The organism is Xenorhabdus indica (assembly GCF_014467235.1).
Classification (GTDB): Bacteria; Pseudomonadota; Gammaproteobacteria; order Enterobacterales; family Enterobacteriaceae; genus Xenorhabdus; species Xenorhabdus indica.
In genome coordinates this window covers 1-57671 of the sequence record NZ_NKHP01000022.1, presented here as the reverse complement: position 1 = coordinate 57671, position 57671 = coordinate 1, and the positions used below count along the sequence as shown (strand labels likewise).

The 57671-nt window shown below is 41.3% G+C and carries 45 protein-coding genes and 3 pseudogenes; 25 read left to right on the top strand and 23 right to left on the bottom strand.

The window, feature by feature from the left end; translation table 11 throughout:
- Positions 1-96: 96 nt before the first annotated feature.
- The 4 genes from tkt to fbaA all read left to right on the top strand — a co-directional run bounded on the left by tkt (position 97) and on the right by fbaA (position 5795).
- The gene (gene tkt, locus Xind_RS15425; protein WP_187650427.1) at positions 97-2091 is read left to right on the top strand and encodes a transketolase; all 1995 of its coding nucleotides are present in this window, start codon (positions 97-99) and stop codon (positions 2089-2091) included.
- A gap of 332 nt (positions 2092-2423) precedes the next feature.
- Positions 2424-3443, top strand: a complete 1020-nt coding sequence (gene epd / locus Xind_RS15420) for an erythrose-4-phosphate dehydrogenase (RefSeq protein ID WP_187650426.1) — start codon at positions 2424-2426, stop codon at positions 3441-3443.
- A 51-nt stretch (positions 3444-3494) separates the two neighbouring features.
- Complete coding sequence (gene pgk / locus Xind_RS15415) at positions 3495-4661, top strand: phosphoglycerate kinase (RefSeq protein ID WP_187650425.1); 1167 nt, start codon at positions 3495-3497, stop codon at positions 4659-4661.
- Positions 4662-4718: 57 nt separating this feature from the next.
- Positions 4719-5795: a class II fructose-bisphosphate aldolase gene (gene fbaA / locus Xind_RS15410; RefSeq protein ID WP_047679811.1), complete on the top strand. Its 1077-nt coding sequence runs from the start codon at positions 4719-4721 to the stop codon at positions 5793-5795.
- Positions 5796-5899: 104 nt separating this feature from the next.
- Here the strand turns inward: fbaA and dtpB are convergent, their stop codons facing one another.
- From dtpB to Xind_RS15340, 14 genes are all read right to left on the bottom strand, one after another.
- Positions 5900-7366 carry a dipeptide/tripeptide permease DtpB gene (gene dtpB / locus Xind_RS15405; RefSeq protein ID WP_187650424.1) on the bottom strand — a complete coding sequence of 489 codons (1467 nt, stop codon included), beginning with the start codon at positions 7364-7366 and terminating at the stop codon, positions 5900-5902.
- A gap of 673 nt (positions 7367-8039) precedes the next feature.
- Positions 8040-8558: a 4-hydroxyphenylacetate 3-monooxygenase, reductase component gene (gene hpaC / locus Xind_RS15400; RefSeq protein ID WP_047679815.1), complete on the bottom strand. Its 519-nt coding sequence runs from the start codon at positions 8556-8558 to the stop codon at positions 8040-8042.
- A 21-nt stretch (positions 8559-8579) separates the two neighbouring features.
- Entirely contained in the window at positions 8580-10142 is a 1563-nt protein-coding gene (gene hpaB, locus Xind_RS15395) for a 4-hydroxyphenylacetate 3-monooxygenase, oxygenase component (RefSeq protein ID WP_187650423.1), read from the bottom strand.
- A 219-nt stretch (positions 10143-10361) separates the two neighbouring features.
- On the bottom strand, positions 10362-10937 hold the full coding sequence (locus Xind_RS15390; RefSeq protein WP_052189413.1) for a hypothetical protein: 576 nt from the start codon (positions 10935-10937) through the stop codon (positions 10362-10364).
- A gap of 169 nt (positions 10938-11106) precedes the next feature.
- Positions 11107-12000, bottom strand: coding sequence for a 4-hydroxyphenylacetate catabolism regulatory protein HpaA (gene hpaA / locus Xind_RS15385; protein WP_369793131.1), 894 nt, complete (start codon positions 11998-12000; stop codon positions 11107-11109).
- A gap of 43 nt (positions 12001-12043) precedes the next feature.
- The gene (hpaX, locus tag Xind_RS15380; RefSeq protein WP_187650422.1) at positions 12044-13426 is read right to left on the bottom strand and encodes a 4-hydroxyphenylacetate permease; all 1383 of its coding nucleotides are present in this window, start codon (positions 13424-13426) and stop codon (positions 12044-12046) included.
- A gap of 237 nt (positions 13427-13663) precedes the next feature.
- Entirely contained in the window at positions 13664-14470 is an 807-nt protein-coding gene (gene hpaI, locus Xind_RS15375; RefSeq protein WP_047679823.1) for a 4-hydroxy-2-oxoheptanedioate aldolase, read from the bottom strand.
- A 26-nt stretch (positions 14471-14496) separates the two neighbouring features.
- The gene (gene hpaH, locus Xind_RS15370) at positions 14497-15300 is read right to left on the bottom strand and encodes a 2-oxo-hept-4-ene-1,7-dioate hydratase (protein ID WP_047679825.1); all 804 of its coding nucleotides are present in this window, start codon (positions 15298-15300) and stop codon (positions 14497-14499) included.
- A 21-nt stretch (positions 15301-15321) separates the two neighbouring features.
- On the bottom strand, positions 15322-16794 hold the full coding sequence (locus Xind_RS15365) for an NAD-dependent succinate-semialdehyde dehydrogenase (RefSeq protein ID WP_187650421.1): 1473 nt from the start codon (positions 16792-16794) through the stop codon (positions 15322-15324).
- Positions 16795-16865: 71 nt separating this feature from the next.
- A complete protein-coding gene (locus Xind_RS15360) occupies positions 16866-17261 on the bottom strand; it encodes a 5-carboxymethyl-2-hydroxymuconate Delta-isomerase (protein ID WP_047679829.1) in 396 nt (131 codons plus the stop codon).
- A gap of 12 nt (positions 17262-17273) precedes the next feature.
- Entirely contained in the window at positions 17274-18149 is an 876-nt protein-coding gene (hpaD, locus tag Xind_RS15355; protein ID WP_047679831.1) for a 3,4-dihydroxyphenylacetate 2,3-dioxygenase, read from the bottom strand.
- A 106-nt stretch (positions 18150-18255) separates the two neighbouring features.
- Positions 18256-19722, bottom strand: a complete 1467-nt coding sequence (gene hpaE, locus Xind_RS15350) for a 5-carboxymethyl-2-hydroxymuconate semialdehyde dehydrogenase (protein WP_047679833.1) — start codon at positions 19720-19722, stop codon at positions 18256-18258.
- Positions 19719-20483, bottom strand: a complete 765-nt coding sequence (locus Xind_RS15345) for a fumarylacetoacetate hydrolase family protein (protein ID WP_047679835.1) — start codon at positions 20481-20483, stop codon at positions 19719-19721. Before Xind_RS15345 ends, hpaE begins: the two co-directional genes overlap by 4 nt.
- Positions 20480-21127 carry a fumarylacetoacetate hydrolase family protein gene (locus tag Xind_RS15340; RefSeq protein WP_047679837.1) on the bottom strand — a complete coding sequence of 216 codons (648 nt, stop codon included), beginning with the start codon at positions 21125-21127 and terminating at the stop codon, positions 20480-20482. Before Xind_RS15340 ends, Xind_RS15345 begins: the two co-directional genes overlap by 4 nt.
- Positions 21128-21522: 395 nt before the next feature.
- Between Xind_RS15340 and hpaR the strand changes: the two genes are divergently transcribed.
- The gene (gene hpaR / locus Xind_RS15335) at positions 21523-21972 is read left to right on the top strand and encodes a homoprotocatechuate degradation operon regulator HpaR (RefSeq protein WP_047679839.1); all 450 of its coding nucleotides are present in this window, start codon (positions 21523-21525) and stop codon (positions 21970-21972) included.
- A gap of 329 nt (positions 21973-22301) precedes the next feature.
- On the opposite strand, the gene Xind_RS15330 is transcribed toward hpaR, so the two are convergent.
- Positions 22302-23477 carry an MFS transporter gene (locus tag Xind_RS15330; protein ID WP_047679841.1) on the bottom strand — a complete coding sequence of 392 codons (1176 nt, stop codon included), beginning with the start codon at positions 23475-23477 and terminating at the stop codon, positions 22302-22304.
- A gap of 234 nt (positions 23478-23711) precedes the next feature.
- Positions 23712-24545, bottom strand: a complete 834-nt coding sequence (locus tag Xind_RS15325) for a MurR/RpiR family transcriptional regulator (RefSeq protein WP_047679843.1) — start codon at positions 24543-24545, stop codon at positions 23712-23714.
- Positions 24546-24816: 271 nt separating this feature from the next.
- Between Xind_RS15325 and Xind_RS15320 the strand changes: the two genes are divergently transcribed.
- The 8 genes from Xind_RS15320 to iolB all read left to right on the top strand — a co-directional run bounded on the left by Xind_RS15320 (position 24817) and on the right by iolB (position 36478).
- A complete protein-coding gene (locus Xind_RS15320; protein WP_047679845.1) occupies positions 24817-26328 on the top strand; it encodes a CoA-acylating methylmalonate-semialdehyde dehydrogenase in 1512 nt (503 codons plus the stop codon).
- A 4-nt stretch (positions 26329-26332) separates the two neighbouring features.
- Positions 26333-28297, top strand: a complete 1965-nt coding sequence (gene iolD / locus Xind_RS15315) for a 3D-(3,5/4)-trihydroxycyclohexane-1,2-dione acylhydrolase (decyclizing) (RefSeq protein WP_047679847.1) — start codon at positions 26333-26335, stop codon at positions 28295-28297.
- A 403-nt stretch (positions 28298-28700) separates the two neighbouring features.
- Positions 28701-29687 carry an inositol 2-dehydrogenase gene (gene iolG / locus Xind_RS15310; RefSeq protein ID WP_047679849.1) on the top strand — a complete coding sequence of 329 codons (987 nt, stop codon included), beginning with the start codon at positions 28701-28703 and terminating at the stop codon, positions 29685-29687.
- Positions 29688-29789: 102 nt separating this feature from the next.
- Positions 29790-31478, top strand: coding sequence for a solute:sodium symporter family transporter (locus Xind_RS15305; protein ID WP_187650420.1), 1689 nt, complete (start codon positions 29790-29792; stop codon positions 31476-31478).
- 66 nt (positions 31479-31544) lie between these two features.
- Positions 31545-32678 (top strand): Gfo/Idh/MocA family protein, encoded by a 1134-nt coding sequence (locus Xind_RS15300; protein WP_187650419.1) that lies wholly within the window; start codon positions 31545-31547, stop codon positions 32676-32678.
- Positions 32679-32734: 56 nt separating this feature from the next.
- Complete coding sequence (locus tag Xind_RS15295; RefSeq protein WP_047679855.1) at positions 32735-34693, top strand: bifunctional 5-dehydro-2-deoxygluconokinase/5-dehydro-2-deoxyphosphogluconate aldolase; 1959 nt, start codon at positions 32735-32737, stop codon at positions 34691-34693.
- Positions 34694-34721: 28 nt separating this feature from the next.
- Positions 34722-35612: a myo-inosose-2 dehydratase gene (iolE, locus tag Xind_RS15290; RefSeq protein ID WP_047679857.1), complete on the top strand. Its 891-nt coding sequence runs from the start codon at positions 34722-34724 to the stop codon at positions 35610-35612.
- 35 nt (positions 35613-35647) lie between these two features.
- Positions 35648-36478 carry a 5-deoxy-glucuronate isomerase gene (gene iolB, locus Xind_RS15285; RefSeq protein ID WP_047679859.1) on the top strand — a complete coding sequence of 277 codons (831 nt, stop codon included), beginning with the start codon at positions 35648-35650 and terminating at the stop codon, positions 36476-36478.
- 55 nt (positions 36479-36533) lie between these two features.
- Here iolB and Xind_RS15280 read toward each other — a convergent pair whose 3' ends face one another.
- From Xind_RS15280 to Xind_RS15270, 3 genes and pseudogenes are all read right to left on the bottom strand, one after another.
- Entirely contained in the window at positions 36534-37817 is a 1284-nt protein-coding gene (locus Xind_RS15280; protein WP_187650418.1) for a cytosine permease, read from the bottom strand.
- Positions 37818-37843: 26 nt separating this feature from the next.
- Positions 37844-38533 (bottom strand): helix-turn-helix transcriptional regulator, encoded by a 690-nt coding sequence (locus Xind_RS15275; RefSeq protein WP_187650417.1) that lies wholly within the window; start codon positions 38531-38533, stop codon positions 37844-37846.
- Positions 38534-38557: 24 nt separating this feature from the next.
- Positions 38558-38966, bottom strand: a pseudogene (locus tag Xind_RS15270) (GNAT family N-acetyltransferase).
- A 1832-nt stretch (positions 38967-40798) separates the two neighbouring features.
- Between Xind_RS15270 and Xind_RS15265 the strand changes: the two are divergent.
- Positions 40799-41413 carry a helix-turn-helix domain-containing protein gene (locus Xind_RS15265; RefSeq protein ID WP_187650416.1) on the top strand — a complete coding sequence of 205 codons (615 nt, stop codon included), beginning with the start codon at positions 40799-40801 and terminating at the stop codon, positions 41411-41413.
- Positions 41397-42254: a queuosine precursor transporter gene (locus Xind_RS15260; RefSeq protein ID WP_047679867.1), complete on the top strand. Its 858-nt coding sequence runs from the start codon at positions 41397-41399 to the stop codon at positions 42252-42254. Before Xind_RS15265 ends, Xind_RS15260 begins: the two co-directional genes overlap by 17 nt.
- A 627-nt stretch (positions 42255-42881) precedes the next feature.
- Here the strand turns inward: Xind_RS15260 and Xind_RS15255 are convergent.
- On the bottom strand, positions 42882-43418 hold the full coding sequence (locus Xind_RS15255) for a TetR/AcrR family transcriptional regulator (protein WP_187650415.1): 537 nt from the start codon (positions 43416-43418) through the stop codon (positions 42882-42884).
- Between the two features lie 256 nt (positions 43419-43674).
- Here Xind_RS15255 and Xind_RS15250 point away from each other — a divergent pair, with 256 nt between their 5' ends.
- On the top strand, positions 43675-44154 hold the full coding sequence (locus Xind_RS15250) for a nuclear transport factor 2 family protein (RefSeq protein WP_187650414.1): 480 nt from the start codon (positions 43675-43677) through the stop codon (positions 44152-44154).
- Between the two features lie 207 nt (positions 44155-44361).
- Here Xind_RS15250 and fghA read toward each other — a convergent pair whose 3' ends face one another.
- Positions 44362-45213: an S-formylglutathione hydrolase gene (gene fghA, locus Xind_RS15245; protein WP_047679873.1), complete on the bottom strand. Its 852-nt coding sequence runs from the start codon at positions 45211-45213 to the stop codon at positions 44362-44364.
- 96 nt (positions 45214-45309) lie between these two features.
- Positions 45310-46419: an S-(hydroxymethyl)glutathione dehydrogenase/class III alcohol dehydrogenase gene (locus Xind_RS15240; protein ID WP_047679875.1), complete on the bottom strand. Its 1110-nt coding sequence runs from the start codon at positions 46417-46419 to the stop codon at positions 45310-45312.
- A gap of 522 nt (positions 46420-46941) precedes the next feature.
- Between Xind_RS15240 and Xind_RS15235 the strand changes: the two genes are divergently transcribed.
- A complete protein-coding gene (locus Xind_RS15235; RefSeq protein ID WP_047679877.1) occupies positions 46942-48513 on the top strand; it encodes an AbgT family transporter in 1572 nt (523 codons plus the stop codon).
- 235 nt (positions 48514-48748) lie between these two features.
- Positions 48749-50023 carry a DUF1479 domain-containing protein gene (locus Xind_RS15230; protein ID WP_047679879.1) on the top strand — a complete coding sequence of 425 codons (1275 nt, stop codon included), beginning with the start codon at positions 48749-48751 and terminating at the stop codon, positions 50021-50023.
- A 40-nt stretch (positions 50024-50063) separates the two neighbouring features.
- Here the strand turns inward: Xind_RS15230 and Xind_RS15225 are convergent, their stop codons facing one another.
- Complete coding sequence (locus Xind_RS15225) at positions 50064-50534, bottom strand: helix-turn-helix domain-containing protein (protein ID WP_187650413.1); 471 nt, start codon at positions 50532-50534, stop codon at positions 50064-50066.
- Between the two features lie 354 nt (positions 50535-50888).
- On the opposite strand from Xind_RS15225, the pseudogene Xind_RS15220 reads away from it, so the two are divergent.
- The 7 genes and pseudogenes from Xind_RS15220 to pcaF all read left to right on the top strand — a co-directional run.
- A pseudogene (locus tag Xind_RS15220) lies at positions 50889-51014 on the top strand (transposase); the annotation flags it as partial.
- 85 nt (positions 51015-51099) lie between these two features.
- Positions 51100-51537 carry a hypothetical protein gene (locus Xind_RS21780; RefSeq protein ID WP_246432569.1) on the top strand — a complete coding sequence of 146 codons (438 nt, stop codon included), beginning with the start codon at positions 51100-51102 and terminating at the stop codon, positions 51535-51537.
- Positions 51512-51733 (top strand): hypothetical protein, encoded by a 222-nt coding sequence (locus Xind_RS21775; RefSeq protein WP_231571347.1) that lies wholly within the window; start codon positions 51512-51514, stop codon positions 51731-51733. The genes Xind_RS21780 and Xind_RS21775 overlap by 26 nt, the downstream gene beginning before the upstream one ends.
- 79 nt (positions 51734-51812) lie before the next feature.
- Positions 51813-52840, top strand: a pseudogene (locus Xind_RS15210) (tyrosine-type recombinase/integrase).
- Positions 52841-53863: 1023 nt separating this feature from the next.
- Positions 53864-55009 carry a thioester reductase domain-containing protein gene (locus Xind_RS15205; protein WP_047679881.1) on the top strand — a complete coding sequence of 382 codons (1146 nt, stop codon included), beginning with the start codon at positions 53864-53866 and terminating at the stop codon, positions 55007-55009.
- Positions 55010-55116: 107 nt separating this feature from the next.
- Positions 55117-56283: an MFS transporter gene (locus tag Xind_RS15200; RefSeq protein ID WP_187650412.1), complete on the top strand. Its 1167-nt coding sequence runs from the start codon at positions 55117-55119 to the stop codon at positions 56281-56283.
- A 31-nt stretch (positions 56284-56314) separates the two neighbouring features.
- Complete coding sequence (pcaF, locus tag Xind_RS15195) at positions 56315-57514, top strand: 3-oxoadipyl-CoA thiolase (RefSeq protein ID WP_047679885.1); 1200 nt, start codon at positions 56315-56317, stop codon at positions 57512-57514.
- Positions 57515-57671 lie beyond the last annotated feature (157 nt).

The window sequence follows — 57671 nt, the reverse complement described above, 5'->3', positions numbered from 1 at the left end:
GTTTTCGTTTATTGGCATTAATGATTGCGGTTTGTATGCTGCGCTGCGAAAATTAGTTCTAGTTCACTAACGCTTTTATCCGACTTGGAGTAAAGAATGACCACTCGTAAAACCCTTGCGAATGCTATCCGCTTCTTGAGCATGGATGCTGTGCAGAAAGCAAAATCAGGGCATCCTGGTGCACCGATGGGAATGGCTGACATTGCTGAAGTGCTGTGGCGCGACTATTTGAACCATAACCCTGCCAATCCTGACTGGGCTGATCGTGACCGCTTCGTATTATCCAATGGTCATGGTTCTATGCTGATTTACAGCTTGCTGCATCTGACTGGTTACGATGTTTCTATCGACGATCTGAAAAATTTCCGTCAACTGCATTCTAAAACCCCTGGTCATCCAGAATATGGTTATACTCCGGGCGTAGAAACGACAACTGGCCCACTGGGACAGGGTATTGCCAACGCGGTTGGTTTTGCGATTGCGGAACGCACTTTGGCAGCGCAGTTTAACCGTCCGGGCCATGATATTGTCGATCACTACACTTATGTATTCATGGGTGATGGTTGTATGATGGAAGGGATCTCCCATGAAGTTTGTTCTCTGGCGGGTACATTGAAGCTAGGCAAACTGATCGCTTTCTATGATGACAACGGCATCTCCATTGATGGTGAAGTTGAAGGTTGGTTCACTGATGACACCGCTGCACGTTTTGAATCCTATGGCTGGCATGTTATTCGTGGTGTAGATGGTCATGACTCTGTTGCAATACAGGCTGCTATCGAAGAAGCTCGTAAAGAAACCGGCAAACCATCTCTGTTAATGTGCAAAACTATTATCGGTTTTGGCTCACCAAATAAAGCGGGCAAAGAAGAGTGTCACGGTGCGCCACTGGGTGACGCTGAAATTGAAGCGACCCGTAAGGCTCTGGGTTGGGAATATCCTGCTTTTGACATTCCTCAGGATATTTATGCAGAATGGGATGCAAAAGAAGCTGGTAAAGCTAAAGAAAGTGCTTGGGATATAAAATTTGCCGCTTATGCTGAAGCTTACCCGGAACTAGCCACAGAATTCCGCCGTCGTACCCGTGGTGAATTGCCTGCAAACTGGGACGCTGAATCCAAAGCATTTATTGAGAATCTGCAACAGAATCCCGCTTCTATTGCCAGCCGTAAAGCATCACAAAATGCTCTGGAAGCATTTGGTAAAGTTCTGCCTGAATTCATGGGCGGCTCTGCTGATTTGGCACCAAGTAACCTGACTATGTGGTCTGGCTCCAAGCCTCTGAATGAAGTTCAAAGCGGTAACTACATTCATTACGGTGTACGCGAATTCGGTATGTCTGCCATCATGAATGGAATTGCTCTGCATGGTGGTTTTGTGCCTTATGGTGCGACATTCCTGATGTTTGTTGAATACGCCCGTAACGCAGTACGCATGGCTGCACTGATGAAGATCCGTAGCATCTTCGTTTATACCCATGATTCTATCGGCTTGGGTGAAGATGGTCCGACTCATCAGCCAGTTGAGCAAATTGCCAGCCTGCGTGTAACACCCAATATGAGCACATGGCGTCCATGTGATCAGGTAGAATCTGCGGTAGCCTGGAAATATGCGATTGAGCGTAAAAATGGCCCAACTTCTCTGATCTTCTCCCGTCAGAATCTGGCACAGCAGGAGCGTACGGCTGTGCAACTGGCGGATATCGAAAAAGGTGCTTATATCCTGAAAGATTGCGCAGGTCAGCCTGAATTAATCCTGATTGCGACGGGTTCTGAAGTTGAGCTGGCAGTGAAAGCCGCTGAACAATTGAGTGCAGAAGGCCGTAAAGTTCGCGTAGTTTCCATGCCATCTACTGATGTATTTGACAAACAGGATACGGCATACCGTGAAGCGGTTCTCCCTGCTGCGGTTTCTGCCCGTGTTGCGATTGAAGCGGGTATTGCTGATTACTGGTTTAAATACGTTGGTATTAATGGTGCTATCGTGGGAATGGATACGTTTGGTGAATCTGCTCCTGCTGATGCTCTGTTCAAAGAGTTTGGTTTCACTGTTGAGAATGTGGTTGCCAAAGCAACCGCATTACTGAAATAACAAGCAAACCCTGCCCTGGATAGGTTTTAGAAAGCAGCTAATAAAAACGGCTTGCTGAAAGATGAAAGGGGAAGAAGCGCATTAGCATCAAATCTTGGGCTAATGCGCTCTTTTTTCATCAAAATTTTTTGATTATGCTATTTATGACCCTTGCCATTATTCTCTATTTCTCGTAGTCTTCCCTTATAATTAGCTGAACCGTTTCAGTTATCGCAGGAAAAATGTCTTGTCTGTCACAATCTGATTAATTTTATGATGAATCATCCGTACAATTTGCAGTTGCTCAGTTATTCTAAGCCGTTGCGTGACCATAAAGAAATTCAGGGGGTAACATGACCATCAGGGTAGCGATTAACGGTTTTGGGAGAATAGGGCGCAGTGTTCTGCGTGCTCTCTACGAAACCGGGCGTCGGGCTGAAATTGCGGTTATCGCTATCAATGAGCTGGCTGATGCAAAAGGTATCGCCCATTTATTGAAATACGATTCCAGTCATGGGCGTTTTGCATGGGATGTACGCCTGAACAATAAAGTATTGCGCGTAGGAGATGATAGTATACGGCTGTTTCATCAACCAGATCTCTCGGATTTGCCGTGGAAAGAACTGGATATTGATATTGTACTCGATTGTACGGGGAAGTATGGTGAACGAGTGGATGGAGAAGCTCACCTCACTAGTGGTGCCAAAAAGGTTCTGTTTTCCCATCCGGGAGGCAATGATCTGGATGCAACGGTGGTATATGGTGTAAATCATGATTCATTGGTTGCCGAAGATCGCATTGTTTCTAATGCATCTTGTACAACAAATTGCATTATCCCGATCATTAAGGTGCTGGATGATGCGTTTAACATTGAATCGGGCACGGTGACAACAATTCACGCATCCATGAATGATCAACCAGTCATTGATGCTTATCACTGTGATTTACGTCGAACCCGTGCGGCCAGCCAGTCGATTATTCCAGTCAATACAAAACTAGCGGCAGGGATCACACGTATTTTTCCCAAATTCAGTGATCGGTTTGAAGCCATTTCTGTACGAGTACCTACCATCAATGTAACAGCGATTGATTTAAGTGTGACAGTCAGTGCTGCCGTTAATGTCAGTGAAGTAAACCAACTACTGCAAGAATCAGCGGTGAGTTCGTTTCGTGGTATAGTGGATTTCACTGATTTGCCGTTGGTTTCAACGGATTTTAACCACGATCCTCACAGTGCTATTGTGGATGGTACACAGACCAGAGTGAGTGGAAATCATCTGATCAAAACGCTTGTATGGTGTGATAATGAGTGGGGCTTTGCCAATCGTATGCTCGATACAACCCTGGTAATGGCCTCTAAAGGTTTTATGTAATCACAATAGAAGATTGAGTAATTTTATAGAGAATCAATGAGAGGATTCACCATGTCTGTAATTAAGATGACTGATTTAGATCTGGCGGGTAAACGTGTTCTGATCCGTGCTGATCTGAATGTGCCTGTAAAAGATGGCAAAGTTACTTCTGATGCGCGTATCCGTGCGTCTTTGCCGACGATTGAGGCTGCGTTGAATCAGGGAGCCAAAGTCATGGTTACTTCTCACCTGGGACGCCCGACTGAGGGAGAATACAACGAAGAGTTCTCACTGCAACCTGTCGTTGATTACCTGAAAGGTGCACTTTCTTCTCCTGTTCGTCTGGAAAAAGATTATCTGAATGGCGTTGAAGTGGCGGAAGGCGAATTGGTGGTTCTGGAAAACGTTCGCTTCAACAAAGGTGAGAAAAAAGACGACGAAACGTTATCGAAACAGTATGCAGCATTGTGTGATGTATATGTAATGGATGCCTTTGGTACAGCACATCGTGCTCAGGCGTCGACTCACGGTGTTGCTAAATTTGCATCGATTGCCTGTGCTGGCCCATTATTATCTGGCGAACTGGAAGCCTTGGGTAAAGCACTGCACAACCCGGCTCGTCCAATGGTGGCGATTGTCGGTGGTTCTAAAGTTTCAACTAAACTGACTGTTCTTGATTCATTGTCCAAAATTGCTGATCAGCTTATCGTCGGTGGCGGAATTGCCAATACTTTTGTTGCCGCAGAAGGCCACAATGTAGGTCGTTCTCTGTACGAAGATGATTTGATCCCTGAAGCGAAAAAACTGCTGGAAAGCTGTGATATTCCAGTACCTACTGATGTTCGTGTTGCGACAGAATTCTCTGAAACTGCCGAAGCTATACTGAAATCCACCAGTGAAATTAAAGACGACGAGCAAATCCTTGATTTGGGCGATGCATCTGCTGAACGTCTGGCTGAAATCCTGAAAAGTGCTAAAACTATTCTGTGGAATGGCCCGGTTGGTGTTTTTGAATTCCCTAATTTCCGTAAAGGAACCGAAATTGTTGCCCATGCGATTGCAAAGAGCGATGCTTTCTCGATTGCAGGTGGTGGCGATACTTTGGCAGCAATCGATCTGTTTGAAATTGCTGACAAAATCTCTTACATCTCCACCGGTGGCGGTGCTTTCCTTGAGTTTGTTGAAGGTAAAAAACTACCAGCCGTTGTGATGCTGGAAGAACGTGCTAACAGTAAATAAGTTGTGATAACAGGCAGTGAATACTGCCTGTTCAATGTCAATACAGGACCACGTAACATGTCTAAAATTTTTGATTTCGTAAAACCGGGTGTCATCACTGGTGATGATGTTCAAAAAGTCTTTGCTATCGCAAAAGAACATAACTTTGCTCTGCCGGCAGTTAACTGTGTCGGTACTGACTCTATCAATGCAGTGCTGGAAACAGCGGCAAAAGTACGTGCTCCGGTAATCATCCAGTTTTCCAACGGTGGTGCATCATTTGTAGCGGGTAAGGGATTGAAACTTGAAGGGCAGCAAGCCGCAATTCTGGGGGCAATTTCTGGTGCTTATCATGTACATCAGATGGCAGAGCATTATGGTGTGCCAGTGATCCTGCATACTGACCACTGTGCACGTAAATTACTGCCGTGGATTGATGGTCTGTTGGATGCTGGTGAAAAGCATTATGCTCAGACTGGCAAACCATTGTTCTCTTCCCACATGATTGATCTGTCAGAGGAATCTCTGGAAGAAAATATCGAAATTTGTAGCCAATATCTGGCACGTATGGCGAAAATCGACATGACGCTGGAAATTGAACTGGGTTGTACTGGTGGTGAAGAAGATGGTGTTGATAACAGCCATCTCGACAGCTCTTCCCTGTATACTCAACCAGAAGATGTGGCTTACGCTTATGAGAAACTGAGTGCTATCAGCCCGCGTTTTACCATCGCGGCATCTTTTGGTAACGTTCACGGCGTTTATAAACCAGGTAACGTTAAACTGACACCAAAAATCCTGCGCAATTCTCAAGACTACATTTCTGAAAAATTCAACCTGCCACACAATAGCCTGGATTTCGTCTTCCACGGTGGTTCCGGCTCTACCGCAGAAGAGATTCAGGAAGCTGTCAGCTATGGCGTAGTGAAAATGAATATTGATACCGATACTCAGTGGGCTACCTGGGAAGGTATTTTGAACTACTACAAGAAAAATGAAGGTTATCTGCAAGGCCAGTTGGGTAACCCGGAAGGTGCGGATAAACCGAATAAGAAATTCTATGATCCCCGTGTCTGGTTGCGTGCTGGTCAGGTTTCCATGACTGTTCGTCTGGAGCAGGCTTTCAAAGAATTGAACGCGGTTGATGTGCTGTAATTTCCATACTGATTGGCATGGATTCAAGTAGTTTTTTAGTTCCCGCTCGTTATTTTAATTATCAACGAGCGGGAATTTTGTTTGATTAAACCAAATCAGATGGACTATGCTTTCGCTCCATCCTTCATAATACGGTTCAGCCACGGCACCATGAAAGCCATAATCACAGCAACAATAAGAGTGGCAATCCCTATCTTTCCAAATACGCTCATATAAAGTGGCAGGGTTTGCAGAGGGTCGGTCACGCCTTCTGGTGCTGCGGTGAATGTGGCAACATAACTTCCTAATACTGATGCTGCTGCTTGAGATAAGAACCACATGCCTAGAATAAACCCTGTCAGGTAGCTAGGAACAAACGTTGCTACCATTGCCAGCCCCAGTGCACTGATCATTAATTCCCCGACGCTCTGGAACAGATAAACCAGGACAATAAACCATGGGGAAGTCATGCCTTGTTCATCGGCAAATAAACCTGACGCGGCGGCAGTCATGAAACCGAGAGAGCACAGGAACATGCCGAAGGTAAACTTTGTTGGCATGGAAAAGTCTTTTCCCTTTGCTCCCAAGCGGGTGTAAACCACAGCCAGGATAGGACTGACCACAATGATCCAGAATGGATTTAGTGCCTGGAAACTGATGGGATTAACATTAAAACCGAAGATCTGGGTATGGACGTTGTTGATGGCGAAAAAATTGAGGGAAGTCGGCATTTGGTTATACAGGATGTAGAACATAACAGCCTGTAGCATCAAAATAAATGCCACAAACATCTTATTGCGGCCGATCCTGTCCTGCTTGAATGCCTGCCAGAAGAAAATTATTACAACAATGGCTGAAATCGCAATGAGGACAATATTGGCAATGTTGATATTGTGCAATAACCATGCACAGACGCCAATCATAGCCACAGTACCAAGCAAAACTAAAAACAGGGTTGCATAGTTCAGAGGGACATGATCTGGTTCAGAGCCAATGTTATGTACCATACGACGGCAGGCGATATAAACCAGCAAGGCGATAATCAGACCAATACCACAGATATTATAAGTGACGGCGTAGCCATAAGTATCAGCAATGACAGGGGCAAGAGAGAGAGAAACCAGAGAGCCAAGATTGATAGACATATAGAATAACGTAAATGCACCATCCAGGCGTGGATCTTGGGGTTGGTAACATTTTGCCAGTAGGCTGGCGGGGTTGGCTTTAAAAAGGCCATTACCGACGGCCACGGTTCCCAGAGCATAAAAAATCAGTTCAGGTTCCATGATGGAAAGACCAATCATGAAATAGCCTATTGCCAGTACAATGGCACCCAGAACGATAGTTCTCTTTGTCCCTAATAAGTGGTCGCCAACATAACCCCCGATAGAAATCAGGCCGTAAACCAGTGCAGAGAACGCACCGAAAGTGATAAATGCTTGTGTTTCTGAAAAACCAAGTTGTTTAACGAAATAAACAGCAAGAATGCTTTGAACGCCGTAGTAGCCAAATCTTTCCCATAATTCCACAAAAAAGATCATGAAAAAGGGTTTCGGTTGATCCCATAAACCGATTGGAACGGTTTTTTTCATAGTAACTGCCTCTGTTAGTTGTCATACCGGTGGACAATACATTCAGAGTTCATACTGTTGTTAACATATGGATAACGCAATGTATTGTACGGGTTGTGATTTTGTTTATTTATTCAGAGTGATCGAAGCGCGGGAGGTTAATATACTAGTACAATATCTTCTCAGTAGTTGATCACACTAATGTAAAAATTAATACCAGATTTGACGAAATATTCACTAAATTAATAGCGAAAATCATGCATGAATGGTTTGAGTGTTCGCAAATAAATCAATCTGCTGTTTATTTAATCTTTATTGTTGTTTTTTATCTAAAAATGGCTACCCATTAATTAGTATTAAGAAAATGAGATTACAAATGTCAATATATTAATTTTTTATTATGTGATTAATAATTTTGTTTGTTTTCGCAGGGGTAAAATCTATATAAGATGACTAATTTTATATAATCTCTCATAATTATTAAATAATTAATCAAGTTACCGATTGATTTTCAATCTTGGAGTAAGGTGAGTTATTTTTTAATCAATGTGATGAAGGCTTTGTGATGAAGGCTTAATTGGCGGGATATTATTCCAGAATTAAATTCGAGTTGAACTACTATATCTTACTGGATTTCAAGTTGTAGCTTTGCTAGCTACAACTTGAAATATGACGGATGTATAAGCTGATATTCTTAAACCGCGGTAGCCAAAGTCTTGTTCATAACTTGGTGAAAACTACGCTTAAAATAAATTAACCCATGCCCTTCTTCACGAACAATAATCTGTTTTATTTCCACCAGATAAACATTATGGGTACCGATTTCCTGTACCTGTTCAATGCTTCCTTCCAGATTGGCGAGAGTTCCTTTCAGCATTGGCTGCCCTAATGAGCCAGTGTGCCAGATATCCCAACTAAAGCGCTCTTCCATACTGGCTTCGGTCATACCAGCGAAATGGCGAGCCATTAATTCTTGCTCATGATTCAGAATATTGATACACAGCCGCCCGTTTCTCTGAAATACCGGATTCATGGCGCTGTTGCGATTAATGCACACCATTAGAGTTGGAGGCGTATCTGTCACAGAGCAGACTGCTGTTGCTGTCATACCGCAACGCCCTGCCGGGCCATCCGTAGTGATAATATTCACCGCAGCGGAAAGGCTTGCCATCGCATCCCTGAAACGCAAGCGATGTTCATTTTTTAAAGACATAATAAGCCTCCTGCTACTGATTTATTTCAGCAGCTTATCTAATAGATTAATATCGTGGTTATTGTGTAAGTGGGGTTTTGTCCAGCCATTTACATCATAGTCAGAGAGACAGCGATCCACTAACTCCGTCATTTTCTTCATATTGCCGGAACCATACGCATGACGCAGACATTGCAGGCGAATTTCATCCTGACTGCCGGCATAATTAATTTCGTACAATTCATGACGTCCACCGAATTCACTACCGATGGCATCCCACATTAATTTCAAAATCTTAATTCGTTCCACATGATCAATACCATTGGAGCCACGTACATATTTTTCCAGGTACTTATTGATTTCAGGATTGTTCATATCCCGCACGCTGGATGGCAAATAAATTAACCCGCTAGTGACATTACTTTCAATGATGTTCTTAATTTTCGTGTAAGCCATCGGTGCCATAACACGGTAAGTTTGTATTGCCTTGGCATCTGGCAGGTAAGCATTACCTTCCCATGGCTTGGCTTCTGCCCACATTGCATCGGTCAGAGACCAGAATAGATTGCGCCATGCCACGACTTCACCGAGATCTGCCTGAACACCACGAAAATCCACCACTCCAGTACATTCGAGACTCTTTTGCAGTAATCCGGTGATAAAGTCCAGTTTTACCGCCAGACGTACACAAGCCTGTATTGGAAACAGACGGGCAAACCCACTCTGGACAGCCCAATTACGAGCACGATCAAAATCGCGATAAATTAACACATTTTCCCATGGGATTAACACGTTATCCATTATGAGAATGGCGTCATTTTCATCAAACCGACTGGAAAGGGGGTAATCGAAAGGTGAACCTGTGGCTCCCGCCACTAATTCATAGGAAGCACGGGAAATTAATTTAACACCTTCAGAATCCATCGGAGCAACGAACATCAAGGCAAAATCAGGGTTATCACCGATGACTTGTGCTGAGCCAAAACCAATAAAATTATAGTGAGTCAATGCCGAGTTAGTTGCGACTACTTTGGCACCACTGACAATAATGCCTGCATCTGTCTCTTTTTCTATTTGGATAAAAATATCTTTAACCTGATCAGCAGGTTTATGACGATCAATCGGGGGATTAACTATCGCATGGTTGAAATAGAGCGTGTTTTCTTGAATGCGTTTATACCAGGTACGGGCGTTATCAGCGAACTGTCCATAAAATTCAGGGTAAGCACCTAACGCACAGCAAAATGCTGCTTTATAGTCAGGAGTACGGCCCATCCAGCCATAACTCTGGCGTGACCATTCAGCAATAGCATCGCGTTGTTGGCGGATATCATCGGGACTGGTCGCGAAACGGAAGAACTTATGGGTATAACCGCCACTGCCAGTATCCGTATCCCAACAGAGTACATCATGGGTTTCTGGGGCATGCAGGGCATCATACAGTTGACCGATAGAGGTTGCCGCATTGCGAAAAGCGGGATGTGTAGTGACATCCTTAACTCGTTCGCCATAGATATAAATTTCCCGTCCATCCTGAAGGGAATTCAGGTACTCTTTGCTGGTTAATGGGCGTTTATGATCGGCTCGCAAATCTTCTGGTCTCATGGCTACCTCATCATTCCGAAACTTCCCATTTTGATTTGTTATCCTAATGGGAGGGTAAGTGTTAATTTTATGTTTATTTTATAGGGTTGATTGAAGCGATTGAGAGAGAAGACTTGAAGAGACTTTCAGGAGATACGCGGGTACTTTTCGATAAAATTGGGCTGTTTACTGCGTAAATGTGATCGAGCTTGTATTTTAGAAGTAATGAGTTTTTTATTGTTATAATAAATTACAGAAGTGATATGGTGGAATATCGCGTCCATGGCGATAACGTAAGATTAATTCACCGTCGAATGGGATATTTTGATCGTAGCGGTAGCTTGGATAGGCACAATTACTCCATGGGTCACAAATTACAGCTTCTCGGTTCCATGTATCAGGCTTTTTTGTGTTTCCTTGGCGCCTGCCAATTACAACAATTGTATGTCCATCTTTTCCTAAATCATCAATATCAACATCAAACAGATCGAGAGGTTCTACTCCTTGCATTTTTAGATAAGAGAATGCGACGATAGCTTTTTCTCCACAATTACCCAATCGGTATTCTATGGCGGCAGCGCTGGTGAGAAAAATGTGTTTTCTGTTATGGTCACAAGTTTGCCTGTTGTTAGAAACTTCATTAAGCCTTGCATGGGTTGACATTCTTATAGAATACAATTGCTTATTTAATTCATTGCTCAGTTTTTTCTGCTCAACTGTTTGAGTTGGCAGTTGATTTGGAGAAGTAATACCAATTTTAATATTCACATAGTTGATGGCTTTTCTTGCTAAAAAAATATTTCTGGATAATGACATAGCTATATTTCTCCAGAATAAAAAATTATGAAAGGGATAATTAACTATTTTTTACCAGTGATTGGATTTCAGAGCGTGTTTTGCTTCTATCAATATTTTTTCTATCAATATTTTGATTATGCTGCATGAGATTTTCAGCCTACCATTTCAGAATTAGTGAGGCAATTAATTACTGAGGTGGCAGTATATCCTTTTCCCGCCAAATGCTCGGAGAACATCCCACCAACCGATTAAAAAATCGGGCAAAATAAGCCGGGTCTTTAAAACCGAGTTGGTATGCCACGTCAAATACAGGACTGTCACTGAACAACAATAACCGTTTAGCTTCCCGTAATAGCCGGTCAAAAATCAATCTTTTTGGTGGTCGGTTGGCAAACCGACGACACATGTCTTTCAGACGTGACTCAGTGACGCCCAGTTTTTGGGCGTATTCCGGCACAGTAAGATGTTGGCGGTAATATTGATCAATCAATTGGTTAAAACGCTGGAATAGTTTTAATTCTCCTCTGACTCCACCGGAATGGTGATCATCAAGGGGGATGCTGCGTAACAGGAAGGTAAACAGTGATTGCGCTAAAAAAGCCAATGATTGCTCGCGGCCAGCAAATTGGTTGGCAGACTCACGCCCGATCAGTGCCCAATAGTGGTTGAATGTCTCCAATTCATCAGGTTTATCCACGATGGAAAGGCAAATAGCAGGAATATCGATAAACTCCCGATGGAGAGGGTAGAGAGAATTAAGCAGTGGTGTAATCAATTCCTGGCGTACTGTCAGGACATAACCGTCGGTATCTTCTTGCGTAAAGAATGCGTGAGGAACGGAAGGAGGAGTCAGGATAAACAGCGGAGCCTGTACGGAGTAGCGAAGATCATCTAATTGTAATTCTATTCGGCCTGTTACCAGATAATGAAGCTGAAAAAAACCATCATGACGATGCGCTTGCATATCACGCCCAAAAAAAGCAGCCATGCGACCGAAAGTCTGATAGTGCACATCATCTGATCCCTGTGTTTCATCATAATCCTTGCTGATATCAATATTAGCAATGGTGGTTTTGCTCATATAAGTGTCTGACATGAATTTCTTCCCTTATTTGAGATTGTCATCAGGAATGTGGTTGATGGGGTGATGATATCGCCTGTGGTTTCGACGTCTTCATTGGGATCAACAAGACCATTAGCGCTCCGATAATGAGTAACACAGCAACAAAATAGAGTCCAGAGTCAAAACTACCGGTCTGATCTTTCAGCCACCCGATCAACAATGGACTAACGGCAGAACCCACATTTCCGGTGGCATTGATCACGGCGATCCCGATAGCACGCGCACGCAGACTGATGGATTGATCGGGGGCTGTCCAGAATACTGCCATGGCAGTAAAGGAGCCGGTTGATGCCATGATGATCCCCAAAAGCTGCATCAGACTGTTGTTTGTCAGTGAAGCCAGGATCCAACCTAAGGCGGCAAACAGATAGGGAAGTACCGTGTGCATTTTACGTTCTTGCAGGCGATCGGAACGGCGACTCCAATAAATCATACCTAAAATGGTACAGAACTGCGGAATAGCCGTTAGCAGGCCAATAACTACATGGCTGCTTTCCTGATTGAAACTCTGCATAATCTGTGGCGTCCAGATATTAATGGCGCTCAGGGTATTGGTCAGACAGAAATAAGCGAAGGTGTACATCAGGACAATCGGGGTAAAAACCTCACGCCACAGGCTGGTTTTTGTTTGTGAATTCTCAGCCTGAGACAAAGAAATTCTATCGTTCTCTATCATCTCTTGAAGGCATTTTTTATCCTCGTTTGTCAGCCAGTTGGCTTTTTCCGGTGAATCATCCAAATAAAACCAGACAACAATGCCGAGTAAAACAGAGGGAAATCCTTCCAGAAAAAATAGCCACTGCCAGCCACGCAGATCCCAAATTCCATCCATTTCCAGAATATAACCGGAAGCCAGTGAGCCAAATGCCATAGTAACAGGCATTGCGATCATAAACAGGGCATTAGCGCGGGCGCGATAATAGGCGGGGAACCAATAGGTCAGATAGACCAGAATGCCCGGCAGGAAGCCAGCTTCTGCAATACCTACCAGCATACGCAAGATATACAAACTGGTAGGGCCGGTGGCAAACATTGTGGCAGTAGAAGCAATACCCCACAGAACCATAATTGTGGCAATCCAGCGTCTGGCTCCTACAATACTCAGCATGATATTGCTAGGAATACCGAAAGCCACGTAAGTAACGTAAAACAGTGTAGCAGCCAGCCCGAACATGGTAGATGTAAGGCCAAGATCTTTTCCCATCGTTAAACCGGCAAAACCAATATTAATGCGATCCAGAAAAGAAAATATAAACAGGATGAATAAAAACAGGATCAGGCGGCGAAATAATTTATTGATAACATTTTGTTGTTGGGTGGTAAGTTGTTTATGTGGGTAAGCCGGATGATCGGATTTTGCTATGGCTTCAGGTGAACTGCTCATTGTTGTTACCTTTTTTATAATGAGTTATTTTTATAAATGATTTTTTTATGAATCGAGCTTTTTATGAATATTTAACGTGTTATGAACACGCTTTTTATAGATACAATTTTTGTAGATAGAGAAGGAACGAAAACCGTGATGGCAGATGCTGCGATTAGCATCTGCCCGGTATACCCTGCATGTTGAATTTATTGAGTATAGAAAACACAATTCTGGCTTGGCAGAAATACCCGGAATTTAATAAATACTGTTTGCAGGTGATGTGATATTTCCCTGTTCCTTGCCAAAGCGGGCCGCTAATGAACTGACTGCTCCTGTCAGCAGTGTGATATCGACACCGACAGCAATAAACTGCACCCCAAGCTTCAGATAATGTTCCGCAGTTTCAATATTGGTCATCAGAATCCCTGCCGCTTTGCCTGCGGCTGTGATTTGGGTAATAGTCTGTTCAATCGCTGCCTTAACGTCAGGATGCTGGAGATTGCCAGGATATCCCATATCTGCACTGAGATCGGCCGGGCCGATAAATACGCCATCGACACCATCGACTGCCAGGATCTCGGCTAAATTATTCAAAGCTTCACGCGTTTCCACCTGAACCAAGACACACATTTCTTCATTGGCACGAGCCAGATAATTGGAAGTGTGGTTCCAGCGTGAAGCTCTCGCCAGCGCACTGCCTACACCACGAATACCTTCAGGAGGATAGCGGGTTGCCCGTACTGCTTCGCGTGCTTGTTCAGCATTCTGAACCATTGGCACCAGCAATGTTTGAGTACCGATATCCAGTAGCTGTTTAATAATGACGGGATCGTTCCACGGTGGACGGACAATAGGCTGGCTTGGATAAGGAGCTATTGCTTGTAGCTGGCTCAGAATTGAAGGGATATTATTAGGGGCGTGTTCTCCATCAATCAATAACCAATCAAAACCTGCATTCGCCAGAATTTCAGCGCTGTATGAACTGCAAAGCCCAAGCCATAAACCAATTTGTGGCTGTCCCGATTTCAGGGCTTGTTTAAATCTATTTGTTAGCTGATCCATATGTACACCTTAAATTCTTAAACTTCTTAAACAAAGTGACAGCTAACAGAACCCAGTACGCCATAATCCACATGAAATGTATCGCCTTTACGGGCAGGGACGGGACGGGTGAAAGAGCCACTAAGAATGATCTGACCAGCTTCAAGTTGAGCACCATGCGAAGCCAGTTTATTAGCCAGCCATGCGACTCCATTGGCAGGATGATCAAGAACCGCCGCAGCGACACCTGATTCTTCGACGATACCATTGCGATAGAGTAGGGCGCTGACCCATCGCAAATCCAGTTCATCGGGTTTGATGGGACGCCCACCCATAATGACGCCACCATTGGCTGCATTATCAGAAATCGTATCCAGCACTTTGCGCGGACGCTGAGTTTCGGGATCAATGTTGTGACAGCGGGCATCGATCAATTCTAACGTCGGAATAACGTAATCTGTCGCATGGTAAACATCAAACAACGTACAGTTTGGGCCGAGCAGCGGTTTTGCCAACACAAATGCCAGCTCGACCTCAATACGCGGCACAATAAAACGGTCGTAGGGAATATCACTGCCTGCCTGAAAAAACATATCATCCAGCAGGACGCCATAATCTGGTTCATCAATTTGCGAACTGGCCTGCATGGCTTTGGAAGTCAGACCGATTTTATGCCCCTTCAAAACCCGACCTTCTGCAATTTTCATACCGACCCATTCACGTTGAATGGCATACGCATCCTCAATGGTTATTTCTGGATAATCCAATGAGATTTGTCGGATCTGCTTACGGTCTTTTTCCGCCTGGTATAAACGGCGCGCAACCTGTGATACGACTTCTTGTTGTAGCATAGTATGTTAAACTCCTTGGGTTTATAACCCTCCGAAACAGAGGTATTTCACTTCCAGATAGTCTTCTATACCGTAACGTGAACCTTCACGTCCCAAGCCAGACTGTTTTATGCCTCCGAATGGCACCACTTCGTTAGAAATCAAACCTTCATTGATACCTACCATACCGCTCTCCAGGGCTTCAGCCACCCGGTAGATCCTGCCAATATCGCGGGAGTAAAAGTAAGCGGCCAGGCCAAATTCCGTATTGTTAGCAAGGCGGATTGCTTCTTCTTCATTACGGAATTTGAATAGGGCAGCCAAAGGGCCGAATGTTTCTTCATGGGTGATTAACATTGTTTCGTCAACATCAGCCAGCACGGTTGGTTCGAAGAACAGTCCACCCAACTTGTGTGATTGACCACCAGTAAGGAGTCGTGCACCACGGGAAACAGCATCATTAACATGAGCTTGTACTTTATTGACCGCTGCCTGATTAATCAGAGGCCCTTGCTGTGATGTGCTGTCATTAGCCGGTCCGACCCGTAGTCGTTTAACTGCCTGAGTCAGACGCTCAGCAAATGCCTCATAAATACTTTCCTGCACTAAAATCCGGTTGGCACAGATACAGGTCTGCCCGCTATTACGGAATTTTGTCGTCATGGCACCTTCTACCGCAGCATCCAAATCGGCATCATCAAAGACAATGAAAGGTGCATTGCCACCTAATTCAAGGGAGAGTTTTTTCACCGTATCGGCACTTTGTGCCATCAGTAACTTACCTACACGCGTTGAACCAGTGAAAGAGAGTTTGCGTACGATAGGACTAGAGGTTAGAACTTCGCCAATGGCTTTGGCATCCATCCCTGTGACAATGTTAAAAACACCAGCCGGAACACCCGCTTGCTCTGCCAGTGCAGCCAGTGCCAGTGCAGAAAGCGGAGTCTCTGCGGCAGGTTTCAGTACAATAGTACAACCTGCTGCCAGTGCCGGGCCGACTTTACGGGTGATCATGGCATTGGGGAAATTCCACGGTGTAATAGCCGCAACGACTCCGATAGGTTGCTTGATGGTAGAAAGACGACGTCCTGGCATCGGGGAGGGGATAGTCTCCCCATAAACCCGCTTACCTTCTTCTGCAAACCATTCGATAAAACTGGCACCATAAGCGATTTCTCCCATCGCTTCAGCATGAGTTTTTCCTTGCTCCATACTCAACAATTCGGCCAGCGTTTTCTGGTTATCCATAATCAGATTGAACCACTGCTTGAGTATCTGACTACGCTGTTTAGCTGTTAAAGCACGCCATGCAGGAAGCGCGTTTTGAGCCGCTTCAATAGCGCGATGGGTCTCTGCTGCTCCCATATCACTGACATTGGCGATGATGTCACCATTGGCAGGGTTGGTCACCGCAAAGGTTGCTTGATTATCCGCATCAACCCACCGCCCATTAATATAAGCTTGTTGACGCAATAATAAGGTATTAGGTATTAAAGTATCGAAATAGTTTGGCATGGTTTTCTCTCCGTTTAACAAAAAGGTGAACTGGATTTTCTGAATTAATTAATCTTAAGTCATGCTGTTCATCATGTCTGATCGTTTGCCTTAAACAGCTTATGAACGTTATTGGATTTATAATTCAGTATCGGATCAAGTTCTTCTATCGTGAAAGAGAGACCAAGATAACGCTGTGCCATTAAATCAGCAAAATGGGTTTTGATGAGCGAAAAAAGCTTCTCCCCGACTTTCTGGCGATCTTCAAGGCTGCGCCCTGCACCAATTTTTAGTGTCATATGAACAAAAGCATAATCTTGTTTGCCATCCGCCATTTGCCATGTATCCAGCCAAATTGCCCGACTGCGGATACCCCCCAGAGGGAAAATGCCTGAGTCTGCAAGCAACTGATTTACTTTGGAAAACAGTTCCGGCAAGTTGGCTTCTTTGCGAATATTTTCAGTACATTCAGCGTAAAAATGTGGCATGGTTAATTCCTGTCAGACGGTAGTTGTCCGATGAACAAAATCGGGTAACGGAAAAACGGCATTCACTTGTCCTGTCCCTGAGCTGGCAAATAATTCGGTAAGAAACTCGACCTTACCATCGTATTTATCCCAACCAAGCAACCCAAGTAACATGACAGTATCGTGCATATTGCCTTCTCCACGGCAATAGTGGGCATATTCAGGCAGCATTTTGCAGAATTCCTTGAACTTGCCTTTCTTCCAGAGTTCCACGACCCGGCGATCCATTTGCTCATCAAACTCACGGGTATAACTGTTCATTCCTTCTTCAGCACGTTGATCATCGATGAAACTGTGAGACAGTGAGCCACTTGCCAGAACTGCGACTGTACCATCATATTTTTCAATCGCTCGTAAAATAGCCGCTCCTAATTTACGGCTGTCTTCAAAGGCATGAACAGTACAAAAGGCAGAAATCGAAATCACTTTGAAATGGCGGTCACTATTCATATAGCGCATTGGAACCAATGTGCCATATTCCAGTTTCAGACTTGGGATTTCATGTGATTGCGCACGAACGCCCATCTTACGGGCTTCTTCTGCAATAATTCGACCCAGTTCGGGGTTACCGTCATACTCGTAACTCATGTCGCGAATAAAGTGGGGCAATTCGTTACTGGTATAAATACCGGAGAAATGTTCTGCGCAGTTAATATGATAGGCACTGTTTACCAGCCAATGGGTATCGAACACAATGATGGTATCAACACCCAATTCTCGGCAACGTCGGCTGATTTCTTTATGTCCGTCAATTGCACTCTGTCTGCAACCGTGATGTTTGCCCGGCAATTCGGACAAGTACATAGAAGGTACATGTGTAATTTTTGCTGCTAACGCTAACTTGCCCATAAATCCTCACTTAATATCAGGATGGTGAAACGTGGTTAACGCTGGAATTGATTACACTTTTCCCGTGTTAAAAACCTCAGTCCGGGTTAAAGCTTCCAATTCTGAATCAAAGCCCCCAGCGAGGAATCGAATGATTTCCCATTGAAATACAAACATTTTTCACTTCAGCAAAAACTTCAAAACTGTATTCGCCACCTTCACGTCCTATACCTGAGGCTTTCACGCCACCAAATGGCTGGCGCAGATCGCGTATGTTCTGAGAATTGACGAATACCATGCCAGCTTCAATACCATGGGCCAATCGCAGGACTTTGCTTACATCCTGTGTCCAGATATAAGATGCCAAACCGTATTCCACGTCATTGGCCATACGCAGCCCATCTTCTTCACTCTTGAATGGCAGCAGACAAGCAACAGGGCCGAAGATCTCTTCTTGCGCTACACGCATACGGTTATCTACATCTGCCAATACGGTCGGACGCAGGAAATGACCATCTTTCAGGTGATCAGGCAGATCGGTGGGTTTATCCGGGCCTCCTGCCAGTAAGGTTGCCCCTTCTTCAATGCCAAGGCGGATATAACCGGAAACCTTTTCCCAATGTTGTTGACTAATCAGGCTGCCGACTTGTGTATTCAGATCCTGTGGATCGCCGATGCGCAGTCGATTGGCACGTTCAGCAAAGCGTTTAACAAATTCAGGATAGATACTTTCCTGAATAAAAATACGGGAACCTGCTGTGCAACGTTCACCATTAAGCGAAAAAATAGTGAATAGAGCCGCATCTAATGCACGTTCAATATCGGCATCTTCAAAGATTAGCACTGGAGATTTTCCGCCCAGCTCCATCGAATATTTTTTCAGCCCTGCATTCTGCATAATCAGACGACCAGTTGCTGTTCCGCCAGTAAAAGAGACGGCACGAACATCCTGATGTTTTACCAGAGCATCCCCTGCCGTATTGCCGTAGCCCTGCACCACGTTCAGCACCCCTGCTGGAATACCCGCTTCCAGCGCCAGCTCGCCTAATCGGTCGGCTGTGAGTGGCGAAAGTTCGGACATTTTCAAAACAGCAGTGTTTCCCAGTGCCAGACAAGGAGCGACTTTCCATGTAGCGGTCATAAAAGGTACATTCCATGGGGAAATCAGTGCACAAACGCCCACAGGTTGGAGCAGTGTATAATTGAGCATCTTGTCATCAACGGGATAAGTTCGCCCGTTCATCTGCTGACAGATTTCAGCAAAGAAATCGAAATTGTGGGAAGCGCGTGGAATAAGTACATTTTGTGTCTGGTGGATTGGCAAACCGGTATCCTTGGTTTCCATTGCGGCAATATCAGGAACATTCTGGTCAATTAACTCACCTAAACGGCGCATCAGGCGTGCGCGTTCTTTCATTGGAGTATTGGCCCATTTGGGAAAGGCTTCTTTGGCGGCGGCAACTGCCTGATTAATTTCTTCTTTTCCTCCTGAAGCAACTTCTGCCAACACATCTCCGGTTGCAGGATTTGTCGTTTCAAAATAAGTTTTACTGTTAACGTTCTTGCCGTTAATCCAGTGGTTAATGATGGTCATGACAAACTTTCCTCATATTCTTGCTGGCTGACAATATGATTTACCAAACGTCCGATGCCTTCGATTTCCACAATGACTTCATCACCGGGAACGACATCGGATAGCCCTTTAGGGGTGCCTGTAGCAATCATGTCCCCCGGCTGCAACGTCATAAAGTCACTTAAGTAAGCGATCAGGAAGGGAATATCGAAGATCAAATCTGCGGTTGTACCACGTTGGCGTAGTTCACCATTGACCCAAGTGCTCAAGGTTAGATTATGAGGATCAGCGATTTCATTTTTATCAACAATCCACGGGCCGATTGGCGTTAATGTATCGCGGCTTTTTACGCGCAGATTAGGGCGATAATAATTTTCCAGGTAATCCCGGATAGCGTAATCGTTACAGAGGGTATAGCCTGCAACGTAATTCATCGCATCTGCTCTGGAAACTTTATGAGCAGGTTTGCCCATCACGACAACTAATTCTGCCTCATAATGCATATATTCCACATTGTCAGGACGGACAGAAACCTGACGATGGCCTGTGAAGCTATTGGCTGCCTTGATAAACACCAGAGGCTCTTCCGGCGGTTTAAATTCCAGTTCGGTTGCATGATCGGCGTAATTTAGACCCAATGCGAATAGTGTTCCATTGGCGGGGGGAAGCCAAAAAACATCAAGTTCGTTGACTTTGCTACCATCGGGGAGCAACACATTTTTCTGTTCATCAACAGTGACATGAAGAATCTGGCCTTGATAATGAACTCTGGCGTGTCTCATGCTTGACCTCCAGCCAATACAACGGTGTTTTGTAAAGTTGGGAAGCCATCGGCGTTGATAGTGACGGTATCATTGGGATGGAGCGTAATACGCTGATGTGGAGTTCCCAGCAGAATGACATCACCTTCTTCTAAGGTGGCAAAATCACTTAATGCGGACAAAAGTTCTGACGACGAGCGTACCAGATCTTTTGTTGACCAACGGTCAACTTCCTGACCGTTGATTTCAGTTGTGATCTCTAGTGAATCCACGTTTCTTGTACTGATCATCAGGCCGATTGGGCAAAAGCCATCCCGGCATTTTGCTTTTATGGCGGGGCGATAAAATGACGTCTCTGGCAAGCTGACTTCATTTGCCAATGCATAACCGACAATGTATTGCCCTGCGTCTTTAACGGAAACTTTGCGTGCGGGCTTGCCAGCTTTATCTGTACCGATAAACAGTGCCAGCGTTGCGCCACTTTGTACCGTTTCTCCAATAGGGTGAGGAATGATATCACCGGAAGCGATAATCGTGTTGTGAGGTTTGATAAACCAAATTGGAGTTTGAGGTGGTGTGTTATAAGGTGCTTTGTGAAATGCCTTGCGCCAAAAATCAAGCTGACTATTGTGGTTGAGAGCGACGGCAAAAACGGTGCCTTTCATTAACAACTCCTTGAAAGCTGAGCGACGGAGATACGTATCGCAAGAACAATTATTAATATATTAATAAACCAAGTGCTGATAACGTTCAATATGTTAAGTCAATTGTTAATTTTAATTGTGATCTGTGTAACAACATTCTACCGCTGATTATTTTTAACACATAAAGATCAAACCGTTATATTATCTATCAAGGTCATTTGGTATTTCATTTAACTTTTTGTTAACTTTCTATGGAAAAATAATTTTATTTATTTGTTAATATTGAATTCTTTTCCCTTTGTGGATAGTTATGAGCATGTTAGTCTTTTTGCTGTTAATGTTGTCTATAATCGGTAGCGTGCGCGTTCAACTTATAGAGAATTACCCGTAGTTAACTTCAAGAGTCACCTTTAATTATGCATGAATCCTTGACAATAGCATTGCTTCAAGCTCGGGAAACCGCGATGAGTTTTTTCCGTCCGATATTGAAGAGTTATAATTTAACTGAGCAGCAATGGCGTATTATTCGCGTACTTGCAAGTAGTCGTTCGATTGATTTTCATGATTTGGCCAATCTTACCTGTATCTTACGTCCTAGCCTGACGGGTATTCTGACTCGCATGGAACGTGATGGTCTGATCTTTCGTTTAAAGCCTATGAATGATCAACGAAAATTATATGTTTCTTTGACTCCGGCGGGCCAAGAGCTGTATGAAGAAGCAAAAGGAAAAGTTGATGAAGGTTATGAGGCAATTGAAGCGGCTTTCTCTCCAGAAAAATTAGCTCAACTTTTAGGGTTATTGGATGAGCTTATTTCTATCGGAAATCGTTCTCAGGACGATATAGATGAAAATGAAGAACAGTAAAGATAGATGTGTATTAATATATTAATTAATTGATACTTTAATGATAAGAGAAAGAGCACCGGAATAAACTGGCCGTGATTTTCTGCACAGTTTATTGCGGTGGTTTCTTTGTTTTTTAGGAAATTGAACCTATTGTCAGAACTTATTGATTTTATTTATGGTTCATAAAATATATTTATGCTAAAGCTTTTCTATACTATTATGGAATAACTCATATTCAATATTGGAGTTAAATATGCTAGAGCAAAAATAGTACACGAGAGATATTTCAAGTTTTTTATTGATGATATTTATTTTAGTTTAAACATTTTTTATCACATATTGTGAAATTATTTTCTCAATATTTTTGTATACGTTTTCTTGTGGGCGAAGAAACCTGAAATGACGGCCAGTAACAATGCCATAGAAGCCAGTAAGCCACCAGTCAGATTGAGAGTAGAATAACTATAGTTTGCTGCGATAATGATCCCACCTAACCATGCTCCTACGGCATTACCCAAATTGAAAAATCCAATATTGACAGAAGAAACGAGATTAGGTGCACCGGCTTCCTGGGCTTTATCCATCACCAGACGCTGAATGGGTGATACTGTGGCAAAACCAAATGCAGCCATAAGGAATATACTCAAACAGGCAATAAATGGATTGTCACCGGAGAGCCAGAACATAAACAAAACTAAAGCTTGTAACCCTAGAGTCCAATATAGCAATGGCATCATGGCTTTATCTGCCAGTTTTCCACCAACAATATTACCAAAAAAGAATCCCAGTCCTAATACTACAAGGATCCATGTGATTGCACTTTCAGGTAATCCTGCAACATTGGTCATTAATGGTGCAATATAAGTAATAGAAGTAAAAAAAGCAGCAGGTCCCAAAACAGTAATTCCCATAGCCAGCAGAACGTGAATATTGGTAAAAGCTAACAACTCCTTTTTGATACTGGCAGGGGCTTGTTGATTGAATTTAGGCAGTAATTTTAAGATACCAAGTAATGCGATAATGCCGATAATAGTAATGATGGCAAACGTGACCCGCCAGGAAATGGCTTTTCCTATCCATGTACCAAGAGGTATCCCAACCAAATTAGCGAGCGTCATGCCACTGAACATAAATGCGATAGCGATTGTCTTTTTATCTTTTGGCACCAGTTCTGCCGCAATAATCGCTCCTATTCCCATAAAAGCACCGTGAGTCAGTGAAGCAACGATACGACCAATAATAGCCAGGTAAAATGTTGGGGATAAAGTCGTCAGTGTGTTTCCTATAATGAATAATACCATTAACATAGCGAGCATCTTTTTTCTCTCTATATGCCCACCCAGAATAATTAAAACAGGCGCCCCAATAAATACACCGAGTGCATAACTGGTGACCATATATCCTGCTGTGGGTATTGATATACTAAAGTCAATGGCAATTTCCGGAAGCAAACCAGCGATAATAAATTCAGTCGTGGCGATCCCAAATGTTGCTAAAGCTAGAACCCAAATAGCTGCTGGCATGGAGTGCTCCTGATCAGAGAATGAATAATAGGGTTATTATTAAAATCAGTTATTATTATCACAGAGTGTATTTATTTCTGAATGCGAAGAATGCTAACCTATATCAATATATTCATATAGCATTCAATTTGGAAGTAGCTGAAAACTAGTTAAATGAATACAAAATAATAATAGTACCCTATACCTTTCGTCTTTCAAGTTGCCACCAATAAGCGGCAACTTGAAAGAAATCACTTATCCTGCATTTTCTTTTCTGTAAGCTAAAGCAACAGCTAATGATTGGATCAGACATAGCGTGGCTGATTGAGAACGGAATGCATCAACTTTTGCCTCCTTCACCACAAAGCAAATGTCACTGAAACTTGCCAGTGGGCTGATCTGGCTGTCAGTAATCACAATCTGCTTTGCTCCAGCCTGTGCAGCTCTTTCACTGACCATTACCGTTTCTTCGGCATATGGTGTAAAACTGATGGATACCACAACATCATCAGCGCCAATCATGTTCATCTGTTCGCGAAACATTCCACCCAAACCATCCACCAACAAGGGACGGCACTCTAAATGACTCAGAGCATAAGTAAAGTATGACGCGACGCTAAAAGATCGGCGTAGCCCGATAATGTAAATATTGTGAGCATTCGCCAATAAATCTACTGCTTTATTTAAATCCTCCACAGGAGTGCGGGCGGCAAGTTGCTGAATGGCTTGTGCATTAGAGTGGGCAAATTCCTGTAAAATATGTTGTGGATCTTCCGGTTTCTGCTTATTGCCATCCAACGCCTTGAACAGGCGGGCCCTATCTGTATAACTGGCTGTTTCTTCTACCAGATTTATACGAAATAATTGTTTCATTTCATTGAACCCGCTGAAATCAAAAGCATTGGCAAAGCGAATAAGCGTAGAAGGTGGAACTTTGGCCTCTTTTGCGATAACTGCAACAGTATCAAAAGCTACGCTATTGGTATTATCTAAAACGTACCTTGCAACTTGCTGTAACCGTTTACTTAACTCATCATAACGTGAGCGAACTTGTTCTTGCAGTTCATGCAGATTCGACGCAGCAGACATAATGTCTCCCTAATAAATTGTAATGAAATAGATAATTCATTCATCGTTAGGCAAGTCTGTTAAATGCAGGCGAAGATGTTCGCAAGTTGCCATTGTCTAATGAATGTAATTGCACAAAAATAGCGTGTTGATCACATTAATAAAAGGGTATTCCAATTCTGATTGAAAATGAAATATATATTTCATATATCTGTAGCATCGTGATTCAATTCATAATGATTCAGCTCATCTTAAATGGTTAACCTTATAATTGTATTGAGAGAGGCTCAGAATGGAACAGATTAAAAATTTTATTGGCGGGCAACTCATTGGTAGTCAAAGTGATCGTATTTCATTTGTGTTTAACCCGGCGACAGGACAGTCAATTCGTCAAGTTGCCATGAGCACAGTTCAAGAGACTCAATCAGCTATTGGATCTGCTCACCAGGCCTTTAAGGAGTGGTCTAAAACCCCTCCATTGAAAAGAGCCAGGATCATGTTCAAATTTAAATCATTACTTGAAGAAAATCAGGAGCGGCTAGCTTGTCTGATTTCCGAAGAACATGGAAAAATCTATTCTGATGCAGTGGGGGAATTGACTCGTGGCCTTGAGGTTGTCGAATTTGCCTGTGGTATTCCCCACTTACAGAAAGGAGAACATTCTGCCAATGTGGGTACAGGCGTTGATAGTCATTCCCTGATGCAACCACTGGGCGTTTGTGCAGGAATTACTCCATTCAATTTTCCGGCAATGGTTTCGATGTGGATGTTCCCGATTGCATTAGCGACGGGAAATACCTTCGTTCTGAAACCTTCTGAAAAAGATCCTTCTCTCTCAATCGAACTGGCTAAATTATTGCAGCAGGCGGGTTTGCCGGATGGGGTATTTAATGTTGTACAAGGAGATAAGGAAGCCGTTGATGTATTGCTGACTGATCCTCATATTGAGGCGGTGAGTTTTGTTGGTTCTACACCGATTGCAGAATATGTTTATACCACGGCATCCGCACATGGCAAGCGTTGTCAGGCATTAGGGGGCGCGAAAAACCATTGCATCCTTATGCCGGATGCCGATATGGATATGGCTGCGAACGCCATTATCGGGGCAGCCTTTGGCGCAGCAGGAGAGCGTTGTATGGCATTGTCTGTTGTTCTGGCGATTGGGGATGAAATTGCAGATGAGCTGGTAGCAAGACTTCAGAATCAAATTGACAAAATGGCTATCGGTGCAGGGGTCACCGAAGGCAGGGAAAATGACATGGGGCCAGTCATCTCTGAGCAACACAAGGCTAAAATTTGTCATTACATTGACAGTGGCGTAGCTCAGGGAGCGAAATTGCTGGTGGACGGGCGTGGATATCAGGTTCCTGATTATGAAAACGGCTATTTCGTCGGGCCTACCTTATTTGATTATGTCACGCCAGAGATGAAAATCTATCAGGAAGAGATATTCGGGCCAGTGTTGTCCATTGTTCGCATACAGGATTATGCAGCAGCTCTGAGATTGATTAATCAGCATGAATACGGTAATGGTGCTGCTATCTTTACCCGTGATGGGGAAACTGCCCGTCAGTTCAGTGAAGATGTACAGGCTGGCATGGTTGGCATCAATATACCTATTCCTGTGCCAATGGCATTTCATAGTTTCGGAGGCTGGAAACGCTCCATTTTCGGCCCACTGAATGTGCATGGTAATGATGGTGTGCGTTTCTATACCCGGATGAAAACAGTAACCAGTCGCTGGCCAGCCAGTGTGCGTCTGGAACACCATGACAGTAGCTTTATCATGCCAACGATGGAGTAATATCATGAATGCATCAATAACGCATGCGCAATCAACGAATACACAAAAGATGACAATGGCTCAGGCTCTGGTCAAATTTCTCAATCAGCAATATATCAATGTTGACGGTGAAGAATTTCCCTTTATTTGTGGCGTCTTCACCATATTTGGTCATGGTAATGTCGTGGGATTAGGGCAGGCGTTAGAGCAAGAACCGGGGCATCTCAGCGTTTATCAGGGGTGTAATGAACAGGGTATGGCACATATTGCTACCGGTTTTGCCAAGCAGAAAAAACGCCGACAGATTTTTGCTGTAACCTCTTCTGTCGGGCCGGGGGCGGCCAATATGGTTACAGCCGCCGCTACAGCAACTGCGAACCGTATCCCGTTACTATTATTACCGGGAGATACTTTTGCATGTCGTCAGCCTGATCCGGTTTTACAGCAGGTTGAACAGTATGGTGACGGCACCATCAGCACTAACGATTGTTTTCGCCCTGTTTCGCGCTATTGGGATCGCATTTCCAGACCTGAACAATTGATGAGTGCAATGATCCACGCTATGCGAGTATTAACTGATCCGGCAGATACAGGTGCAGTGACCATCTGCTTACCGCAGGATGTGCAGGGGGAAGTATGGAATTACCCTGATTACTTCTTCCAGAAACGAGTACATCGTCTTGAACGCCGACCTGCTACTTTGCCCCGTATTCAGGATGCCGTAGAGCTTATCCAGCGTAAGAAAAGACCGTTGCTGATTTGCGGGGGCGGAGTCCGTTATTCTGATGCTCATGCGGCTTTCCGTCAGTTCGTTGAAACTTTCAATATTCCATTTGCTGAAACACAGGCAGGTAAAAGTGCTATTGTCGCAACACATCCCTTGAATTGTGGTGGGATCGGTACAACGGGTTGTCTGGCAGCAAATTTGCTGGCTAAAGACGCTGATCTAATTATAGGTGTTGGTACACGTTTTACTGACTTTACTACTGCATCAAAGTCTTTGTTCCAAAATCCGCAAGTTGAATTTCTTACAATAAATGTAGCAGAATTTGATGCCAGCAAGCTGGATGCCGTCGCAGTTATTGCTGATGCCAGAGAAGGGCTGAATGCGATCATTCAGGCATTGGTAAAAACGGCATGGCGTTCTGACTGGCAGCAGGAAATTATGCAGGCAAAAGCAACCTGGCAACAAGAACTGTCACGGTTGTTTTCCATACAGTATCAGGTCGGGGACAAACCGGAAATTGCGGGTCAGTTGGATGATAAATTAAATGAATACAGTGAAACATTGCAGACTAATCTGACTCAGACACGGGTACTAGGCCTGATGGATCATCATCTGGAACCTAATGCCATTATTGTTGGAGCAGCGGGTTCCTTGCCGGGAGATTTACAGCGATTGTGGCAGCCTAAAGAGCCTGATACTTATCACCTTGAATACGGTTATTCCTGTATGGGGTATGAAATAGCAGCAGCACTAGGGGCAAAACTTGCCTGTCCGAACCAACCTGTTTATGCAATGGTTGGGGATGGATCTTATATGATGTTACACAGTGAATTACAAACAGCGATTCAGGAAAACATCAAGATTACCGTGTTATTGTTCGATAATGCCGGTTTTGGTTGTATTAATAACTTGCAGATGAGTCAGGGTATGGGGAGTTTTGCGACAGAAAATCGCTATCGTAATCAACAAAGTGGTCAGTTAGATGGCGTACTTGTACAGGTAGATTTTGCCAAGAACGCAGAAAGTTATGGCTGCAAAAGTTACCGGGTACATAACGAACAGCAACTGATTGCTGCTTTGCAGGATGCCAGAACACAACCCCGCGCAACTTTAATCGATATTAAAGTGCTGCCAAAAACCATGACCCATGATTATGAAGCATGGTGGAGAACAGGAACAGCACAGGTTGCAGACAACCTTGCCGTTACAACGGCGGCTGAAAACATCAGGCAATATGTGGAGAAATATACTCGTCAATATTAATTTTCTTGCGATGTAGTCCCTGCAATATGGTTTGATACTGCCTGTCTGGTGGTAAAACGAACCATTCTATGTTGGATATGGAAATTTTATTTCATATCCAACCACGTCATTGTCATAGTTGGTTGATCACGGTTTATTGAACACATTGTATTCTTTTAGCCATGCCTTAGTGGAATGATTTTTTTATATTATTCTATGATTTTAAAGTGAATTTATATTAGTCATCCAATGAAATAACACTTTTTTCGTGACAGATATAACACTAATTGCAGCTTTTTCATCACAAAATGCTAACCACTTCTAAAAAATAAAATTTTCAAATAAACCAAAATTGAAATAAATATTTTAATTGATATATTTTTATCCACCCAAAAAGCAGATACAGAGGTATCAAGGAGCATTTATGTTCAATATTGCATTATTTGGCGCAGGTAGGATTGGGCAGGTTCACGCGGCTAATATTGCCAATCATAGAGAAACTCGCCTTTATTCCGTGATTGACCCTTATCAGACAAATGCTGAGATACTGGCACAGAAATATCAGTCTAAAATACAATCGACTGAAGAAGCGATGGCTGATCCCAATGTGCACGGTGTTCTTATTGCATCAGCAACAGATACACATGCTGATTTGATCGAACTGGCGGCTCGGCACAATAAAATGATTTTCTGCGAAAAGCCGGTTCATCTTGACCTTGAGCGGGTTCGACAGTGCCTTGCTATAGTCAAGCAGTTTCAGGCTCCTCTGTTTGTTGGTTTCAACCGTCGATATGATCCCCAGTTTCGTCGGATGAAAAATTTATTCCATTCCGGCAAAATTGGTAAAGTAGAATCTCTGCTTATCACATCCCGTGATCCTTCTCCTCCGCTTGCTGAATATATCCGGGTTTCTGGTGGTATGTTCAGGGACATGACCATTCATGATTTTGACATGGCTCGTTTTATTATCGGTGAAGAACCCTGTGCTATTTATGCACAAGGCAGTAATTTGGTCGACCCGGCCATTGGTCTGGCTGGTGATATTGATACTGCGTTTATTGTTATGAAGTTTCCTTCAGGAGCGATGGTAACCATCTCCAACAGCCGTCGTTCAGGGTATGGTTATGACCAACGCCTTGAATTACATGGTGAAAAAGGCTTGCTGACGGCAGGTAACATTAAGGAAAACAGCGTGGAATTTTGGGGAGAAAATGGATGCCTTTCTGCCAAACCTGAACATTTTTTCCTGCAACGTTACCATGAGGCGTATATCGCGGAATGGAGCCATTTTGTTGATGTTATGGCAGGCAGGGCCACTCCAGAAACCACGGGGTTTGATGGTGCACAAGCATTGTACCTTGCTGATAAAGCACTTGAATCCTTACTGACTGGTAAGGAAATTAAATTATAAGCAACAGAATTTCATAAAAATAAGAAAGATTATTTTTTCAAGAAAATCGTTTTCTTGTCGGCCTATTGTTGCCTTTTGGCAGCAAATCAGGGGGAGGAATATATGTCCGCTTTTCTTTCTTTTGTTGGTTTTACCCTGCTGGTTGCTGGGATTGCTTATTATAAAACAAGGAACAAACATTTAATTGATTCCACTGAAGGGTATTTTCTAGGTGGACGCTCTATGACCGGCGTTTATATCGGCAGTTCCATGTTATTAATGAACCTATCCACCGAACATCTGATTGGTTTGAATGGATTGGCATTCAGAACAGGGTTTATTGTTATGGCATGGGAAGTTATAGCTGCGTTAACTATTGTGCTGTTTGCCATTTATTTTTTGCCAAAATATTTAAAATTGGGTATCTCAACAATTCCTGAATATCTGGAGCGGCGATTTGATAAAAACACATTGCTGATTACCTCAATTTTATTTCTGGCAATGTACGTCATTTCGTTACTGCCTATTGTTTTATATACCGGAGCTATTGCACTGGAAAGTTTATTTCAGGTTTCCCAGATATTTCAGATCGATAAAACCACTGCATTATGGATTATGGTCTGGGGTGTTGGCGGGCTTGGTGCTATTTACGCTATTTTTGGCGGAATTAAAGCCATTGCAGTTGCCGATACCTTTAATGGCATCGGATTAATTGTCGGTGGCGGGCTTGTTACTATTTTCGCTTTATTGTACGTAGGCGATGGCAGTGCATGGAAAGGCCTGGCCGACGTTTATCAGGCACATCCTGATAAATTTAACTCCATTGGCAGCGAAGATTCACTTGTCCCATTCTCAACTTTGTTCACAGGATTGATCATTTCTAACATGTTTTTCTGGTGTACTAACCAATCAATCGTACAAAAATCTCTGGGTGCAAAGAATCTGGCAGAAGGGCAAAAAGGGGTGATGTTATGTGCTGTGTTGAAGCTTATTATCCCGTCTATCATTATCTTACCCGGCGTTATCGCATTTCATATCTTCAATGGGCAAATAGATAACCCGGATAATGCCTATCCTGCATTAGTGCAATTAGTTTTGCCTAAAATACTGGTTGGCTTTTTTGCCGCGGTTGTTGTCGGAGCTGTATTCTCAACATTCAGTGGGGGGCTGAACTCTTCCGTTACTCTGTTTACTGTCAATATTTACAAACAACGAATTAATCCTAATGCCAGCGAAGCACAGACGGTCGCAGTGGGTAAATATCTGGGCATTGGGCTGGCATTGCTAACCATGATTATTGCGCCACTTGTTGCTAATGCACCGGATGGTTTGTTTTACTTGATCCAGCAATTACAGGGGATTTTCAACGCTCCGATTCTCAGTGTTGTGCTTGTCGGGTTAATGACAAAACGTGTTCCTCCGATTGCCGCAAAACTGGGTCTGTTATTTGGCATGTCGGCTTATATCGTCTGTAACTTTATCCTGCACATCAATATCCATTTCTTCCATTTGGTCGGTATCCTGTTTGTACTGAATGTTATTTTCATGCTGACGATTGGTTATTTCTTCCCTGCTGAAACTTATCAGGAAGTATATACAAAACAAGTGGATATTACGCCGTGGTCTATGGTGAAACCAATAGGATGGTTGATTACTTTGGCGGCAATATCAATGTATGTTTTTCTGGCACAGAACGTGCCGCTATATGTGCTGATACTCTACTATGTGTTTGCTGCCGGGATCTTGGGTTACGTCTTTTATCAAATCAATAAGGCATGGTTTAAACGCCCTATTCACAGGAAAAGTGCATAGAAAAAACCAGACCCAGACAAAAAAGACATAAAAAAACCTGAATGATGGAATCGGAGAATAAATAACATGAAAGAGATTCGGATTGGGTTAATTGGCGCGGGTTATATTGGACGTTCCCATGCTATCGCTTATGCACAAGCGCCTACAGTATTTCCACTAAAAGTGAAACTGATACGTGAAATGATTGCAGGAATAACCCCTGAACTTGCTCAGGCTCACGCAAAAGAACTTGGTTTTCTGCGTTCAACCGGAGATTGGCGGGAACTGGTTGCTGATCCAAACATTGATGTGGTTGATATATGTACACCTAATTTCTTGCATAAAGAAATGGTATTAGAAGCTATCAAACATGGCAAACATATCTATTGTGAAAAACCACTGGCTTTGAACTCCCAGGATGCCAAAGAAATGATGGCAGCAGCGACAGATGCGGGAGTGAAGACGCTGGTAGGTTTTAACTATATGAAAAACCCTACAGCACAGTTAGCAAAAGAAATTATCTCGAAGGGTGAAATCGGTGAGGTCGTGCACTTTTACGGCACACATAATGAAGATTATATGGCAGATCCTCTGAGTCCGATTCATTGGCACTGCTTTAAAGATAAAGCAGGTTTGGGAGCACTTGGTGATCTTGCCTCTCATATTATCAATATGGCGCAGTATCTGGTGGGGGACATAATGACTGTCTGCGGTGATATAGAAACAATAGTAAAAGCACGCCCTGAAAAATCCGGTTCTCCAGTGTTAGTTCCCGTTGAAAACGAAGATCAAGCACATGCGTTGGTACGTTTCGATACAGGAGCAATGGGGGTGATTGAAACTTCCCGTATTGCTTGTGGCCGCAAAATGGGGCTGAGCTATATCATGACAGGTACTAAAGGTACGCTGAGCTTTACTCAGGAACGAATGGCTGAATTGAAACTATATCGACATGATGAACCGGCAAATCGTCAGGGGTTCAAAACTATTCTGGTTGGGCCGGAACATCCGGATTACGCTCCTTTCTGTAATGGTGCCGGCCATGGCATTGGTTTCAATGACCAGAAGACGGTGGAAGTCAGGGATTTGATTGATGGTATCGCTCAGGATCAGGCTATTTGGCCTGATTTTACTGAAGGTTGGAAAGTCTCCCGTATTTTAGATGCGATTGTACGCTCTCATGACCAAAAACGTTGGGTTAACGTTTCTGAAATTAATTAAATCTCGTAGTTAGCAAAATTGGTTTTCAAAACGCGTACTTGTTAAGAGGCAGAGTGATGGAGCAACATAAAAAGTTTGATGTTATCTGTATGGGGCGTATTGCCGTTGATCTATATGGCCAGCAAATAGGCGCCCGTCTGGAAGACATGAGCAGTTTCTCTAAATACCTTGGTGGTTCTTCCGGGAATGTAGCCTACGGCACTGCGCTTCAGGGATTGAAATCATCCATGTTGGCCAGAGTTGGTGATGAACATATGGGGCGTTTCTTACGTGAAGAACTGGAGAGAGTGGGGTGTGATACCAGCCATTTGGTCGCAGATAAAGAGAGGCTCACGGCTTTAGTGTTACTCGGTATTAAAGATAATGAAACTTTCCCACTGATTTTCTACCGTGATAATTGTGCTGACATGGCTATTACCCGCGATGATTTCAGCGAAGACTATATTGCGTCCGCCCGTTGTCTGGCAATTACGGGAACACATCTTTCCCATCCGCAAACCCAGGATGCGGTGTTGACAGCATTACAATATGCCCGTCGCAATGGGGTAAAAACGGTACTTGATATCGATTACCGCCCCGTATTATGGGGGCTGACATCACTTGGAGACGGAGAAACCCGTTATATCGCTTCAGCGCAGGTCACAGTACAATTACAGAAAGTGCTTTCTCAATTTGATCTGATTGTAGGAACTGAAGAGGAATTTCATATTGCAGGCGGCTCTAAAAATACCATTGACGCCTTGCGTTGTGTAAGGGAGCTAAGTAAAGCAACACTAGTCTGCAAACGTGGGTCATTAGGCTGTTCCGTGTTTACCGAAAATATTCCTGATATCCTTGATGAAGGAATCACAGTGCAGGGAATTAAAGTAGACGTACTAAACGTCTTGGGGGCTGGTGATGCCTTTATGTCTGGCTTGCTACGGGGATACCTTAATAATGAAAGTTGGGCGCAGAGCTGTACATATGCGAATACCTGTGGTGCATTAGTGGTTTCCCGTCATGGTTGCGCGCCAGCGATGCCAGATAAAACTGAGTTGGATAATTACCTTGTACGTTCTGCGGAAGTTCATCGCCCTGATTTAGACATTCATCTAAACCATCTCCATCGTATTAGTGGCCGTCATAAACTTGGTGGTCGTCATAAACAGTGGCAAGAGTTGTGTGTTATGGCGTTTGATCACCGTATCCAGTTTGTTGAAATGGCCCGTAAGGTTAATGCCAATCTTGATCGCATTTCACAATTAAAAAAATTGTTATTCCGCGCCAGTCAGGAAGTGAGTGCAGAAGCCAGTCTGGAAGGTCATACCGGAATATTGTGTGACAGCACTTTCGGGCAGGATGTTCTTAATGCAGCGACTGGAAAAGGACTATGGATTGGGCGTCCGATTGAATTACCGGGTTCCCGTCCACTGCGCTTAGAGCATGGTGATATTGGTTCACAGCTTATCCGTTGGCCAAGGGAACATATCGTGAAATGCCTGGTATTTTTCCATCCTGAAGATGCTTATTCTTTGCGTTTGGAGCAGGAAAGAACAGTTCAGGAAATTTATGCAGCCTGTTGCCAATCTGGTCATGAATTATTATTGGAAGTGATCTTACCATCGGGTATGACGCATTCTGATGAGCTTTACTTGCGCGCACTCCAACGTTTTTACAATCTCGGCATTAAACCGGATTGGTGGAAATTACCCCCTATGCAGCCCACGACCTGGGATCAAATTGAAGAATTAATTACTCAGCGAGATCCTTATTGTCATGGAGTCGTGCTCCTTGGTTTGGATGTTTCCGAAGAGATATTAAAGGCAGGTTTTAACGCTGCGGCGGGTAAATCCATTGTCAAAGGTTTTGCTGTTGGGCGTACGCTGTTTGCTAAACCATCCCTAAAATGGCTGGCTGGTGAAGTTGATGATCAAACACTCATCCTGCAAGTAAAAACGAATTATAACAATCTGATTAGCTATTGGCGTCAACGTGGTAGTGAAGAAAAAAGCTGGCGCATAACTTGCTCTCACTAATTTACTCTCACCTTACAGGAGAACCATCATGGTTGTTCAACTTGGCATTAATCCTTTGACATGGACCAATGATGATCTGCCTTCTCTGGGCGCAGAAACCCCGTTGGAAACTTGTTTGGCAGAGGGGCGGCAGGCAGGATTTGCGGGTTTTGAACTTGGTAATAAATTTCCCCGTCATTCACATATATTAGGGCCAATTCTGGCCTCCCATGATTTGCAATTGGTGTCTGGTTGGTATTCAGGGAATTTACTGACGCGCAGTGTTGCAGAAGAAATTATGGCCGTTCAGCCGCATTTAACCTTGTTACGTGAACTGGGTGCAAAGGTGATGGCCTTTGCAGAAGTGACCCATTGCATACATGGTGAACAGGATAAGCCAGTGCATTTAAGGCCTTTTTTCCCGGCAGAATGCTGGCAAGAGTATGGAGAAAAGTTGACAAAATTTGCCCATTATACTCAATCACAAGGTGTTCAGATTGCCTATCACCATCATATGGGCACAGTGATTGAAAGTGCAGAGGACATTGATAATTTGATGAAAAACACGGGTGAGGCAGTGGGACTATTACTGGATACCGGTCATTTAACCTTTACCGGAGATGACCCACTAACCGTAGCAAAACGTTGGAATAAACGAATCAATCACATACATTGCAAAGACATACGTCTGGATGTGCTGAAAGAAGTCAAAAATCGCAAAATGAGTTTCCTAGATGCAGTATTAAGTGGCGTTTTTACTGTACCTGGTGATGGTTGTGTGAATTACACGGACATTTTTAATGTATTAAAAGCCAATGATTATCATGGTTGGCTGGTTGTTGAAGCAGAACAGGATCCGGCTGTTGCTCATCCACTGACGTACGCCACACTGGGGTATAACAATTTGTCACGTTTGGCCAGAGAGGCCGGCTTGATTTAAGACGCTGACATTAAAAATGACCTTGAGGTAAGCACATGTCTAATTTGCTATCAAAGTATCATAAGCCTGATCAGCACAAGCGGACGCAACATATCACACCAGAAATAGCGAACTGGGGATATGTTCATTTTGATGTTTATGAACTGAATGCGGGAGAGTCAATAACATTAGCGGCTTCGGAAAATGAAACTTGTTTAGTATTGATTGCAGGAAAAGCGACTGTGGTTACTGCCCAACAAAGATTCGAGCAGATTGGTGATCGTATGAATCCATTCGAGCGCAAAAAACCTTATGCTGTTTATGTTGAGCCGCATGAAACAATGGAAATTGTCGCTCACACTCATCTTGAACTGGCTGTTTGTCAGGCAAAAAGTAAAGGGAATTATTCCACCCGATTGATTACACCACAGGATATCGGTGCTGAACAACGTGGTAACGGTAACAACCGTCGTTATGTCCATAACATCCTGCCAGATCATCAGCCTGCTGATAGTTTATTGGTGGTTGAGGTTTATACTGATGAAGGCTGTACCAGCTCTTACCCTAGCCATAAACATGATACCGATAATGAACCACAGGAAACCTATTTAGAAGAAACTTATTATCACCGATTAAATCCACCACAAGGTTTTTGTTTACAGCGTGTTTATACTGATGATCGCTCACTGGATGAAACGATGGCGGTATATAACAAAGATGTTGTTATGGTGCCGGGAGGATATCACCCGGTAGCGACTATTGCTGGGTATGACAGCTACTACCTGAATGTGATGGCAGGACCAACTCGTAAATGGTTATTTACTTGGGAAACAGACCATCAATGGGTTAATGGTGAAGCTTATGCCGAAAAGCATGCCAGCCGTTAGGGGCAGGGATTCGATTATTGCTCCCAAACAGGGAGCAATACATCAAGAGTTATCATTATGGGAGGCGTTTAAAGGTACATTTAATTAACCAATAAATTACACTTGCCATCAATAATGAATTAATTGTCGGTACTCCCCATTCAATAGTTAATCCAATAACACTACCGATAATACTGGCAAATATTGCTGCCCAGCCGATAGTTGGAGTTTCGTCTGGAAGATTACCTTTCTGCTTACTTTCATCTAATACTTTGCGATAAGAGCGCAAAATATAATAATCAACTAACATTACTCCCAATATTGGTGGGAAAACAACACCAAGTACAGTAAGAAAATCTACAAATCGGTCTAAAATGCCGAGAATGGAAAACAAAGTTCCCAATATTCCAATTATGATCGTTGTTGGAGGATAGTGTAATTTTTTACCGGTGATACCTTCGACAGCATTAATAATTCCCAATGATGAAGAGTACAAGTTCAGATCATTCACTCTTAATGTTGAGCATACGACAACGAATAAGCCTGCACCACCTGTGGCTTGTGACATAATGGTAACAACATCAGCCGTATTTAATGCTTTCGCGATTAAAATTGCCAGACCATTAATGACAAATTCACCAGCAATAATTGTCAGCAAAGTGATCCCAAGAACATGTTTTCCTGATTTAGTATAGCGAGTCAGATCCGGAGTCATCAGACTGGCAACAATCGCCCCCCCAACAACTATTGTAATACCTGCACTGATAGACAGAGTTTCATCTGAATGAGGCAGCTTTAAAATTTCATACCAACGTTGGCCTGAATCACCTAATAATACGCTGGTGGAGATATAAGCAACCAGAAGAATAAACATGGGTACAGCAATTCTGGCAGTAAACCGTAATGCCCTAAAACCAAAAGCGACTAATGTCGTTAATAACGTGCCGGATATTGCCGCAGATAAACCAAATCCGAGTTTATTCCCGGAAGCGAAGTTAAGAGATTTAGCAAAAATAGCATTTTGGATACCAAACCAGCCTAATAGACTGACAGCAATAATGAGGCCAATTAATACCGAACCTATTCGACCAAAACCACACCATCGTGCCAGTAGACTGCCAGAGAGCCCCTCTCGCATACCTGCAAAGCCAAGCCCAAAAGTAACAATACCAAAGAGCAGACTGCCGATAAAAATAACAATAAATGCATCTGTCAGTGCCATGGAGTTGCCGAGGACAGCACCAAGCATAAACTGATCTAATGCTGTTAACATGCCCATATGGACGATAGCCACGCTCAGCAGAGATAGACGCTGTTGTTGTGGTACTCTGCTAAGTGGGTAGTCTTCAACTTTAATCATGATATTCAGTTATTCTTCGATATAATTCAGATAAAAAGGATGCCTTTTGTTACCAGGCGTTCAGGGATGTAGTTGTCTAGATGTAAATGTTTGCAAAATTCTTCAAACTGTTGGAGAGAATGGACATTAGCTTTTTGGTAGATGCTGTATATTCTATTTTCTATCGTTTTATGGCTGACATTGTAGATCTTGGCTATTTCCTTATTTGAAAATCTATGCAACATAAAAAAAATGATATCAAGCTCAGCCTTGGTAAAAAGGTTTGTGTTGGTTTCGGTTGTCAGGATGCTAGGTTTTTTTTGGTTGATATATTGTAATGGTGACAATGTATTGAGTGGCTTGGCATTCCAAACTATCCAAATACACTTTTTATCATCGTTATACACAGGAAATTTTTCACTGATGAAAGGTGTTAGACAGTCTCTGCCGAACCAATAATGAGTTTCTATGACAGAAACTCTATCTTGTGCTTCTTCCGTTCTTTTATCATGCTCAGAGAGATCCCCTGCTAATTCAGCCCAATCAGCAGGGAATTCGTTATCAAACTTTCCTTCTATATCAAATTGTAGAGGGGTATTTGTATATAGATAAGCCGCCTTGTTCATATAGACATGGCGTGAATTCAAATCTTTAATACCCCAAGGTTCACTAAGATGTTCCATCATGGCTATCAATCCCTTCAAATAGGAACCATCATCTTTAAAGGATAAATTCATATATGTGCCACATCGTTAGATATTTTAAATATCCTTTGCCAAGTAGAAATGGGTATATTGATGAGTATACCCTTCTAATTTTCCATAAGTCTGATAGCTTAACTTTCCATAAGCCTTTGGCTTGGAAATAAAAAGTATCAACATAAGTCATATGACAATATCGTTTTAACGCTTAAGTTTTAGCTTGTAGTAATAGCTGTTTGTTCAAACCTTTTTGTTGATATTTTTCGCTTACCCAGAGATCTTGTATTTCAAGATAGCACCACCAAGTTCTGGAGACTAATCCTGCAATAATTTTATTAAACTCATCAGTAATACTCAGAGATAATGAATGAGTATCTACAGGCGTATATTGTTTATTATATGCCCAGATACTTCGGATCACATATGCTTCATCTTGTGAGTTTGGAGTATTTATAATATGGAGTTTTATTTTTAACATGTATTTTTCATCTATATAGTTATTTATTTGATTATTTCATGACGAAATCAAAGTCCTAATATAGCTGCTATCATTTTTTAAACTTTGCTTCAAGAGTGTTTTTCACCCGTTTAAGTTTATATCAAAAATGCTTATATTTAACTGAAGGGACAGAAGAGTGAGAAATTCGCCGTTCCGCAATACTTTCTGTTCCAATCTGTTTGATATTATTAAAAAATATAGCGTCAGTTAGGACATTACCAGGGAAATTTACCTACACTTATGTTTTGATATAAAGGAAGCATGTAAGGTTTTTCTAGGTATCTAGAAAACTGTTCTCTTCAGCATTTATCTTCAAAATGTGTAAGTCTAATAAATATTAATATTTAAATAATTTCATATATAAATCACTTTATTTTTACTTGAATTAAATTTATTGGTGGTTTTCAGTAATTTCATTTTGGTTGTTTTTGTTTGTAGTGAAAAAATAGAATACTGAAAACCACAGATTACTTTCTATAAGGCATATGATGATATAAAAATACTTACAAATGAGTAGGCGATTTTGTACCTCTAACCTTATTAGATTGCATACTGTTATTTAGCAAAAAAAAATCTATTTGTCATCTGGTAAGTATTCTTATTAGAACAGAATAAAATATGTATAGATTTTTTATATGAATAGACGCTTTTTTACTTTGACGAAGTAATCATCCAGAATGATAAGAATATATCTTATTTTGGATTTATTGCGAAATAATGACTGTCTGTTTTCTTATTATCATTTATCATAATTATTTCTTATTGATATTCTGGTGGTATTAATTTACTTTCAATTAATACCTTTGGTTATTTTAACCTTGTGTGATTTTTTCTAGTTTTTTCGAGTAGAAATTAAAATTGACATATATAATAAAAAATATAGTATAATAATAAAAAATATTATTTATATATGGTGCTATTAAATATAGAGTAGAAGTTATGTTTTTATAACTCATTACTGTAGGTATTTATTAAATACTCAACTAAATATTTTTATCTAAAATTTTTGAATTTTATAGAGTGTTGAAAATGTAGTTAAACTTAGGCTAATAATGCACAATGGTTATTTTTAAATTTCATCAATTCTATGAAATTAAATTTCTAATTATTTATATATACTGTATATTTCAAGATGTAATACGGTAGTAAGGGAATGGATTACTTGGAGCATGAGTGGTAATATCGCTTATGAAAGGATTTCTAACAAAGCTACAGTTAAAAAGATGATAGATTGATTTCATTGAATGATGACCTTTTTGAAAGGCAAGAGTTAGGTATATAATCTTTCTCATGAAGCACTATATGAGAATAAAATATTCTTTTTTAAAAATTATAATTTTATAAGTGTTTTTTAAATAACCCTAGAAAATTCACATCTAAAAATATAGGGTATATATTCATTTTATGAAAATTATGTTAAATTTATCAGTGTTTTTTTAAAGGTTATTGAAGAAAAGTATAATTGATTTTTCAATTGACTCAACTATATTAATAAATTATGGTTGAGTGTTGTCTTTGTGATGATTTCCTGGGGTTGATAAGAAAATCAATAAAATGTCAGGAAGATAATTTCATTAAAGGCAATATTATTTCTTATGAAGAAAATGAGATATTGTTGTAATTGATTTTATTTATGTGATTGTTTATTATTTTAAGCAAATACAAATTCTATTTATTGGTATATTTTTATATTTAAATTAATAAATATTTTTTTACGAAAGTGGTTTTTGTAATGCTTCAAAGAGAAATATTTTTTGTATGCGATATTATGTGAACCGATTAAATACTTTCTAGGCATTGCTATGTATAAAAAACAAAAAATGGAATACCTGAGAAAAAATTTACAATATTTACTTGATTCCAGAGGTGAAAGCAGAGTATCACTTTGTGATCGGACCGGGCTTAATCGTACAACTATCTACAATATCTTAGATGGTAGAGTACAAAGTGTTCACTCTTCAACTATCCAGAAAGTATCCAACTTTTTTGGTGTTTCGTATAGTGAAATAGAGACAATTGATATCGCAGAAAAAGAACGTATTGATGCGATTGTTTCTTATGAAGGTAATATGAACCCCAGCGCTGTGCCGTTGTTTAGGCAATCTGAATGTGTTACTGCTGAATTCTTTGAAAGTAAAATTGGCTCCTTAATTGTTGGAAGAGAGCTGACTTATTATTTTGGTTTTGGTCCTAATATCGTCGCCATTTTACTTGAGAATGATTTTTTAGGTAAATATAATGCTGGTGATTTATTAATAGTTAGAAGAGGTCATTATCAGAGCGATAACCCTAAGTTATGTTTCGATCAAAAACGGAAAAAGTTTCATATCAACGAGTTTCATATTGAAAATGCAGAAGATTCGGTAGTGATTGGGGATATAATGGAAGAACGGTTTGGGTATGGGAAAAAAATATAAATTACTGGGATTTAACAGTCAGGATAATACAGCAAATGTATTGATTTCATCAACAGGAAAAGTTTTAAGGATTAATGTAAAGGAGCTAGAAAAGAGTGAAATAGCGGATGATTTTGATAGTCACGAAACAAAATCACTCTATCGGAAGATATATTCCAGCTTTCCAGATTCTCCCTCAATCTATGAAATTGAAGAACGAAATGAAAAGTCTTGGGTTGTTTATTCACTTCTCGCTTTATTACTGACAATTTTCTATACTTTCAGCAATATAGCAGCAGCCAAGCCTGTTTATATCGAATATCTTAATATCATTGTTACTCCGGGTACGTTCATTTACCCATTCTCTTTTTTAGTTATTGATTTACTCAGTGAATTTTATGGGTTCAGGTTAGCAAGAAAAGCAATATATATGTCGCTGGCGTCTAACCTGATCATCGTCTCATTATTGAGTATATCGACGAGCTTACCAGCTATTCCCAATTGGGGTTTGAATGATCAGTACAATGCTCTGATGAATCATATCTTATCAGCGATTTTTGCTTCCTCGTTGTCATTCTTGGTATCTGAACTGGTCAACTCATATGTCTTGTGTAAATTAAAAGACATGACAAATTCCCGGTTTTTAGCACTAAGGGTATTTTTCAGTACTTTTATCGCGTCAATTCTTGATAGTTTTGTTTTCTGTTTTGTTGCGTTCTACGGAAAACTTCCAATAAATCAAATTATTGGGATGATGATTATTCAGATATTAATTAAAATTTTCTTTGCACTATTTAATGTTTTCCCCGCTTACGGTTCGCGTTATTTATTCAATCATTGGGTTGTCAAAGCCGCACATTAATGAGTAGCATGGAGAGTTTTTCTCCATGCTATTTGCCCGATTAAATCCTATCTTATGTTGTATAACATCTTGTAATGTGAATGAAGATAGTTGCTGACTGGTACGCGCTTGAAGCCAGATCGTGACTAGAAGGCTGCTGCAGTTTCCGTATAGTTATACAATAGCTCTTTTCATATTCATATCATCTATGTAAAAAATTTTATCAGATGCATTTGTTTTTTATATTTACGGGGCAATGCAACAGATTTTGAGTTTACTTATTAAAATCAAATGAGTATGAGATTTTTTACTATGTTTTATTTTTTATGTTTCAAATAATGACGTCGATATTGAGTAGAAAAATCAACATTTGAGCTTTTATTTGTTGATTTTACTGTTCGTCTGGTGTATTAATTTGTCTGTAAAAATATAAGTTATAATTAAGATTTTGTCTGAGTATCAGGTAGTGCATCATCACTGCCTTTAATGTAGACAAATATTTTCATTATTTTGAATAGTTAGTTTTGACTCGCCCAACACCAGGGTAATCTTAGAACATTTTTTGTTCTGATATGGTAATCAGTCTCTTAGTCAGCCATGTTGGTTAAGAGACTGAATAACCTCAATTTTATGAGCAAATTTCACATCTTAAATCAAGCGGTAAGCCATTGTGCGATAGCGCTCTTCATGACCTGCAACCTCACCGAATTCAGCTCTAACTATCATTCCCTCAATAAATGTTATCAATGCTTCTGCTTTGGATTCCGTATCTTTTGAGACTGTTAAGAAAACTGATAATAGCAGTGACTTTAACCAAGTTTTGTGCTGTTGTGCTTGTTTAACGATAGTTTCATTGTGGCCTTTGAATTCAGCTAAAGCATGCATAAACAGGCAACCTTGAAAATCTTCTGTAGCAAACCATGAAAAATGCCAATTCAGGATGGCATTGAGCTTGTTTTCAGTTCCTTCAGTTGAAGACACAACAATACTGAGTTCTTTCTCAAACCTCTGATGTCGTCTGAATAGGACTCCTTCGATCAGCTTATTTTTGGAACCAAAATAACGGTACATAGAGGTTTTTGATACATTCGCCTGATCTCTTATCAAATCAACACCAACAGCGTTGTAACCAAATTTATTAAATAGAGACTCGGCAATATCCAGGATGTGTTCTTTTTTACTCATAATATTTTCTTATTATTTATTCAATCTAGTTCTATAAAAGTTAGTTTTCAGGATAAATCTAAGGTTGTTTTTGCGTGTACAGATCTGTACATTTATTTGTGTGTACAAGATTGTACACATGGTATCATACCTATTGAGCTTTATTGCAGGTTATCAATCTAAAAAGTGGAATAATCCATTTACTGCGGCTGATGTAAAAGAGAGTGATAAATTTATTAATTTCTTTCCATAACATATTAAATATTCTGGAGAAGATATGCCTGAATCCGTTGAAAAAAGAATCCCCATCCCGCCATTTACTGATGAAACTGCAATGCAGAAAGTCCGTATTGCTGAAGATAGTTGGAATACACGTGATGCAGCCAAAGTTGTTCTGGCATATAGCAAAGACACCAAATGGCGAAATAGAACAGAGTTCGTAAATGGCCGGAATGAAGCAGAAGAATTACTCATCCAAAAATGGAGAAAAGAGCAGGATTACCGCTTGATTAAAGAGTTATGGGCAGTGGAGGGAAACAGAATTGCTGTAAGATATGCCTATGAATGGCATGATGGTTCAGGAAATTGGTTTCGTTCATATGGTAACGAGAATTGGGAATTTGATGAAAACGGTATGATGATTAACCGTTTTGCAAGCATTAATGATATCCCTATTAATGAAGCTGAACGTAAGTTCCATTGGCCTTTAGGACGCCGACCAGATAACCATCCTGGGCTCAGTGAATTAGGGCTATAAAAATAGGTGAAAAGATGGATGAAAAACAGTAAATGAAGTTCATGCCATTCTTTTATTGACATTGTTAAGCACGAAAATACTCATATGCTGCCAACGGATTGACAGCATAGTCATGCCTTGATTGAAGAGGAAAGGGGGCAGCTCAAGTTTGAGCTAATACACATAATTAGTAAAAAATAATTGCGATATAGGATTTTATTTTAAAAATTACTGCTTTTTAGCATATTCTTGCATTGCTTTTGCATGATAAGCGATATGTTCGCCAATAAAACTAGCAATAAAATAGTAGCTATGGTCATAATTAGGACGAAAATTTATTGTCACAGGGTAACTTGTTTCATCACAAATATCCTGCAATAAATGGGTACATAATTGGTTATCCAGAAACTCATCATCAGTTCCTTGATCAATCAAAATTGAAAGTTGTTCTGTTGCTTTTGCATTTTTGATCAATTCTACTGTGTCATACTGTTTCCAGAGCGACCTGTCTTCTCCAAGATAGTTGGAAAAAGCCTTTTCCCCCCAAGGAATCTGACTTGGTGCAACAATAGGAGAAAACGCTGATACACTGCAATAACGTTGCGGATTTCTCAGCGCAATGACCATCGCGCCATGTCCACCCATAGAGTGCCCACTGATTGCCCGCACACCAGTGACAGCAAAGTATGTTTCAACCAATTCAGGCAACTCAGAAACCACATAATCGTACATACGGTAGTGTGGTTCCCAGGGTTGTTGTAATGCGTTGAGATAAAACCCTGCTCCTTTTCCAAGATCATAAGAAGGGGCATCAGCGATATCATTCCCCCGAGGGCTGGTATCCGGAGCGACAATAACAACACCATGTTCAGTTGCGTAGCGTTGGGCTCCGGCTTTTGTAATGAAATTCTGCTCAGTACAGGTTAAGCCAGAGAGCCAGTACAATACAGGTAATTTCTTTTCTTTAATCTGAGGTGGTAGAAAAATTGAAAATTTCATCTGACAATTCAGTGAATTAGATCTATGTTGATAGACCTCTTGCCATCCGCCAAAACAGGCACGATGTTCAATTCTTTCCATGGTTTTTCTCTCTAAGATTGTAGGTTCAGGTTCTTCAACTATATGGTTTATATCTTATGGAGTTTATATTTGGCTGTTCCTGTAATAGTCGTTCAATTAATAATGAATCACTGTCCGAATAGATTTGCCTTCGTACATCAGATCAAAGGCCTCATTAATGTTTTCTAATGGCATTTTATGGGTTACGAAAGGTTCAAGTTCAATTTTCCCTTTTATCGCATCTTCCACCATTCCCGGTAACTGACTACGCCCTTTAACTCCGCCGAAAGCCGTTCCTTTCCATGTTCGCCCGGTAACAAGCTGGAATGGACGAGTAGAAATTTCCTGTCCGGCACCAGCAACACCGATAATGACTGATTGTCCCCAACCACGATGTGCACTTTCGAGGGCTGCACGCATCACATTGACGTTACCAATACATTCGAAAGAGTGGTCAACTCCCCATTTTGTCATATCCAGAATAACCTGTTGAATCGGTTTGTCGTGATCATTGGGGTTAATGCAGTCAGTGGCACCGAATTGTTTGGCTAGCTCAAACTTATCTGGATTGGTATCAATAGCAATAATACGTCCGGCCTTAGCCTGACGAGCTCCCTGGATCACGGCAAGCCCAATTCCACCCAGACCGAAAACTGCTACAGAGTCCCCCGGTTGAACTTTGGCAGTATTATGCACAGCTCCGATACCCGTCGTGACGCCACAGCCTAATAAGCAAACATGTTCATGATTGGCTTCCGAATTGATTTTTGCCAGAGAGACTTCAGCAACTACTGTGTATTCACTGAATGTAGAACATCCCATGTAGTGATAAACAGGTTGTCCATTGTAAGAAAAACGAGTTGTACCGTCGGGCATTAAGCCTTTTCCTTGTGTATCGCGAACGGCAATACACAGGTTCGTTTTACCGGATTGACAAAATTCACATTTGCCACATTCAGCCGTATATAACGGTATGACATGATCACCGGGCTTTACGCTGGTTACACCTTCACCGATCTCAATCACTACACCAGCTCCTTCATGCCCGAGAACAACAGGAAATCTCCCTTCAGGGTCATCTCCTGAAAGCGTGAAAGCATCAGTATGGCAAACACCTGTGTGGCTGATTTTTATCATGACTTCACCGGCTTTCGGTGGTGCTACGTCAATTTCAACAAGTTCGAGAGGTCTGCTTGGGCCAAAAGCAACGGCGGCGCGCGATTTCATAGAATTCCTCTTTTTTTGACATAAAAAGTGAATGTAAATTGTCCGGCACATGACGAACATGGAAAGAACACGTATTCACGCATTATAGTTGTATCGTAGATTTGATCATCAATTGATTGTACTTAAGGTAACGGTGATCGGTATAACTTAGTCCAGAAAATAACAGGTGAAGATACAGACTATAATCAGAGGCAGTGATTATATTGTCACGAATATCCAGATAATAAATAAGATAGGTAATATGTATAAAAATAATAGCAGAATAATAAATTATGATTCTTGTATTCACATAAAAAATGCCACATAGCACGAATTTTTAAAATATATTATTACTCTTACCTTTAATGATTTTCCCATAGAAAAATTAAAATCAATAACATCAACTTTTTGATAAAAAAAGAAAAACATAAAAAAAAGAATAAAAAACTGCCTCATAATCCAGCTATTATCTCATTATTTACGATATGGTAAAAACTCAAAACATTATGTAACTTCCGTTGCTCTGTATCAGAAGGAGAAACTATGTTAACTAGAAAACAAAACGGAAGTCGCTTTCTGCGAACAATTGAATGGTTGGGAAACGCTTTACCTCATCCTGTTATTCTTTTTATGATCCTGATCGCTGTTTTATTGGTCTCTTCAGCAATCGGACAATATTTTGACATTACAGCTATTGACCCCCGCCCAGAAGGAGCAAAAGGTCGGGCTGAAGATGGAGTGATCCATATCGTCAGCCTGCTTGATGCAGATGGAATTCGTAAAATCCTCTCTAACTTAGTGACAAACTTTACCGGTTTTGCACCATTAGGAACAGTTCTGGTTGCTCTGCTTGGCGTCGGCATTGCAGAGCGTTCAGGGTTATTATCTGCGTTAATGCGTCTGGTCGTCATGAAGGCTCCCAGAAAATTAACGACATTGGCAATTGTATTCGCCGGTATTATGTCAAATACTGCCGCAGAATTAGGTTATGTAGTACTTATTCCATTGGCTGCCATTATCTTCCATTCTCTCGGTCGTCATCCACTTGCAGGACTGGCGGCAGCATTTGCCGGGGTATCTGGTGGTTATTCAGCCAATTTATTATTGGGTACTATCGACCCTCTGCTTTCCGGGATCACTCAACAAGCAGCACAACTCATTGACCCATCCTATATTGTTGGTGCTGAAGCTAACTGGTATTTCATGTTTGCCAGTACTTTTCTGATTTCCATTCTTGGCTACTATGTGACTGAAAAAATTGTTGAGCCACAATTAGGTCCATATACAAATAGTACGCTGGATGAAGATGAAAATACGTTAATAAACTCCGCCGCATTAACCGCTCTGGAAAAGAAAGCTCTTATAGCAGCCTCAATAACGTTTGCTGTACTTGGTGTGATTTTGGCACTGAGTGTTGTACCAGAAAACAGCATCTTACGTAATCAGGAAACCGGATTAGTCAGCAATTCTCCATTCCTGAAATCTATCGTAGTTTTTATTTTCCTCTTTTTTTCTATACCGGGCATTGTCTACGGTTATGTCACCAAGTCAATGAAATCCAACAACGATGTGGTCGATGCTATGGCACAGTCCATGAGCAATTTGGGCTTATATCTGGTTATTATTTTCTTTGCCTCTCAATTTGTCGCTTTCTTTGGCTGGACTAATATCGGTCAAATTATTGCCGTAAAAGGGGCGAATTTCCTGAATGAAATTAATCTGCACGGCGGTCTGTTATTTATCGGGTTTATCCTGATTTGTGCTTTTATCAATTTGATGATTGGATCAGCGTCTGCACAATGGGCGGTTACTGCACCAATATTTGTCCCCATGCTGATGTTGGCAGGTTATGCTCCGGAGACTATTCAGGCAGCTTATCGTATCGGTGATTCTGTAACCAATATCATCACTCCAATGATGACCTACTTCGGGCTGATTATGGCGATAACGGTGAAATACAAAAGGGATGCCGGTATCGGTACTATGATTTCTATGATGTTGCCTTACTCCCTGGTATTTATGGTAGGTTGGTCACTGTTCTTCTATGTTTGGGTCTTTGTTTTTGGTTTACCTGTCGGCCCCGGTTCACCAATTTACTATAATCCTGTCGGTTAATGGTCTGTAAGTTAGACGAAATGCTTGCCCTATACATTGACAGAGTAAGCATTTTATTCTGGTTTTTATGTTTAAAATCAAAATATTACTTCAATGATATTAATTAAAAACAATTTTTGTTTTTAATTTAGAAGTTTTTTTCCACAAATTGACTAAAACTTTGTTGATATATTATAAATCGGAGGTAGATTAATTTCTGTCCAAATATAAAACCCATTCATAAACAGAGATTACTATGGATACTTCTTTTACCAGCACCAGCTTTCCTGATGATTACCGCAAAAGAATTCGCCAGATGAAACAAATTCTGCGTGAGCAAATCGGAGATGTTGAAACTCTCTTCTCCCAAGTATGTGACAAAATAGAAAAAGAATTAACCGCAGCCAAAGAAGATGAAAAAAACATGGGTAACGTCTGGCCTGAGATACATTGGCGTGATGCGGCAGAAGGCAGAGTAACAGAGGAAATCATACAAAAAATTAAGCGCCGTGGCTGCTTGGTCGTCAGGCAAAATTTCCCACAGGATCAGGCAATCGCATGGGATCAGTCCATGCTTGATTACCTCAATATCAATAAATTTGAACGCTTCTATCAGGGACCAAAGGATAATTATTTTGGCAGTCTTAAAGCATCCCGGCCGGAAATTTATCCCATTTACTGGTCTCATGCACAAATGCAAGCCAGACAAAGCGAAGAAATTGCGCTGGTACAGTCTTTTCTGAATCACTTATGGAAATTTGAATCGGATGGAGTGAAATGGTTTGATCCTGACGTCAGCATGATTTACCCCGATCGTATTCGCCGCAGACCACCGGGTACGACATCTAAGGGTCTGGGGGCTCACACAGATTCTGGGGCTTTGGAACGCTGGTTACAACCAGATTATCAAAACGTGTTCAGAAAAATCTTTACTAACCAGTTTACAGAATACGATCCTTGGGATGCTGCCTATCGTCCTGATGTACATGAATTCAATAGCACAACGAGATGTTCTGTTTTTAGAACATTTCAGGGCTGGACTGCGCTGTCTGATATGTTGATTGGTCAGGGACTTCTGCATGTTGTGCCCGTTCCTGAAGCAATAGCCTATATTCTGTTACGCCCACTACTGAATGATGTGCCCGAAGATGAACTATGTGGTGTAGTTCCCGGCAAAGCACTTCCTATATCAGAGCAATGGCACCCTCACCTTGTTCGTGGGTTATGCAGTATCCCGGCTTTGCAGGCTGGTGATTCTGTCTGGTGGCACTGTGATCTTATCCATTCAGTTGCTCCTGTAGAAAATCAACAAGGCTGGGGAAATGTAATGTATATTCCCGCTGCACCATTGTGTAATAGAAATCTGGCCTATGCCCGTCAAGTGACTGAAGCCCTTGAACATGGCGCTTCTCCACCAGACTTTGCTCCGGAACATTATGAAAAGAATTGGAAAAACCGTTTCACCATCGCTAAGTTAAATGCAATTGGCTTACGGGGACTTGGGTTAGGAAATCGGAATATTGAGACATAGATTTCAATTATCAATCATGAAATTATCAGGCATGAAATTATCAGGTATGGAACGCCTTTGCTTTTACCAGATTACGGTAGACTATCGGAGTCAGCGCAAAATGTTGTTCAAACAACTTACTGAAATAGTGGGGATCCCTGAATCCTACTAACTGTGCGACATGCAATAAATTCAGGTTATTATCTTTCAATAACTGCTTTGCTGTTAATAAACGGTAATTAAGCATATATTTATGGGGAGAAACTCCGACTTGTGCTCTGAAATTACGGGCCAAAGTACTTTCTGATCCCCCAACATAACTGGCAATGTCTTTAATGGTGATATGCAATGTTATATTCTGCTTAATATAACTTTGGGCTATTGAGACCACTTCATCAAATTGTGTGCTACCTCCCACTTGAAAAAATGGTTCTGATTGGAAGTCGGACACTTCATGCATAAAATGTTTCTCAATAACTTTAGCGATAGGTGGCCCAAAAAACTGAGAGATAAGGTAAACCAATAGCTCCATTTGTGAATTAATACTTCTTACACAGTAAATATTGTCATTATAGGTAATACTTGCCTTGTATCAGGTTCCTGTTCGTCAGGTCATGGTTTTGCTACACGCTTCCTCCAGACCCCACCTCGCGGTAACGCCCTTGCGTTTCGCTAGTCCTTCGCCACCATCAGGTTGGACAGGGGACTCTCACCCCCAAGCTGTCGGACATGCCCGGCACACATGAAATCTATGGCCACCCTCGTTTTTGCAACACTAATTTTTGATGAAGTTTGGGTTTGCTTAAATCTATCCGGCGTCACGGTGGGCATGAATGCCCGCGCCTCAATGAATTCCGCACCTGATGAACCTAATACTACAGTCGTATTTATCAAAAAGGGCACCCATTCTGCCGGCGTCCAACGCCAATATAGCGGCACCGCCGGGCGGGTCGAAAACAGTCAGATAGGCGTCTTCCGGTGTTATGTCGGTCATGGCGGTCATGCTTTTATTTTACCACCTGTGCCGTGCGGTTAGCGAAGGGACATTTGTTGCCGCCGGGTGTGGCGCCGGAAACGCAGGCAGCACAGGGGGTCTTATGGCAAGCAGTGGTGTTTTGAGCGGCGTTGTTTTACCACCTGCCGTTGTTGCGGCAGCTCGAAGGGGAACTGGAAGACGGGCGTGTCTGACAACCGGGCATCGGTATCCCCGACAAACCGTTTCGTTTCCGTTTTCGCGCACCGGAGAATATACCATCGGCTCCACAGGAAGTGTTGCTGGCTGCCTGTCTGTTACCGGAAAAAGCCATGATGTGGCTGGTGACTGTACCGGAGGTCTGGCACTGTCTGATGCAGCATCTCAACGGACGTCCCTCCACCGTCCCGTTGATAGACACATTGCTTCAAAAGGCCGCCGGACAGGTTCATTCTCCTTTATGGATAAAACAGGAAGTTTCTCAGTCTTCGGCGAAGGAGGAAGCTTTCTCTGCCGAAGGCTACCCGGTACCGGAAATGGCATCCACGCCTTTTGTCAGTGAAATCACAATACCTCTGCCATCTGTGTCTGACGATACCCTGACTTTATTAGCCTTATTTCAGTCACCGGATGCATCCTCGCCGCAAAATCAGGGAAAAAGTCACCACGCCGACTCGAAACTGACCAAACGGCCGGGACGGGAGAAAGAAAGTATTGCCCCTGACAGTCACCTGTATTCATCATTTAAAGATAAATAATTTAAAGGGTTATTTATATTTTATTGCCGCGAATTGTTTTTGGACAGGAAACGGCAGGATGAGCCGAGGAAAAAATAATATGTTGCACACCGTAGACACCCTCAGTTGGGACGAATTATTAGAAGAGTACTTTTTTTCACATATCCTGAGACCGGATACCGAATGGAGTTACCGCAAGGTCACACGGGGTTTTATCCGGTTTATGGGAGAAGCCGCATCACCGGCACAGGTTATTCACCGGGATATGCTGCGGTGGCGGCGCGACCTTCTGGTGGAAAAAAAGCAGTCGAGCCATACCTGGAATAATAAGGTGGCTCACCTGCGGCGATTTTTAATTTCGGTATAGAGCGAAAACTGCTGCCTCATACCGAAAACCCGTTTAACAACGCCGTGACTAAAAAAGAGAAGAAAAAGAAGAAGATTTTGAGCAAATCGCAGATAACCCGCATTAATTTGTTGATGGGCAAGTTTGCTGAGGAAGAAAGCATCGAGATGCCCCCACGGGGAGGGCGTTGTGCCCTGTATCCGACCTGGTATTGGTCAACGGTGCTGGCGATATTGCGTTTTACAGGAATGCGTCAGAACCAGTTACTGCACCTGCGATTGCGGGATATCAATCTGGACAGCAATTATATTGAACTGGGGCTGGAAGGCAGTAAAAACCACTGTGAATGGGAAATACCGATTATTCCGCCGCTTAAACGCCGGCTGACAAGATTAGTGGACAGGGCAATCGCTGCCGGTGCGAAAGCCCACGATCCGATTTTCGATCTCAGTCGGTTGAGTGTCCCACACCCAAGCCGGCTTTCCCGTTACCAATACGATATCAACCGGGAAAAACAACAGTTCCGTTCTTTCTTTCGCCGGCTGTCCAAAGAGTGTGATTTTGCGGTCTCGCCTCACCGTTTTCGTCATACGTTGGCCACGACCCTGATGAAATCGCCGGATCGTAATCTACCGCTGGTGAAACGATTACTGGGACACCGTAATGTGGCAACCACGATGGAATACATTGATCTTGATATGGAAGTGACGGGTAAAGCGCTGGAGCGGGAACTGGGGTTGTATACTGATTTTGTTGATGAGTATGCCGATGAGAATGAATAAAACGGCGTAAAAAAGACAGGGCAGGTCTCAGACGGGATTGAGGTGGAGGTGTGAGTGAACTGCCCTGCATCAATAGCGATGCGATGAAAAAAATGGCTAATTTCGATCCCCTGTCCCGTAAAGTTTTTCCCTTACTTGGCATCAGAATCAATTAATGAAATCATTACCTTAAACGAGAAAAGGTAACTGTTAAAATAGCTACCCTGTTATCTTGTCTTAAATGTTCTTTTCAACTAAACAGTACAAATTGAACTGATTAGGATTTAACATTTAATTAACGATTGATTCTTTTTTGCGTTTTTGTCAGGAAATTTAACAACCTGGGACAAACCCGTATGGAAACTTGGTGCCAGAGGCGGAATCGAAAAAAATTATAACCTGTTGAATTTATAAAGTCTATTATCTCTAATTTCGTTCGCCACCCATTAGGTGATCCTTGTAGGCGATAGGATCTTTTTAGCTACAAGTTAACACATTATCTATTAGGTCGAGTAGAGTCAAATTTTTTTATGATAAAATCACGGGTTAGCAGGGCGTCTGAAAGTATTACTTCTGAAACTAACTGCCCTTTTGAGTAGTTGAGATTGCCATGCTAATCCAAGATATATTCTTATTTGAACAATAAGTTTCATAGATAATAAAAATGAAACTTGAAAGATAGTAAATAGATGCTAAATTATATTTATATCAGGTTGTAGATATAATTTTAAATTGATATTTCACAGTCAGAGTATGCTTACCATATTAAATCATCTTCCATTGAAGAAAGACTACTTTTGGTTTATCTGTAGTACATGAAGATTATTTATACTTATTATATTTTCAATCCATTTTAATAAATCCTATAAATAGTCACCATTCGATGACTTTATTATTGAAAGTATAACAAAAATACAACATAAAAATACCTAAAAAGATGTATTATTATTTTCTGATAATGCTAAATATGATTTATTATTTAGCATAATAAAAACACTTCAATCCTAATTTAAACATACGAAACATATAACCAAGGTGATTAACATGGGAAAAGTAAAACCTAATGTTTTATTAACTGGTGCTACAGGTTTTGTTGGTGTACACCTTTTGGATGTTTTGTTGCAAAATAAAGATATAGGGGACATTTATTTATTATGCAGAAACATTGATCAGGAAAATAAAACGCATCGTATAGAGGAGGCATATAAGAAATTTTCTCTAGATGGTATTCATCGGCTAAAATTAGCTAAAAACGTCAAGATTATTGAAGGGGATATTACCTTACCTAGGAGTGGTATTAATAATTCAGATTATAAAGAATTATGTAGTGAAGTAGATGTTATCTACCATATTGCGGCACGAGTAAATCATATACGTCCATATGAAGTATTGAAAGCTCCTAATGTTGATAGCTTAAATGACATGATTAATATTGCTAACACTGGTAAGATGAAAGTTATCAATTTTGTTTCTACACTTGGATCTGCATCTAGAATTGATGAATATGGTTATTATGTTGAAGATTTTCCAGGGAGTACAATTCTGAATTCAGATATGGGATATTTAATTTCAAAATGGGAAGCTGAACGCCTGTTGGGAAAATTCACAGAAATAGGTGGGAAAGCTAATTTATTTCGTTTGGGATATATTTCAGGTCATAGTAAAACGGGTGCAGCTATTTTTGCAGACAACCAATTTATGCTTTTCATTAAAAGCTGTATTCAACTAGGTTATGCTCCCATTTTACCACGTATTATTAATTTTACGCCTATCGACTATACCGTTTCTATTATGGCATTACCTAAATATATGACTGAAACTGGTAATGTGCTTAATTTATTTAATTACAATGGGTTAATTAGCTGGGAAGATATTATTACTTGGCTAAACAATCGCGGATTTAGTCTAAAATTATTAAATTTCTATAAATGGCAAAAAAAATTATTAGACAGTGGTGAAAACAATTCTCTTTATCGCTTCTTGCCACTATATGGTGTAGACGGTTCTCATGATAAAATACTACGTTTTGGACGGGAAATAGATAAATTTCATTATGAAAAAACAAAAGAAGCCACGAGTTTGATAGATTATAAATTACCAAATCTTCGTTATGATTTACTTGATACTTATTTGAAGTATTTACAAAAGGAAGATTTTTTACCTGTACCTATGCTAAATACTTTTTCATAATAGTGAAATATTAAGGTTAATAGGGGTAGGTTTCTTTTCTGTGAGGAATGAAGCTACCCTTATATCATTTTTATGGTCTATTTATAATAACTGGAATTAATCACATTATGAAAAAAAGTCATTATCTTGCATTATCCTTCCTATGCGCATTATCTGTAGCAAATATCTATTATAATCAACCTTTACTTGGTTTATTTGCAAAAGATTTTAGTATTGAAGAGGAAAAAGCTGGTTCAATTGCTATGGTTGTTCAATTAGCATATGCAGCAGGTCTTGTCCTTTTTGTACCGCTTGGTGATCGAATGGTACGACGGAAACTGTTGTACATTCTTTTAAGTATTAATGCGCTATCCTCACTATTAGCATCTCAATCACAAAATGTTGAACAGCTACTACTGATTAATATTTTAATAGGTATGACATCTGTTAGTGCCCAAATTGTTATTCCAATGGTTTCATTGATTGCACCTGAAGAACAGCGAGGAAAAGCTGTAGGGATTGTTGTGTCAGGTCTTATGACTGGTGTTTTATTCGGTAGATTTTTATCCGGATTTGTAGGTGAGTATCTTGGTTGGCGAAGTATGTATGTTATAGCAATGAGTTTAGATGTTATCTTGATTGTAATACTTCCAAAATTATTACCTATTAATAAACCTTCCGAACAAGTTATTCCATATTTCACCTTGCTTAAATCTTTATTGAAATATTTTGTATCAGAACGTAAGTTAAGAATTGCTTGTTTTTCTGGCGCCTTAATGTTTGGTGCTTTTAGTGCATTGTGGGGGGGGTTATCCTTTTTAATGGCACAACCACCTTATCATTATGGAAGTGATATCGTAGGAAGTTTGGGATTAACAGGTATTGCTGGTATTCTTGCTACATCTTTAATAGGGAAATTAGCGGATATATACTCTCCAAAGTTTGTTGTTTTACTCGGCGTGATCTTTGCAATGTTAGGATTTTTGTCTTTATTCTTTGCACCATATTATATATTAGTAATAATTTTAGGAATTATGTTTCTAGATCTTGCAGGAAGAACAGCTTTGGTAGGAAATCAACTTAGAGCATTATCTTTATCTGAAACTTCGCGTAGTCGCTTAAACACCGTATTTATGTGTTCTTATTTTATTGGTGGCGCTATTGGAACGCGTATTGGTTCTGAGGTTAGTGTGAATTATGGATGGTTTGGAATATCAGTTTTGGGATTAATACTAGCCAGCTTAGTTGCATTAATTAATATTTTTAAAGATAAACAAACACAGTCAGAAAGTTAACTCAAATGCACATAAAATAGGGGAATTCTCTATGGATGTTTATATTTGTGATGGAATCCGTACACCATTTGGGCGTTATGGTGGAAGCCTTTCATCAATGCGTCCTGATGATATGGCTGCGTTGATAATCAAGGAACTACTTAAACGCAACAAAGAAATAGATCCAACAAATATTGATGATGTTATTTTTGGGTGTGCGAACCAAGCAGGAGAAGATAATCGTAATATTGCGCGTATGGCTACATTACTTGCCAATCTCCCGCCAACAGTACCCAGTACAACGATTAATCGTTTGTGCGGTTCAAGCCTTGATGCCGTATCTATGGGTTTTCGTTCAATAAAATCAGGTGAAGCAGATTTGATCATTACAGGGGGCGTGGAAAGTATGAGTAGAGCGCCTTATGTTATGGGAAAAGCGGAATCTATATTTTCTCGTAATCTGAAAATTGAAGATACAACAATGGGATGGCGGTTCATCAACTCTGCTATGCGAAAACTTTATGGTGTTGAAACAATGCCTGAAACTGCTGAGAATCTTGCAAAAGAGTGTGGTATCTCTCGCGAGGAACAAGACTTTTTTGCCTTACACAGTCAGAACAAAGTTGCCAAAGCTTATGAACAAAACCTGTTTAATGATGAGCTAATAGCTGTTCATATTTCACAAAAGAAAGGTGAAGACATCGTTTTTTCCCGTGATGAACATCCTCGTGAAACAAATTTAGAATCACTTAGTAAATTAAAAAGTATAGTTACTGATAGTGGAACAGTCACTGCTGGTAATTCTTCTGGTATTAATGATGGGGCGAGTGTTGTGCTCTTAAGTAACGAAGATGCAAGCATTAGAAATAAGTTGTCACCTAAAGCTCGTATACTTTCTTCAGCTGTTGCAGGTGTAGAGCCAAGAATAATGGGAATAGGCCCTGTCCCTGCTATTAATAAAGCTCTAAAGCTAGCTAATCTTACACTTGATCAAATTGATATTATTGAATTGAACGAGGCTTTTGCTGCTCAGTGTTTGTCTGTCATGAAAGCTCTCAATATAGATATGAATGATGAGCGTGTTAACAGGTACGGAGGGGCAATTGCTTTAGGACATCCTTTAGGTGCCAGTGGTACCAGACTTATTGCCACTGCTTACCATCAACTGATAAGAACAAAAAAACGTTATGCCGTTTGTTCAATGTGTATCGGTGTAGGGCAAGGTATTGCAGTGGTTATTGAACGAATTTAAATTAGTGGAAATGCGACAGATATAAAACTGCACTGACGCGCTGCGCTTGTCTTCTCCGGGTCATGCTCCCAATAATTAGATATTGTGATAAACTTCCCATTTTTTATTATGGGTGAGATATGGCTAAAGTTGATGTGGTTTGTCGTTACTGTCACAA

Coding starts and splice junctions, on each gene's coding strand:
- tkt (WP_187650427.1), top strand. CDS start 97: ATGACCACTCGTAAAACCCTTGCGAATGCTATCCGCTTCTTGAGCATG.
- epd (WP_187650426.1), top strand. CDS start 2,424: ATGACCATCAGGGTAGCGATTAACGGTTTTGGGAGAATAGGGCGCAGT.
- pgk (WP_187650425.1), top strand. CDS start 3,495: ATGTCTGTAATTAAGATGACTGATTTAGATCTGGCGGGTAAACGTGTT.
- fbaA (WP_047679811.1), top strand. CDS start 4,719: ATGTCTAAAATTTTTGATTTCGTAAAACCGGGTGTCATCACTGGTGAT.
- dtpB (WP_187650424.1), bottom strand. CDS start 7,366: ATGAAAAAAACCGTTCCAATCGGTTTATGGGATCAACCGAAACCCTTT.
- hpaC (WP_047679815.1), bottom strand. CDS start 8,558: ATGTCTTTAAAAAATGAACATCGCTTGCGTTTCAGGGATGCGATGGCA.
- hpaB (WP_187650423.1), bottom strand. CDS start 10,142: ATGAGACCAGAAGATTTGCGAGCCGATCATAAACGCCCATTAACCAGC.
- Xind_RS15390 (WP_052189413.1), bottom strand. CDS start 10,937: ATGTCATTATCCAGAAATATTTTTTTAGCAAGAAAAGCCATCAACTAT.
- hpaA (WP_369793131.1), bottom strand. CDS start 12,000: ATGAGCAAAACCACCATTGCTAATATTGATATCAGCAAGGATTATGAT.
- hpaX (WP_187650422.1), bottom strand. CDS start 13,426: ATGAGCAGTTCACCTGAAGCCATAGCAAAATCCGATCATCCGGCTTAC.
- hpaI (WP_047679823.1), bottom strand. CDS start 14,470: ATGGATCAGCTAACAAATAGATTTAAACAAGCCCTGAAATCGGGACAG.
- hpaH (WP_047679825.1), bottom strand. CDS start 15,300: ATGCTACAACAAGAAGTCGTATCACAGGTTGCGCGCCGTTTATACCAG.
- Xind_RS15365 (WP_187650421.1), bottom strand. CDS start 16,794: ATGCCAAACTATTTCGATACTTTAATACCTAATACCTTATTATTGCGT.
- Xind_RS15360 (WP_047679829.1), bottom strand. CDS start 17,261: ATGCCACATTTTTACGCTGAATGTACTGAAAATATTCGCAAAGAAGCC.
- hpaD (WP_047679831.1), bottom strand. CDS start 18,149: ATGGGCAAGTTAGCGTTAGCAGCAAAAATTACACATGTACCTTCTATG.
- hpaE (WP_047679833.1), bottom strand. CDS start 19,722: ATGACCATCATTAACCACTGGATTAACGGCAAGAACGTTAACAGTAAA.
- Xind_RS15345 (WP_047679835.1), bottom strand. CDS start 20,483: ATGAGACACGCCAGAGTTCATTATCAAGGCCAGATTCTTCATGTCACT.
- Xind_RS15340 (WP_047679837.1), bottom strand. CDS start 21,127: ATGAAAGGCACCGTTTTTGCCGTCGCTCTCAACCACAATAGTCAGCTT.
- hpaR (WP_047679839.1), top strand. CDS start 21,523: ATGCATGAATCCTTGACAATAGCATTGCTTCAAGCTCGGGAAACCGCG.
- Xind_RS15330 (WP_047679841.1), bottom strand. CDS start 23,477: ATGCCAGCAGCTATTTGGGTTCTAGCTTTAGCAACATTTGGGATCGCC.
- Xind_RS15325 (WP_047679843.1), bottom strand. CDS start 24,545: ATGTCTGCTGCGTCGAATCTGCATGAACTGCAAGAACAAGTTCGCTCA.
- Xind_RS15320 (WP_047679845.1), top strand. CDS start 24,817: ATGGAACAGATTAAAAATTTTATTGGCGGGCAACTCATTGGTAGTCAA.
- iolD (WP_047679847.1), top strand. CDS start 26,333: ATGAATGCATCAATAACGCATGCGCAATCAACGAATACACAAAAGATG.
- iolG (WP_047679849.1), top strand. CDS start 28,701: ATGTTCAATATTGCATTATTTGGCGCAGGTAGGATTGGGCAGGTTCAC.
- Xind_RS15305 (WP_187650420.1), top strand. CDS start 29,790: ATGTCCGCTTTTCTTTCTTTTGTTGGTTTTACCCTGCTGGTTGCTGGG.
- Xind_RS15300 (WP_187650419.1), top strand. CDS start 31,545: ATGAAAGAGATTCGGATTGGGTTAATTGGCGCGGGTTATATTGGACGT.
- Xind_RS15295 (WP_047679855.1), top strand. CDS start 32,735: ATGGAGCAACATAAAAAGTTTGATGTTATCTGTATGGGGCGTATTGCC.
- iolE (WP_047679857.1), top strand. CDS start 34,722: ATGGTTGTTCAACTTGGCATTAATCCTTTGACATGGACCAATGATGAT.
- iolB (WP_047679859.1), top strand. CDS start 35,648: ATGTCTAATTTGCTATCAAAGTATCATAAGCCTGATCAGCACAAGCGG.
- Xind_RS15280 (WP_187650418.1), bottom strand. CDS start 37,817: ATGATTAAAGTTGAAGACTACCCACTTAGCAGAGTACCACAACAACAG.
- Xind_RS15275 (WP_187650417.1), bottom strand. CDS start 38,533: ATGAATTTATCCTTTAAAGATGATGGTTCCTATTTGAAGGGATTGATA.
- Xind_RS15265 (WP_187650416.1), top strand. CDS start 40,799: ATGTATAAAAAACAAAAAATGGAATACCTGAGAAAAAATTTACAATAT.
- Xind_RS15260 (WP_047679867.1), top strand. CDS start 41,397: ATGGGAAAAAAATATAAATTACTGGGATTTAACAGTCAGGATAATACA.
- Xind_RS15255 (WP_187650415.1), bottom strand. CDS start 43,418: ATGAGTAAAAAAGAACACATCCTGGATATTGCCGAGTCTCTATTTAAT.
- Xind_RS15250 (WP_187650414.1), top strand. CDS start 43,675: ATGCCTGAATCCGTTGAAAAAAGAATCCCCATCCCGCCATTTACTGAT.
- fghA (WP_047679873.1), bottom strand. CDS start 45,213: ATGGAAAGAATTGAACATCGTGCCTGTTTTGGCGGATGGCAAGAGGTC.
- Xind_RS15240 (WP_047679875.1), bottom strand. CDS start 46,419: ATGAAATCGCGCGCCGCCGTTGCTTTTGGCCCAAGCAGACCTCTCGAA.
- Xind_RS15235 (WP_047679877.1), top strand. CDS start 46,942: ATGTTAACTAGAAAACAAAACGGAAGTCGCTTTCTGCGAACAATTGAA.
- Xind_RS15230 (WP_047679879.1), top strand. CDS start 48,749: ATGGATACTTCTTTTACCAGCACCAGCTTTCCTGATGATTACCGCAAA.
- Xind_RS15225 (WP_187650413.1), bottom strand. CDS start 50,534: ATGGAGCTATTGGTTTACCTTATCTCTCAGTTTTTTGGGCCACCTATC.
- Xind_RS21780 (WP_246432569.1), top strand. CDS start 51,100: ATGGCAAGCAGTGGTGTTTTGAGCGGCGTTGTTTTACCACCTGCCGTT.
- Xind_RS21775 (WP_231571347.1), top strand. CDS start 51,512: ATGGCATCCACGCCTTTTGTCAGTGAAATCACAATACCTCTGCCATCT.
- Xind_RS15205 (WP_047679881.1), top strand. CDS start 53,864: ATGGGAAAAGTAAAACCTAATGTTTTATTAACTGGTGCTACAGGTTTT.
- Xind_RS15200 (WP_187650412.1), top strand. CDS start 55,117: ATGAAAAAAAGTCATTATCTTGCATTATCCTTCCTATGCGCATTATCT.
- pcaF (WP_047679885.1), top strand. CDS start 56,315: ATGGATGTTTATATTTGTGATGGAATCCGTACACCATTTGGGCGTTAT.